47 protein-coding genes, 1 pseudogene and 1 riboswitch (2 of these 49 only partly in view) are annotated in these 57,671 nt (G+C 33.4%); of the genes and pseudogenes, 31 read left to right on the top strand and 17 right to left on the bottom strand.

Features of this window, described 5'->3' with window-relative positions; translation table 11 throughout:
- Positions 1-200 carry the end of a sensor histidine kinase gene (locus LL966_RS06475; protein ID WP_229351396.1) on the top strand. It extends 826 nt beyond the left edge of the window, so only the last 200 of its 1,026 coding nucleotides appear in the window; its start codon lies off the left edge, out of view; it ends in the stop codon at positions 198-200.
- Positions 200-907, top strand: coding sequence for a LytR/AlgR family response regulator transcription factor (locus LL966_RS06470; protein WP_229351395.1), 708 nt, complete (start codon positions 200-202; stop codon positions 905-907). The genes LL966_RS06475 and LL966_RS06470 overlap by 1 nt, the downstream gene beginning before the upstream one ends.
- A gap of 129 nt (positions 908-1,036) precedes the next feature.
- On the opposite strand, the gene LL966_RS06465 is transcribed toward LL966_RS06470, so the two are convergent.
- Positions 1,037-4,987: a hybrid sensor histidine kinase/response regulator transcription factor gene (locus LL966_RS06465; protein WP_229351393.1), complete on the bottom strand. Its 3,951-nt coding sequence runs from the start codon at positions 4,985-4,987 to the stop codon at positions 1,037-1,039.
- Positions 4,988-5,377: 390 nt separating this feature from the next.
- On the opposite strand from LL966_RS06465, the gene LL966_RS06460 reads away from it, so the two are divergent.
- From LL966_RS06460 to LL966_RS06410, 11 genes are all read left to right on the top strand, one after another.
- Positions 5,378-8,383 carry a SusC/RagA family TonB-linked outer membrane protein gene (locus LL966_RS06460; RefSeq protein WP_229351392.1) on the top strand — a complete coding sequence of 1,002 codons (3,006 nt, stop codon included), beginning with the start codon at positions 5,378-5,380 and terminating at the stop codon, positions 8,381-8,383.
- An 18-nt stretch (positions 8,384-8,401) separates the two neighbouring features.
- Entirely contained in the window at positions 8,402-9,925 is a 1,524-nt protein-coding gene (locus LL966_RS06455; RefSeq protein WP_229351390.1) for a RagB/SusD family nutrient uptake outer membrane protein, read from the top strand.
- A gap of 81 nt (positions 9,926-10,006) precedes the next feature.
- Positions 10,007-11,182, top strand: coding sequence for a cellulase family glycosylhydrolase (locus LL966_RS06450; protein ID WP_229351388.1), 1,176 nt, complete (start codon positions 10,007-10,009; stop codon positions 11,180-11,182).
- Positions 11,183-11,523: 341 nt separating this feature from the next.
- A complete protein-coding gene (locus LL966_RS06445; RefSeq protein WP_229351386.1) occupies positions 11,524-12,558 on the top strand; it encodes a glycoside hydrolase family 43 protein in 1,035 nt (344 codons plus the stop codon).
- A 241-nt stretch (positions 12,559-12,799) separates the two neighbouring features.
- The gene (locus tag LL966_RS06440) at positions 12,800-14,611 is read left to right on the top strand and encodes a glycoside hydrolase family 2 protein (protein ID WP_229351384.1); all 1,812 of its coding nucleotides are present in this window, start codon (positions 12,800-12,802) and stop codon (positions 14,609-14,611) included.
- 234 nt (positions 14,612-14,845) lie between these two features.
- Positions 14,846-15,868 carry a glycoside hydrolase family 43 protein gene (locus LL966_RS06435; protein ID WP_229351382.1) on the top strand — a complete coding sequence of 341 codons (1,023 nt, stop codon included), beginning with the start codon at positions 14,846-14,848 and terminating at the stop codon, positions 15,866-15,868.
- Between the two features lie 24 nt (positions 15,869-15,892).
- On the top strand, positions 15,893-17,071 hold the full coding sequence (locus LL966_RS06430) for an aldose epimerase family protein (RefSeq protein ID WP_229351373.1): 1,179 nt from the start codon (positions 15,893-15,895) through the stop codon (positions 17,069-17,071).
- A 197-nt stretch (positions 17,072-17,268) separates the two neighbouring features.
- The gene (locus LL966_RS06425; protein ID WP_229351372.1) at positions 17,269-18,297 is read left to right on the top strand and encodes a glycoside hydrolase family 43 protein; all 1,029 of its coding nucleotides are present in this window, start codon (positions 17,269-17,271) and stop codon (positions 18,295-18,297) included.
- On the top strand, positions 18,294-19,268 hold the full coding sequence (locus LL966_RS06420; protein ID WP_229351370.1) for a glycoside hydrolase family 43 protein: 975 nt from the start codon (positions 18,294-18,296) through the stop codon (positions 19,266-19,268). The genes LL966_RS06425 and LL966_RS06420 overlap by 4 nt, the downstream gene beginning before the upstream one ends.
- A gap of 146 nt (positions 19,269-19,414) precedes the next feature.
- Positions 19,415-19,828 carry a 3-hydroxyacyl-ACP dehydratase FabZ family protein gene (locus tag LL966_RS06415; protein ID WP_229351368.1) on the top strand — a complete coding sequence of 138 codons (414 nt, stop codon included), beginning with the start codon at positions 19,415-19,417 and terminating at the stop codon, positions 19,826-19,828.
- Between the two features lie 18 nt (positions 19,829-19,846).
- A complete protein-coding gene (locus LL966_RS06410; protein ID WP_229351367.1) occupies positions 19,847-20,272 on the top strand; it encodes an MgtC/SapB family protein in 426 nt (141 codons plus the stop codon).
- Here the strand turns inward: LL966_RS06410 and LL966_RS06405 are convergent, their stop codons facing one another.
- Both LL966_RS06405 and LL966_RS06400 read right to left on the bottom strand, forming a co-directional pair.
- On the bottom strand, positions 20,273-21,469 hold the full coding sequence (locus LL966_RS06405) for an FAD-dependent oxidoreductase (protein WP_229351365.1): 1,197 nt from the start codon (positions 21,467-21,469) through the stop codon (positions 20,273-20,275).
- A gap of 31 nt (positions 21,470-21,500) precedes the next feature.
- Complete coding sequence (locus tag LL966_RS06400) at positions 21,501-22,259, bottom strand: helix-turn-helix domain-containing protein (RefSeq protein ID WP_229351363.1); 759 nt, start codon at positions 22,257-22,259, stop codon at positions 21,501-21,503.
- A 339-nt stretch (positions 22,260-22,598) separates the two neighbouring features.
- Between LL966_RS06400 and LL966_RS06395 the strand changes: the two genes are divergently transcribed.
- On the top strand, positions 22,599-23,141 hold the full coding sequence (locus tag LL966_RS06395) for a hypothetical protein (protein ID WP_229351362.1): 543 nt from the start codon (positions 22,599-22,601) through the stop codon (positions 23,139-23,141).
- A gap of 212 nt (positions 23,142-23,353) precedes the next feature.
- Here the strand turns inward: LL966_RS06395 and LL966_RS06390 are convergent.
- From LL966_RS06390 to LL966_RS06380, 3 genes and pseudogenes are all read right to left on the bottom strand, one after another.
- Positions 23,354-23,803, bottom strand: a pseudogene (locus tag LL966_RS06390) (transposase); the annotation flags it as partial.
- Positions 23,804-23,927: 124 nt separating this feature from the next.
- Positions 23,928-24,305, bottom strand: a complete 378-nt coding sequence (locus LL966_RS06385) for a hypothetical protein (protein ID WP_229351360.1) — start codon at positions 24,303-24,305, stop codon at positions 23,928-23,930.
- Between the two features lie 268 nt (positions 24,306-24,573).
- Complete coding sequence (locus LL966_RS06380; RefSeq protein ID WP_229351358.1) at positions 24,574-25,206, bottom strand: NAD(P)H-dependent oxidoreductase; 633 nt, start codon at positions 25,204-25,206, stop codon at positions 24,574-24,576.
- A 107-nt stretch (positions 25,207-25,313) separates the two neighbouring features.
- On the opposite strand from LL966_RS06380, the gene LL966_RS06375 reads away from it, so the two are divergent.
- The gene (locus tag LL966_RS06375) at positions 25,314-25,670 is read left to right on the top strand and encodes a winged helix-turn-helix transcriptional regulator (protein ID WP_229351356.1); all 357 of its coding nucleotides are present in this window, start codon (positions 25,314-25,316) and stop codon (positions 25,668-25,670) included.
- 2 nt (positions 25,671-25,672) lie between these two features.
- Here the strand turns inward: LL966_RS06375 and LL966_RS06370 are convergent, their stop codons facing one another.
- The 6 genes from LL966_RS06370 to LL966_RS06345 form a co-directional block, all read right to left on the bottom strand.
- Positions 25,673-26,146 (bottom strand): MarR family winged helix-turn-helix transcriptional regulator, encoded by a 474-nt coding sequence (locus LL966_RS06370; protein ID WP_229351354.1) that lies wholly within the window; start codon positions 26,144-26,146, stop codon positions 25,673-25,675.
- Positions 26,147-26,152: 6 nt separating this feature from the next.
- On the bottom strand, positions 26,153-26,635 hold the full coding sequence (locus LL966_RS06365; RefSeq protein ID WP_229351352.1) for a GNAT family N-acetyltransferase: 483 nt from the start codon (positions 26,633-26,635) through the stop codon (positions 26,153-26,155).
- 125 nt (positions 26,636-26,760) lie between these two features.
- Positions 26,761-27,354: a hypothetical protein gene (locus LL966_RS06360; protein ID WP_229351350.1), complete on the bottom strand. Its 594-nt coding sequence runs from the start codon at positions 27,352-27,354 to the stop codon at positions 26,761-26,763.
- Between the two features lie 347 nt (positions 27,355-27,701).
- A complete protein-coding gene (locus tag LL966_RS06355) occupies positions 27,702-28,121 on the bottom strand; it encodes an arsenate reductase ArsC (protein WP_229351348.1) in 420 nt (139 codons plus the stop codon).
- Between the two features lie 132 nt (positions 28,122-28,253).
- Positions 28,254-28,724: a DUF6428 family protein gene (locus LL966_RS06350; RefSeq protein WP_229351346.1), complete on the bottom strand. Its 471-nt coding sequence runs from the start codon at positions 28,722-28,724 to the stop codon at positions 28,254-28,256.
- Positions 28,725-28,781: 57 nt separating this feature from the next.
- Positions 28,782-29,108 carry an ArsR/SmtB family transcription factor gene (locus tag LL966_RS06345; RefSeq protein ID WP_229351345.1) on the bottom strand — a complete coding sequence of 109 codons (327 nt, stop codon included), beginning with the start codon at positions 29,106-29,108 and terminating at the stop codon, positions 28,782-28,784.
- A gap of 205 nt (positions 29,109-29,313) precedes the next feature.
- Between LL966_RS06345 and LL966_RS06340 the strand changes: the two genes are divergently transcribed.
- The 9 genes from LL966_RS06340 to LL966_RS06300 all read left to right on the top strand — a co-directional run bounded on the left by LL966_RS06340 (position 29,314) and on the right by LL966_RS06300 (position 41,344).
- A complete protein-coding gene (locus LL966_RS06340) occupies positions 29,314-30,606 on the top strand; it encodes a TlpA family protein disulfide reductase (RefSeq protein ID WP_229351343.1) in 1,293 nt (430 codons plus the stop codon).
- Between the two features lie 206 nt (positions 30,607-30,812).
- On the top strand, positions 30,813-32,018 hold the full coding sequence (locus LL966_RS06335) for a hypothetical protein (protein ID WP_229351341.1): 1,206 nt from the start codon (positions 30,813-30,815) through the stop codon (positions 32,016-32,018).
- A gap of 114 nt (positions 32,019-32,132) precedes the next feature.
- Positions 32,133-32,335, top strand: a riboswitch (cobalamin riboswitch).
- Positions 32,336-32,450: 115 nt separating this feature from the next.
- The gene (locus LL966_RS06330; RefSeq protein WP_394799454.1) at positions 32,451-34,499 is read left to right on the top strand and encodes a TonB-dependent receptor; all 2,049 of its coding nucleotides are present in this window, start codon (positions 32,451-32,453) and stop codon (positions 34,497-34,499) included.
- A complete protein-coding gene (locus LL966_RS06325; RefSeq protein WP_229351337.1) occupies positions 34,496-35,641 on the top strand; it encodes a YncE family protein in 1,146 nt (381 codons plus the stop codon). The genes LL966_RS06330 and LL966_RS06325 overlap by 4 nt, the downstream gene beginning before the upstream one ends.
- A 4-nt stretch (positions 35,642-35,645) precedes the next feature.
- Positions 35,646-36,929, top strand: a complete 1,284-nt coding sequence (locus LL966_RS06320; protein ID WP_229351335.1) for a cell surface protein — start codon at positions 35,646-35,648, stop codon at positions 36,927-36,929.
- Between the two features lie 39 nt (positions 36,930-36,968).
- Complete coding sequence (locus tag LL966_RS06315) at positions 36,969-38,207, top strand: hypothetical protein (RefSeq protein ID WP_229351333.1); 1,239 nt, start codon at positions 36,969-36,971, stop codon at positions 38,205-38,207.
- A 4-nt stretch (positions 38,208-38,211) separates the two neighbouring features.
- Positions 38,212-39,429 carry a hypothetical protein gene (locus LL966_RS06310; protein ID WP_229351331.1) on the top strand — a complete coding sequence of 406 codons (1,218 nt, stop codon included), beginning with the start codon at positions 38,212-38,214 and terminating at the stop codon, positions 39,427-39,429.
- 248 nt (positions 39,430-39,677) lie between these two features.
- Positions 39,678-40,622: a DUF4465 domain-containing protein gene (locus LL966_RS06305; RefSeq protein ID WP_229351329.1), complete on the top strand. Its 945-nt coding sequence runs from the start codon at positions 39,678-39,680 to the stop codon at positions 40,620-40,622.
- Positions 40,623-40,705: 83 nt separating this feature from the next.
- The gene (locus tag LL966_RS06300; RefSeq protein ID WP_229351327.1) at positions 40,706-41,344 is read left to right on the top strand and encodes an NAD(P)H-binding protein; all 639 of its coding nucleotides are present in this window, start codon (positions 40,706-40,708) and stop codon (positions 41,342-41,344) included.
- A 65-nt stretch (positions 41,345-41,409) separates the two neighbouring features.
- Here LL966_RS06300 and LL966_RS06295 read toward each other — a convergent pair whose 3' ends face one another.
- A complete protein-coding gene (locus LL966_RS06295) occupies positions 41,410-43,692 on the bottom strand; it encodes a cation:proton antiporter domain-containing protein (RefSeq protein WP_229351325.1) in 2,283 nt (760 codons plus the stop codon).
- Positions 43,693-43,956: 264 nt separating this feature from the next.
- On the opposite strand from LL966_RS06295, the gene LL966_RS06290 reads away from it, so the two are divergent.
- The 5 genes from LL966_RS06290 (at position 43,957) to LL966_RS06270 (ending at position 49,859) form a co-directional block, all read left to right on the top strand.
- Positions 43,957-45,939, top strand: a complete 1,983-nt coding sequence (locus LL966_RS06290) for a GAF domain-containing hybrid sensor histidine kinase/response regulator (protein ID WP_229351323.1) — start codon at positions 43,957-43,959, stop codon at positions 45,937-45,939.
- A 77-nt stretch (positions 45,940-46,016) separates the two neighbouring features.
- Positions 46,017-46,382 (top strand): response regulator transcription factor, encoded by a 366-nt coding sequence (locus LL966_RS06285; RefSeq protein WP_229351321.1) that lies wholly within the window; start codon positions 46,017-46,019, stop codon positions 46,380-46,382.
- Positions 46,382-47,596 carry a YaiO family outer membrane beta-barrel protein gene (locus tag LL966_RS06280; protein ID WP_229351319.1) on the top strand — a complete coding sequence of 405 codons (1,215 nt, stop codon included), beginning with the start codon at positions 46,382-46,384 and terminating at the stop codon, positions 47,594-47,596. Before LL966_RS06285 ends, LL966_RS06280 begins: the two co-directional genes overlap by 1 nt.
- Before the next feature lie 2 nt (positions 47,597-47,598).
- Complete coding sequence (locus LL966_RS06275; RefSeq protein WP_229351317.1) at positions 47,599-48,417, top strand: hypothetical protein; 819 nt, start codon at positions 47,599-47,601, stop codon at positions 48,415-48,417.
- A gap of 11 nt (positions 48,418-48,428) precedes the next feature.
- Complete coding sequence (locus tag LL966_RS06270; protein ID WP_229351315.1) at positions 48,429-49,859, top strand: glycosyltransferase family 2 protein; 1,431 nt, start codon at positions 48,429-48,431, stop codon at positions 49,857-49,859.
- A gap of 13 nt (positions 49,860-49,872) precedes the next feature.
- Here the strand turns inward: LL966_RS06270 and LL966_RS06265 are convergent, their stop codons facing one another.
- The 4 genes from LL966_RS06265 to LL966_RS06250 form a co-directional block, all read right to left on the bottom strand.
- Entirely contained in the window at positions 49,873-50,016 is a 144-nt protein-coding gene (locus LL966_RS06265) for a hypothetical protein (protein ID WP_229351313.1), read from the bottom strand.
- A gap of 395 nt (positions 50,017-50,411) precedes the next feature.
- Positions 50,412-52,838, bottom strand: a complete 2,427-nt coding sequence (locus LL966_RS06260; protein WP_317207127.1) for an ABC transporter permease — start codon at positions 52,836-52,838, stop codon at positions 50,412-50,414.
- Positions 52,831-55,254, bottom strand: a complete 2,424-nt coding sequence (locus tag LL966_RS06255) for an ABC transporter permease (protein ID WP_229351312.1) — start codon at positions 55,252-55,254, stop codon at positions 52,831-52,833. The genes LL966_RS06260 and LL966_RS06255 overlap by 8 nt, the downstream gene beginning before the upstream one ends.
- A gap of 4 nt (positions 55,255-55,258) precedes the next feature.
- Positions 55,259-55,969 carry an ABC transporter ATP-binding protein gene (locus LL966_RS06250; RefSeq protein ID WP_229351309.1) on the bottom strand — a complete coding sequence of 237 codons (711 nt, stop codon included), beginning with the start codon at positions 55,967-55,969 and terminating at the stop codon, positions 55,259-55,261.
- Positions 55,970-56,254: 285 nt separating this feature from the next.
- Between LL966_RS06250 and LL966_RS06245 the strand changes: the two genes are divergently transcribed.
- Together LL966_RS06245 and LL966_RS06240 are read left to right on the top strand one after the other, a co-directional pair.
- A complete protein-coding gene (locus LL966_RS06245) occupies positions 56,255-57,604 on the top strand; it encodes a sigma-54-dependent transcriptional regulator (protein WP_229351307.1) in 1,350 nt (449 codons plus the stop codon).
- Position 57,605: 1 nt separating this feature from the next.
- A protein-coding gene (locus LL966_RS06240; RefSeq protein ID WP_229351305.1) for a sensor histidine kinase crosses the window boundary here: on the top strand, positions 57,606-57,671 show its 5' portion. Its footprint extends 1,266 nt past the window's final position; only the first 66 of its 1,332 coding nucleotides appear in the window; its start codon is at positions 57,606-57,608; its stop codon lies off the right edge, out of view.

The raw sequence follows: 57,671 nt of genomic DNA, 5'->3' as shown, positions 1-57,671 counted from the left end.
TTAAGATTGAAAACAATACTTTTTGGTTTAGTTTAGAAAATGATTCGGAAGAAGTGGCAGGTGATTCTCGTTTTGGTGGAATAGGAGTAGAAAATGCCCGTAAACGATTAGAATTGCTTTATCCAAATCAATACGAATTAGAAATTATACGACGAGAAAACTCGTTTAAAGTAGATTTAAAAATCGTTTTAAGAAAATAATGGAAAACTTGAAATGCATTATCGTTGATGACGAACCAATTGCAAGAGATATTATCGAATCTTTTATTGCCGAGGTTCCTTTTTTAGAATTAAAAGCGTCTTTTGGAGAAGCTGCAAAGGCTTTGATTTATCTGGAAGAAAATGAAATAGATGTTGTTTTCAGTGATATTGAAATGCCTAAATTCAACGGCTTAGAATTGGCACAATCTCTAACCAATGCTCCAGTAATTATATTTATTACTGCACACCGAAATTTTGCTTTAGAAGGATTTGAAACTGGCGCATCAGATTATCTTTTAAAACCTGTTCGTTTTGATCGTTTTCTGAAAGCTGTGAATCGAGCTAAAGAATATCTTTCGTTAAAGAAAACAACTTCAGTTCATCAAATTAATTCGGATCGCATTTTTATCAAATCAGATGGAAAATTGATTAAGATTTTATTGAATGAAATTATTTATGTAGAAGCGCAAGGAGATTATTTGAAATTTGTAATTAATGGTGCTTCGTATACCACTTTGGGAACTTTAAAAGCTATGGAAGAAGTACTTAAACTCCCTATGTTCTTTCGCGTTCAGCGATCTTTTATCATGAATTTAGAAGCCGTTAGAAGTTTGAACGGAAATAGGATTGAATTGATTGACGGCAAAACTATTTCTGCAGCTCTCAATAAAAAAGATGAATTGTATCAGTTGCTGGGAATTAAATAATTAGAAAATTAGATAATGTGTCAATTAGATAATTTGTCAACTGTTTACATTATCTAATTATCTAATTGGCACATTATCTAATTGACACATTATCTAATTGACACATTATCTAATTGACACATTAACACATTATCTGTTTGCCTGAATATATTCCGACGGTGACATATTGAAGTGTTTTTGAAAATTTCTACCAAAACTGGTTTGCGATTTGTAACCAACCATTTCTGCGATTTCGTACATTTTATAGTTTTCGTTTAATAACAATTCTGCAGCTCTTTTAAGGCGGACAATATTGATTAGTTCGTTCGGACTCAGATTGGTAATATCCTTAATTTTTCTGTATAAAGTCGAACGGCTCATATTCATGATTTCAGCTAAAGATTCAACGCTTAAATCTTGATCTGTAATGTTTTTAAGAATTTCATCGTCTAATTTTTTCAAGAATTTCTCGTCTGTTTTATTGTGCGCAATGCTTTTAATATGAGAAAGCGGAGAACTCGCATAATAATTCATGATTTGTCTTCTGTTTTCAATTAAGTTATTAGCCTGCACTTTTAAATAATCCATCGAAAAAGGTTTTGCGACATAGGCATCGGCACCAACTTCAAGTCCGTCAATTTGTGATTTTAAGGAGTTTTTAGCGGTCAATAAAATTACTGGAATATGACTAGTTTCAAGATTTGTTTTGATCTTTTTACACATCGTAATTCCGTCCATAATTGGCATGGTAACATCTGAAATTACCAGCTGAATGTTTTCATTATGAATAATTTTTAATGCTTCTTCACCATTTTCTGCTTTTAAAATGGCATACGTATTAGCCAATTCTGTTGTTATGAAACTCAAAAGATCTTCATTGTCTTCTACAACCAAAATTTGTGCTTTTTCGTTCTTAATTTCAATTGCTTCTTTTGGACTTTCGTTTTCTGTTTGTTCTTTTTCTGAATCAGCGTAAAACATAAATTCTTCTTCTTGATGCAGCGGAACAATCAATTCGAAAATATTGTATTGAGAATCTGCAACCAATTCTAAACTTCCATTGTGCAATTGCGCCAGCGAATGTGCCAGCGAAAGTCCAATTCCGGTTCCTGAAGCCGTGCTATTTTCATCAACTCTAAAAAAGGGTTCGAAAATTTTATTTTTTAAATGATTAGGAATAATTTTTCCGTCATTTTTTACAATTAGCGTTAGTTTCTTTTCATCTCTAAACAAAGAAATAGAGACTTTTTTGTTGGAATATTTAATAGCATTATTGATTAAATTGCTCAAAATCTTTTTAAATGCTTCCTTGTCAACAAAAGCGTGAATGTCTTTTTCTCCCAACTCTAATTCAAATTCCAATTGGCGTTCTTCAATTAACTGGCTGAATCTCAAATGGAAATTCCGAACCATTGAAGAAATATTCGCTTCGACGAAAGTCAATTTCAAACCGCCAATTTCAGATTTTCTAAAATCGAGTAATTCATTCACCAATTTCAATAAACGTGAGGTGTTTTTCTTCATTATAGAAAGATGTTGTGGCACTTCTTCCAATTCATGATTTAAACCTAAAAGTTTTTCTAGTGGACCTTTAATCAAAGTCAAAGGCGTTCTAATTTCGTGCGCTACATTTGTAAAAAAGTCAATTTTAGCCTGATAGATTTCTTTCTCTTTTTCGTCATTTAAATGCTTTATTTTACGGTTATTTTTAATCTGAGTAAGATTCTGCGAATAACGAATGATGTAATAAAAACCGGCACAGATTAACAAGAAATACAGCAGATACGCGTAAGTACTGGCGTAAAACGGAGGCAGAATTCTAATTTTGAGTTTTACTTCTTTACTCCAAACACCAAAACTATTCAGCGATTTTACTTTAAAAACATAATCTCCAGGCGCGAGTTCGGTAAAGAAAACTTTGTTGTTTCTTCCCAAATAAACCCAGTCATTATTAACGTTTTCTAACTGATACCAATATTCGGTCAATTCCGGTGCGGTGTAGTTTAAAGAGGCAAATTCGAGATTAAAAGACGACTGGTTATTGTTTAATTCTAATTCATCAAGAAACGAAATAGATTGGGCAATAGGCGAGTCGGGGCTGTTTACTTCGATGTCCTTATTATTAATCTGAAGATTAGTAATGTAAATAAAAGGCGTGTATTTGTTTTTGCTAAAATGTTTCGGATTAAAACTGATCATTCCGTTCAAATTTCCAAAATACATATCTCCATTTGTATCTTCAAAAGCAGAATTGTAATTGAACTGATCGCTCAATAAACCATTTGCGGTGGTGAAAATCTTAATCGTTTTATGATCGGGACCAAATTTCACCAAACCTTTTGAGGTTGTAAGCCAAAGATTTTTAGTATCATCTTCTAAAATAGAATAGAAAACATTACTTGGCATTCCGTTTTTGGTGGTAAATTTTTTAAAAGCGTGTGTTTTTCGATCAACCAGATTTAAACCATTTTCTGTAGCTATCCACAAATTATTAGAACTATCTTCAAAAATCGTGTTAATGGTATTGTTGCTAATGCTTTTCGGATTTTTATAATCATAAATAAAAACCTCTTTTTTCTTTGTTTTCGGATTGTAAAATAAAAGCCCATCTCGATAACTTCCAGCCCAAAGATTACCGTCGCTATCTTCTTTAAAATTAGTGTAATGATAGGTTTCTGGAAAGAATTTCAGTATTTCAAAATTATCAGCTTGTTCATTGTATCGATACAATCCTCTTGTGGTAACGACAATCAAATCGTTATTTTTCATTTCATAAAAAGAAAAAATAAAATTACTCTGAAGTCCGCTTTTCTGATCATTTGCGCTGTAATGTTTCACAACTGCGCCAGAATTTCGGTCTAAAACATCTAAGCCATGTTCAAAAGTTCCAATCCAGATTTTGTCTTTTCTAGGCATTAAAGCATGAATATTATAGTAAGAAACCCCATTTTTTGTTCCGTTTGGGAGGTAAGAGGTAAATTTTTTCGTTTTTAAATTAAAACGATTGATACCTGCGTCTTCAGTTCCGATCCATAAATCGCCTTGAGAATCTTTATGAATTTCACGGACAGCGCTTCCGCTAATAGAATTTTGACCTTTCTGCGGAAAATACTTCTTAAACTGTGTGTATTGTTTTTGATGGTAATTAATTCCTCCAAAATAAGTTCCAATCCAAATTCCGTCTTCTTTATCAATCGTAATAGAGTAGGATGCGTTATCTGAAATCGCGTAGGGATCATTGTAATTCTTTGTAAGATTAACAGCGGTTTTAGTTTTTAGATTATAAACATAAACACCAGATTCGCTTGCAATCCAAAGTTCGTCATTTCCTCTTTTCTTAAACTGACGAACAAAAACAGGTTCTTTAACGTCAAATTTCAATTCGCTAGTCAATTTTGTTTTTCGATTATAAACCAGAATTCCGTGATCTTGCGTTCCGATTGCAATATTTTCATTATCGATAACAAAAATGATAGTAATTCTAAAATTAGCTTTATTAGCTGGTGGATTTAAAGGAAAATTCTCGAAAGAAAGGTTTTCTTCAGAATAATGATAGATTTTATTGTATGAAGAAGCCCAAATTTCTCCTTTGGGATCGCGCGCGATAGAAGTAGTAGGGAAATATTTGTTGGTGTTATAAGTAGTTGTTTCTTTCTTTTTTGGTGCATACTTATACAGAATGTTGCCAGAAAGAAACCAAATGTTGCCTTTTTGATCGTGATTGATATCATTGATACGATCATTGATGGCTTCGTTTAACACGGTAAAACGATCTTGCTTTTTATCATAATGATACAAACCTTTATCAGTTCCTACCCAAATAGTACCATTATATTCATGCATAGACTGTATGTAATTGCTTCCTAAACTATGAATCGGGTCGCCATTGCTTCGATACGTTTTAAAACGATAACCGTCAAAACGATTCAGACCATCTTTAGTTCCAAACCACATAAAGCCATCATTATCTTGTATTGAGGTTAAAACAGTATTGTTAGAAAGACCTTCTTCAACCTGAAAATGTTTAAAATAATACTCTTGAGCATTCGAAAAATTTATCGAAAAAATACTAAGAGATAAAAAAAGAAAGAATTTACGCATAGTTGTCTTTTTTATGATAAAATCGTGATTTCTTCAAATCGTGTCAATATTCTACAAAATGTTGCAAGGCTCGAATTTAGTGATCGTTTTTATGCAATTTGAATCATTTGAAAGAGATATTGACACAAATGAAGCATTTTATTTTGAATAAAAAGCGTCTACTTTGAATTTTCAAATAAATGATATTGATAAAATTTTAAGGTTAAAAATATACTATCAATAAAATTAAGTTTGAAAAACCAAACCATTAATAATTTTGAATCAAAATGAACAATTTATTACTAGAAGAGAATATTAATTCTTTTTTTGTTCGCATTCCGGACGATTAAAAAATGAATATTTCGTAAACCAACCACAAAAGAAATAAAACTATCTAAAATGCAAAATTCAATGAAAACAAAGCTCACTCACTTTTTAACGAAGAGATATTACCTCTTAGTTTTCTTTAGTTTATTACTGCAGCCAGCTTTTGCCCAGCAAATAACCATAACGGGGAAAGTTACAGCCGCATCAGGAGAATCGATTCCTTTTGCTAACGTTTTAATAAAAGGAACACAAAATGGTACCGCTACCGATTTTGACGGAAGTTTTAAAATCGCCGCAGCAGGAAATCAGACATTAGTTTTTAGTTCACAAGGCTACAAAACAACAGAAATTGCCATAAACAATCAAACTTCAATCAATGTTACTTTGCAGGAAGATGCAATGAAACTAGATGAGATAGTTGTTGTAGGTTATGGAACACAACAGAAAAAAGACCTTACAGGAGCTGTTTCTTTAGTAAAAGCAGACGAAATTCAAAAACGTCAGGTTACTACAGTTGCCGACGGATTACAAGGTTTAGTTACTGGAGTTAAAGTTCGCGGCGGCGGACGTCCAGGGCAAGAAGCAAATGTAGAAATTCGCGGTCTTAAAAATCTTCAAAATACCAATCCATTGTACGTAATTGATGGTTTAGTAACTTCTGCAAACAGAGATTTTAACCCTAATGATATCGAATCGATTCAGGTTTTAAAAGATGCTTCTGCAGCTGCCATCTACGGATCTAGAGCTGCAAACGGTGTAATCATCATTACTACTAAAAAAGGGAAAAAAGGACCGCTTCAGGTTGAAGTTTCCGCAAAAAGCAGTTTTACAGTTATGCCTCGTTATGATTTAATGGGAACTGAAGAGTTTGCCAAATTAAACAATATGGCATATGATAATGCTGGATTTACAAGACAAAATCTAAACATGGCTGTCGATACAGATTGGCAAGATGCTGTTTTTAGAACGGGTATGATTCAGGATTATAATGCAAGTTTTTCTGGAGGAAGTGAAAATTCAACATTCTTCATGTCTGGAAATTATTTTGGAAATGAAGGAACTGTTATCGGAACTGATTTTGATAGAATTTCATTCCGTGTAAACTCAAGCGGAACAAAAGGAATTTTCAGTATTGGAGAAAACTTAGCGATAAGTAATTCGAAAACAGACGAAATGGCTGGAAATCCAATTATTGATGTTTACAGAATGACGCCAACCATTCCGCTTTACGATCCTAACAATTTAGGAGGATATGGTTACGGAAAACAAGGTGTTGCGGATACTTTTGGTACAAATCCGTTAGCAATTTCTGATTTCGCAAATACTACAAATGAGAATTTTAGAATTAGAGGAAACATTTGGTCAGAATTAAAATTTACTCCATGGTTGAAATATCGTTTCAATTTTGGATATGAAACTAGTTTTGACTCTTATAAATTCCTAAGAAAAGTAGGAAGCTGGACTTTAAATCAGCCAGTAGATCCATCTTTTACAGATCAAAATAAAGGAAGATCTCAAACAACATTATTTGAAAATACATTGACTTTCAAAAAAGATTTTGGAAAACATGACATTACTGTTTTAGTAGGCCAGACTTTCCAAAAAGACAGATACGACCAAATTTATGGACAAAAGAGAAATCTTCCAATAAACTCTGGTACAGGTCAATATTATGACGTTTTAAATCAAGGGAATTCGCCAGTTGTAGGAGGTTTTATTAATGAAGCTGCACTAGCATCTTATTTAGGAAGAATCGAATACAATTATGATAATCGTTATTTATTAAACGCTGTTTTAAGACGTGACGGATCTTCAAGATTTAGTGATGCAAACAAATGGGGGAATTTTCCTTCTGTTTCTGCAGGATGGAGAATAAGCAACGAGCCTTTCTTTAAATCTGAATTTATTAAAGATTTGAAATTGAGAGCAAGTTACGGAGAATTAGGTTCTGGAAATATTGGAAACTACGAATACAAAAGTTTTGTAAACAATTTTGGACAGATTGTTTTAGGTAAAGACCAGACATTATATCCATCTGCAACTCAAGTTAAATTATCAAACGAACAGCTTCGTTGGGAAAAATTAAAACAAACCAATTTTGGAGTAGATTTCGGAGTTTTAAATAATGATTTACGTCTTACAGCAGATTATTTTATTGCTCGTACAGAAGATGTATTATTTGGTTTTCCAATCTTATTAACTACTGGAAATGATGGCGGAAATCCAATTTCGAACGCTGCAACTGTAGAGAACAAAGGTTTTGAAATAGAATTAGCTTACAGCAAAAAAATCAATGAATTCTCATTTAACGCTTCTGTCAACTTTACAAAGATTAATAACAAACTGGTTTCTTTAGGGAACGGCCAAAATGAAAACATTTCTGGAAATACAATTACAAGAGCTGGTTTGCCAGTAGGTATGTGGTATGTTTTGCAAACTGATGGATTGTTTCAAAACCAACAAGAAATTAACAACTACAAAAGTGCTGACGGAAAAGTGATTATGCCAGGTGCAGTGCCGGGAGATATTCGTTTTAAAGATACTAATGGTGACGGACAAATTTCAAGTACAGATAAAGCGATTGTTGGAAGTCCATGGCCAGAATTTGAAATGGGTCTAAACGCAGGAGCAGATTATAAAGGTTTTGATTTTTCTATGAACTGGATTGCTTCTCATGGTGCAACTGTTTACAATGGTTATAGAAGCGTTGTAGATCGTTTTGATGACAATAGTAACTATAGAGCTGGTATTCAGCCTTGGACGCCTGAAAATCCAAATACTGATTTTCCTAGAATTACAAAAGGTTCTACTTTAAATTCTAGAGGTGATAGTGACCGTTTCTTAGAAAATGGAGATTTTATCAGATTGAAATACATTGGTTTTGGCTACAGTTTGCCACAAAGTATCTTGAAAAATTCAGGAATTTCTAAAGCAAGATTAACATTATCGGCACAAAACATTATTACAATTACTAAATATAAAGGCTTAGATCCTGAATTTACAAACGGTAATATTTTTGAGAGAGGTGTTGATAATGGTGCTTTCCCGAATCTTAAAACATATTCTTTTGGTGTTGAATTTGGCTTTTAATTTTAAAAAAACAGCGTAATGAAAAAAATAATAATAATAACCGCAGCTTTTCTTGGTCTTGTTTTTACAGCTTGTGAAAATGAATTAGACTTGAATAGCCCAAATGATATAACGACAGATCAATATTGGAAAACAGAAACTGATGCACAGGCTGGAGTAAACTCGATTTATGCCATGTTTTACAAAGATGGTCTTTGGGCAAGATGGATATATTTCCGTTTAGATTTGACTTCTGATGAAGGTTATAGTGTAAGTCCGTGGACAGAATTGGCAGATTGGACAAGATTCAACTACATCAATTACAATTTCTGGGAAGGAAATGCCGTAACCTGGAGAGACACCTACAAAGCGATTTTTAGATGTAATCAGGTTTTAGCAAATGTTCCGAATATCACTTTCCAAAATGAAGATGATAAAAAGAAAATTATTGCTCAAGCCAAGTTTTTCAGAGCCTTGCACTACTATTATGCTGCTGTAATTTGGGAAGACATTCCGTTGGTTTTAGATCCATCAACACCATCAGATTTACCACAGCAAAAAAAGGTAGCTGAAATCTGGGCTCAAGTTGAAAAAGATTTGAATGAAGCTTTCGCAGATTTGCCAGCTAGCTGGTCACAAGATCAACTTGGAAGACCAGATAAAGGTGCAGCACAAGCTTTTCTTGCGAAAACATATATGCAACAACGCAAATGGGCTGAAGCAAAAACGGCTTTAGAATATTTGATTACTGGAGCTGGAGCTAAGTATAGCCTTGTGTCTAATTACAGAGATAATTTTACAGATGTAAATGAAAATAACACTGAATCTGTTTTTGAAATTCAATTTGGCGACCAAAGAAAAGGAGGAACTGGAGAAGATCAAAATGCAGCTGTTTCTAGTAATCGTAGTCAATTTTTTGCACCAAGAGGAATTGGATGGTCTGACGGACAAGCACGTATTTGGTTAGTAAATGCTTTCAAACAAGAAAAAAACAAAGACGGTAATCTTGATGTTCGTTTAAGATGGACGCTATACTATCCTCAACTATTAGCCGATTTTGGCGATAAAACTTATAATAGAAATTGGGAATGGAATAATGATGAAGCATGGTTCAGAAAAGGAAGCCGTGATTATTATAGAGATAACGAAGATTATTACAATCAAGTAAACTACAGATTGGTACGTTACGGTGATATTCTATTGCGTTATGCTGAAGTTTTAAACGAATTAGGAAATACTTCTCAAGCTTATCAATATGTAGATATGGTAAGAGCTCGTGTTAATATGAACACGTTGGCGGTTGCACATCCAGAAATTGGAAACAATCATGATCTATTCTTAGAGCGTTTAAAAACGGAAAGAGTTTTAGAATTAGCGGGAGAAAGTGTTCGCTGGGAAGATTTAAAACGTTGGGGAGATTTAGATTCTCAGGCTTCTGTTGATAAGATCGCGCTTCGTGATCCAGACTTTAAAAACTTTAAAGTGGGTAAAAATCATAGAATGCCAATTCCTCAAGTAGATGTAGATAATAATCCAAATCTAGAGCAAAACTCTGGATACTAAAACTGAATTTTTGAGGGAATCAGATCTACTAGTCTGATTCCCTTATCATAAAGAACGATTGTTCATAATAACAAAATTGAAATGAAGAAAGTAAAATTGTGTCTGACATTTATGTTGGCAGGACTAGTATTGCTTAGCTGCAACAACAAAAAAAGTAATCCTGAAGAAAAGAAAGCTGAAACAGCATCAGTTGAAAAAAGAGAAATCTGGACCAAAGAGCAAGCTAATAATTGGTATGCAGAACAGCCATGGTTAGTTGGAGCAAATTATTCTCCTAGCACAGCTATAAATCAGTTAGAGATGTGGCAGGAAGATACTTTTGATCCCAAAAGAATTGATCAGGAATTAGGCTGGGCAGAAGGTCTTGGAATGAATGTAATGCGTGTATATCTGCACGACTTATTGCATCAGCAAGATCCAGAAGGACTTTACAAACGCATGGATACTTTCTTAGGAATTGCAGATAAACATCATATTAAAACGCTTTTTGTTTTGTTTGATTCTTGCTGGGATCCGTTTCCGGCTTTAGGAAAACAACGTGCGCCAAAACCGCACACACACAATTCTGGATGGGTTCAAAGTCCAGGTCAAAAAGTGCTTGAGGATAAAAAACAATATCCTCGTTTAGAGAAATATGTAAAAGAAACGGTAGCAAAATTTAAAGATGATAACCGTATTTTAGGTTGGGATGTTTGGAATGAACCAGATAACATGACTGGACCATCGTATGAAAAAGTAGAAATTAAAAATAAAGTCGATTTGATTTTACCGCTTTTAAAAGACGTTTTTGTATGGGCAAGAGAAAGCAATCCTTCACAACCTTTAACTTCTGGAGTTTGGGTTGGAGATTGGAGCGACGAAGCTAAAATGAAGCCAATGCATAAAATGCAAATCGAACAATCTGATATTGTTACTTTCCACAATTATGATAAACCTCAGGATTTTGAGAGAGTGGTAAAACAATTACAGCGTTACGGAAAACCATTAATCTGTACAGAATATATGGCAAGACCAAACGGAAGCACTTTTGAAGGCTTTTTACCTCTTGCAAGAAAATACAATGTTGGTATGATCAACTGGGGATTTGTTGATGGAAAAACACAAACAAAATATGCTTGGGATAGTTGGACTAAAACCTATACTGCAGAACCAAAATTATGGTTTCACGATGTATTGCATACCGACGGAACTCCATACATAAAAGCCGAAACAGATTTAATCAAAAAGATGACTTCGGAGGCGAATAAGGTTAATTAGATAATTAGTCAATTTGATAATTAGATAATTTTTTGCCACAGATTAAAGGATTAAAAAGATTAATCATTTAAATCTGTGAAATCTGTGGCAAAAAAAATAAACACATTGAAGCATAGATTTATTGTTTTGTATATAAGATCTAGAAAAAGCTAGCTTTCACACATAGCTATGTTTGTTTTAAATAGTGAAACGCCTTTTATAGATTAAGAAAAACTATGATTCTATGTGTTTAAAAATCATTTAAATCTGTGAATCCCGATAGCTATCGGTAGTATCAAAAAAAAAATAATTAGTGGAAATTAGTGCAATTCGTGGCAAAAAAAAACTAAAAACTAATAGCAATGAAAATACACAAAATAAAACAACTCCTTTTCTTGACCACAATTCTGATTGGATTTTCCGCGAAAGCGCAACAGCCAGATCCGCCAGGACAAGTTCAGGGAAATGAAAAACCGAAAAACGAAGCCTATCTTTTTGCGCACATGACGCATAACGATTATGGAAGATTATACTATTCTGTAAGTTTAGATGGACTTCATTGGGAAAATCTGAACAATGGAAAACGCGTTTTTGAAGAATATAAAGGACATCCAGATATCTGTAAAGGGCCAGACGGTAAATATTACATCGCAGGAAATACGGGCGATGATGCAAAAGCAATCAATATTTGGGTTTCGGATGATTTGATTACTTGGAAAAAACATTCAGATTATACGCCAGATTTAAAAAGCACACCCGATTATTCAAATGCTTTACAGCGAATTGGTGCTCCAAAATTATATTATGATAATGATTCTCAAAAGTTCATTATGACTTGGCATACGCCACATTTAGAAGGAATAAAAGGAGATGGAGAACGTTATTGGAGAAGTCAGAGAACGCTTTATGTTTTGTCTAAAGATTTAAAAAATTTCGAAGGACCGCCAAATCGTTTATTCGATTGGGATATGGGAACAATTGATGTTTTCATTCGTAAAATAGGCGATTCATATTACGCTGTTATTAAAGATGAAACCTATCCAACGTTGTATTGGACAACTGGGAAAACTATTCGAATTGCGAAATCAAAATCATTATTAGGACCTTATTCTTTGCCCCAGCAATCTATCAGTCCAAACTTTAGAGAAGCGCCAATGCTGATTCCTTCTCCAGATGATAAAATATGGTATATGTATTACGAACAATATCCAGGTGTTTCCTACGGATTATCAATTGCAGATAACCTTAACGGACCTTGGTTTCAAGCTTCAGGCTACACTTTTTTCTCCGATTGGGACAAATACAGTTTTCCAGAAAAAGTGCGTCACGGCTGCATGATTACAATCTCTAAAAAAGAATACGACAGTTTAGTGAAGAAATTCGGAAAGAAGAATTAAGACAGGAGTATTAAGTATTAAGTATTAAGACTGATATTAAGAGCAAGTGAGGACTACTCAATAAAAAATCTTAATACTTAATACAAAAATCTTAATACTTCTTAAAAATATGGTTAGTTAAGTTAGTTTAGTTTAAGTAGTTACCAGGCTTATGTGGATATGAGCCTGGTAATTCAATTTTGATTTTGAAGAAACATCATGGCATTGATTTTAAAGAATAAATGCCTAATAAATATAAAGTATGAAAAGAAAAAGTATCCTTTTTTTAGCCTTTTTTTCAGTATTGGCAGCCAATGCACAATGGAAACCGCAAGGAGATAAGATTAAAACAAAATGGGCAGAACAAGTCGATTCTAAGAAACCGCTTCCAGAATATCCTCGTCCAATTATGGAACGCGGACAATGGAAAAATCTAAATGGTTTATGGAATTATAAAATTCAGGAATTTGGAAAAGCAGCGCCTTCAAAATATGACGGTCAGATTTTAGTCCCGTTTGCGGCAGAATCAAGTTTGTCTGGTGTAATGAAAGAAGTTGGATCAAAAAATGAACTTTGGTACGAAACCAATTTTTCTATTGAATCAGGTTGGAACGGAAAAAATATTCTGCTTCATTTTGGCGCAGTTGATTGGAAAACAGAAGTTTTTATTAATGATGTAAAAGTAGGTTCGCACACTGGAGGATATACACCTTTTTCATTTGATATTACGCCTTTCATTAGAAAAAGAAGTAATCAAAAACTAGTGGTAAAAGTTTGGGATCCATCAAATGATGGTCCTCAACCGAGAGGAAAACAAGTTAAAAATCCTGAAGGAATCTGGTACACGCCTGTAACAGGGATTTGGCAAACGGTTTGGATTGAACCAGTTAATGCTAAAAATATTGAAACCTTAAGAACTACTCCAAATATTGATCAAAATACCATTAGCATTAAAGCTGATGTAAAAGGAGCAGAAGCTGGTGATTTAGTGGAAATTTCGGTTTTAGACAACGGAAAAGAAATTGCTAAAGAGAAAGCTGTTGTTGGCGAAAGCAATGATATTGTCTTAAACGCTCCAAAATTATGGTCGCCTGAAAGTCCGTTTTTATATCAGACTAAAATTCGCTTAATCAGCAAAAATAAAATTGTTGACGAAGTGAAAAGCTATTTTGCAATGCGTAAAATTTCATCAAAAAGAGATGAAAATGGCGTGATGAGAATGCAATTAAATAACAAAGATTACTTTCAGTTTGGACCTCTTGATCAAGGATGGTGGCCAGAAGGTTTGTACACGGCCCCGACAGACGAAGCTTTAAAATATGATATTATTAAAACAAAAGAATTAGGTTTTAATATGATTCGTAAACATGTAAAAGTTGAGCCAGAACGTTGGTATACACATTGTGATGAACTGGGAATTTTGGTTTGGCAAGATATGCCAAGTGGCGACGATCAGCCGATTTGGCAAGATAAAAAGTATTTTGAAGGAACAGAATTGCAGCGTACGCCAAAATCTCAAGAAATTTATAAAAAAGAATGGAGAGAAATTATGGATCATTTGTATTCTTATCCAAGTATCGTAGTTTGGGTTCCTTTTAATGAAGCTTGGGGACAATTTAAAACGGTTGAAATTACACAATGGACTAAAAATCATGATCCGAGTCGTTTGATTAATTCTTCAAGTGGAGGAAATCACTTTCAAACCGGCGATATTTTAGATTTGCACAAATATCCAGCGCCAGAATTGTATTTGTATGATGCCAGAAGAGTTACCGTTTTAGGTGAATATGGCGGAATCGGTCTTCCTTTGGAAGGTCATTTATGGAGAGCAAATGACAACTGGGGTTACGTGAAATTTAAAAACGAAGCAGAAGTTACCGCTGAATATGTAAAATATGCTCAAATCCTTAAAAACTTAGTAAAAACGGGATTCTCAGCAGCGGTCTATACGCAAACAACAGATGTGGAAGGCGAAGTAAACGGTTTTATGACGTATGACAGAAAAGTAGATAAAATGGATTTCAAAGCGGTGAATAAAATCAATACAGAAGTCATTCAGGCTTTGAATAAATAATTTTAAACACATAGAAACATAGTTTTTTGTGTTGACAAAAGAGATTAAAAGAAACTAGTTTCCACACATAGCTTTGTGTTTTTCTTTGCGTTGCAACTTTGTCAAAGTTTCAAACTTTGACAAAGTTCAAGACAGCAGCTATGTTTGTTTAAATAAGTAAAACGCCTTTTACAGAAAAAGCAAAACTATGTCACTATGTGTTTAAAAACCACGCCCAACAATAAAAAAATAAAAATGAAAAAATACATCATCCTTTTGCTGCTCACAACAATAGGTTTTGCACAGCAAAAAACCTTCACAAATCCAATTCTGCCATCGGGTGCAGATCCGTACAGCACGTATTACAAAGGATATTATTATTACACAAATACACTCGGAAATAAACTGGTTTTATGGAAAACAAAAGACTTATCGGATATTAAAAATGCCGAAAGCAAAGTCATTTGGAATCCACCTAAAAACACCAATTATTCAGCAGAGATTTGGGCGCCTGAATTTCATATCATAAACGGAAAATGGTATTGTTATTTCGCCGCCGATAATGGCGACAACAACAATCACAGAATGTATGTTTTAGAAAATAAATCATCAGATCCTTTTAAAGGTAATTTTGAATTTAAAGGAAAAATTGCTGCCAAAACAGACAAATGGGCAATTGATGGAAATGTATTTGAGTACAAAAAACAGCTTTATATGATTTGGGCTGGATGGGAAGGCAATACCAACGGACAGCAGAATATTTACATAGCTAAAATGAAAAATCCATTAGCAATTGATGGAGATCGTGTTTTGCTTTCGTCACCAACAAACGACTGGGAAACGCACGGAGCATTGCATGATGACGTAAATCCGCCGCAAGTAAATGTAAACGAAGGGCCTCAATTCTTAGAGAGAAATGGTAAAATTTTCATTGTGTTTTCGGCAAGCGGATGCTGGACCGATTTCTATTCTTTAGGGTTATTGACTTTTAACGGAGAAGATAATTTACTAGATTCAAATGCTTGGAAAAAATCATCTGAACCAATTTTCAAACAATCTGATAAAAACAAAGTTTATGCTCCGGGACATAATTCATTTTTTAAATCTCCAGACGGAAAAGAAGATTGGATTTTATATCATGCCAATTCTAATCCTGGAGAAGGCTGCGGGAACAAAAGGTCGCCGAGAATGCAGAAAATTAATTGGGATGCAAATGGATTTCCAGTTTTAGGAGAGCCAGTAAGCGAAGGCACGCCACTAGCAATTCCATCAAAATAATATAAACATTTTAAAATTTATTAAATGAAAAATATTCAGATCGCTGCCGTTGTGATGCTAGCACTTTTTCAGTTTAGCTGCAAAGACGGTAAAAAGGAAGAAACTGATTCAAAAGTAAATACGGAAATCAAAGCAGATTCTATCCAAACAGTTTTAGAAACTAAAAATTTTGACACTATCATCGATGGTAAAAAGGTCGATTTATATTGGATTGAAAACAACGGAATAAAAGCGGCTTTCACCAATTATGGAGGCCGATTGGTTGGACTGTGGGTTGCCGATAAAAACGGAAAGCAAACCGATGTTGTGGTTGGAATGAACAGCGCAAAAGGTTTTAAAACAGCAACAGAACCTTATTTTGGAGCTACCATTGGAAGAGTTGGAAACAGAATTGGTAAAGGGAAATTTACTTTAGAAGGAAAGCAGTATCAAGTTCCATTGAATAATGGCAAAAATGCTTTACACGGTGGAGTAAAAGGTTTTCAAGATGTTGTTTGGAATGCCGAAAAAAGAGATGGAAAAACATTGGTTTTAAATTATGTTTCGCCAGATGGTGAACAAGGTTTTCCTGGAAAATTAGCTGTAAAAGTGACTTATACGCTTACAGATGATAATGCTGTAAAAATGGAATATGAAGCCACAACAGATAAAACGACGTTGGTAAACTTAACCAATCACGCCTTTTTTAATTTGAATGGAGAAGGAAGCGGCAGTATTTTAAACCATGAATTACAAATTTATGCCAATGAATTTACTCCAGTTGATGAAGGTTTAATTCCAACTGGAGAATTAAAAGGAGTTAAAAATACGCCGTTCGATTTTACTTCAAAACATACCATTGGAGAAAGAATTGAAACAAAAGACGAACAATTGAAATTTGGTAAAGGTTATGATCATAATTATGTCTTAAGTGGTGCAAAAAAAGACGGCTTTTTACATGCGGCAACGATAAAAGGAGAACTATCAGGTATTACTTTAGATGTTTACACCGAAGAGCCTGGATTACAATTTTATAGCGGAAATTTTATGCAAAGTAAAAACACCTTTAAATCAGGTGCAAAAGACGATTTTAGAACGGCATTCGCTTTAGAAACACAGCATTTTCCAGATGCTCCAAATCAGCCAAAATTTGCTCCGATAACTTTGAAGAAGGGAGAGAAGTATCATACGGTTTCTTTGTACAAATTTTCAGTTCAGAAGTAATTCATTTTTAAAGTATTTCAGTCTAGAATTTTAAACAAAAAAGGAAAATTATAATTCAATTTTAGAAGAAGAAAAGCACTGATTTAATACCTTTTTTTGGTGTTTTTCTTCTATAAGTTTTATCTATACTAACTTTCTAAGTTTTTGATTTTTAGTTTTAAATGATTCATTAGTTAAATTAAAAGATTAATATTAAAATGAAAAACTATTTCAGTCTTTTTTCGCTCATTTTTCTTCTTAATTTTTGTGATTCAAAAGCTCAAAATGTAAAAGAAACAACTTTTCAGAATCCAGTTTACAAAAGTGATTTTGCAGACCCAACTGTCATTAAAGCGGCCGATGGATATTTTTATGCTTACGGAACAAATACAGAAGTTTCTGGAAAGACAATTCACATTCAAATAATAAAATCTAAGAACCTTATTGATTGGATTTTTGTTGGAGATGCGCTGCCGACAAAACCAAAATGGGCAGATAAAGATTTTTGGGCGCCGCATGTTTTATATGATTCAAAATTGAAAATGTATTTTTTATATTATTCAGGAGAATCAGATTCAAAAGAAGGAAAATGTTTGGGTGTAGCGGTTTCTAAATCGCCATCTGGACCTTTTGTAGATAAAGGCGAACCTTTGCTTTGCGGAAGCGGTTTTATCAATATTGATCCAATGGCATTTGATGATCCGAAAACTGGAAAGAAATTCTTGTATTGGGGTTCTGGTTTCGAAGCTTTAAAAGTGCAGGAACTTTCAGATGATCGTTTGAGTTTTAAAACAGGAACTTCAGCTAAAAACTTAATTTATCCGATTAGGAATAATGATTCTTCTAATTATCAAAATTTAGTTGAAGGAAGTTGGGTAACTTATCACGATGGATTTTATTATCTGTATTATTCTGGAGATAATTGCTGCGGAGACAAAGCCCATTACGCAGTGATGATTGCGAGATCGAAATCTGCAGAAGGCCCTTTCGAGACTTTAGCGGAAGCAGAAAAAAAAGAAAATAGTGTCATTTTAAGTAAAAACAAAAAGTGGATTGCACCGGGACATAATTCGGTTGTAACCGATGATAAAGGTCAGGAGTGGATTGTTTATCACGCCATTGATTCTAATAACCCAAAAAGTGGAAGAATTGTTCTGATAGATAAAATAACATACAAAAACGGTTGGCCAGTCCTAAATTCTGGTTCGCCTTCCATTATAAAAATTTTAAAACCCATTGTAAAATGAAAAAAATAGTAAGTATGGCGGCTTTGTTGTGCGTTTTTGCAGCGTGCTCGCAAGAAAAAAATACAGATAAACCAAAAGAAACAAAATCGAAAGCTATTCTACTAGCAGATCCAACCATTTTTTATAACAATGGATTGTATTATTTGTACGGAACAACAAGCGAAGATACTCCAATTGGTGAAGGTTTTCAAGTATATACTTCTTCTGATTTAAAAGCATGGAAAGATCCTTCTGGTGCTCAAAATGGCTTAGCTCTAAAAAAGGGAGATGCTTTTGGAGATAAAGGTTTTTGGGCGCCTCAGGTTCTTTCTTATAACAATAAATTTTATATGATTTATACGGCAAATGAAAACATTGCAGTGGCTGTTAGTGATAGTCCAATTGGACCATTTAAAAGCGAATCTAAAGAGCCAATCATTAAAACAGGAAATCAGATTGATCCGTTTATTTTTATTGATGAAGATGGAAAAAAATACCTGTATCATGTTCGTTTAACCAATGGAAACCGAATTTTTGTGGCAGAAATCAATGATGATCTAAAAAGTATTAAACCAGAAACTTTAACGGAATGCATCTCTGGAACTTTAACTTGGGAAAACACACAAAATGTGAGTTGGCCCGTTACAGAAGGTCCTACAGTATTAAAACATAACGGTTTGTATTATATGATTTATTCTGCAAACGATTTTAGAAATCCAGATTATGCTGTAGGCTATGCAACGGCTAAAAGTCCGCTTGGTCCTTGGGAAAAGGCAACCGAAAGTCCGATAATTAGCCGAAAAGAGGTTGGTTTAAATGGAGTAGGACATGGTGATGTTTTTTATGATAAAAATGGAAAAATGAAATATGTTTTGCATGCGCATTACAGCAACAACGGGGTTTCTCCAAGAAAAGCGGCCACTATTGATATTGATTTTGAAGGAAATAAAATCAAAGCAAATGCGAAAAGTTTTACCTTGTTGCAGGAGTAAAATTGATTTTAGAGTTAATAACGGGAAAAGAGATGTTTGGACATCTCTTTTTTTTTGTCGTTTAAGAAAGGGCTATTTAACAGACACATAATTTAAAACTTTGTGTATGTAAAATCAGATTCGTAAATTGTTGCAAATTAAATGCAATGAATCAAAAAATAGAAGATTTAATTCCACACAGAGCCCCATTCTTATTTGTTGATGAAATTATATCTTATACTACAGAAACAATTATAGGATTGAAAACTTTTACGCAAGAAGATGCTTGGCTTCAGGGAAGTTTTCCAGATTTTAATTTTGTGCCTGGAACCATTTTAGTAGAAGCAATGGCGCAATGCGGAGGCGCAGGCGTAAAATTATTAGGACTTGCCGATGGCGTTTTTGGTTTGGTAAGTTTAGATAATATTGAATTTTTTACGGGTGTTGAATTTGGAAAACTAATTAAATTTGTAGTGAAAAACATCCGCGTAAGCGAAAAATTGATCAAACAATCTGGTGAAGCTTTTTCTGATGATAAATTGATTGTAAAAGGCGAATGGTTGTGTGTTAAACTTCAATAATGCTAAAAACATAATAACTTGAGTACAACAGAATTCTTAACGCGTCTCGTAGTAGCAGCAATTGCCGGACTAATTATTGGTTTTGAAAGACAATGGCATCATAAAGAAACGGGACTAAAAACCAATACGCTTGTTGCAATTGGTGCAGCGGCTTTTGTTTTATTGTCCATAAAAGTTGGAGAAACCGAAGCCAATATTGATGTTACGCGTATCACCGCTCAAGTCGTTATGGGAGTTGGATTTTTAGGTGCGGGCGTTATTTTTAGAGAAGGTGACAATGTACACGGCTTAAATTCTGCGGCTACCATTTGGTGCAGCGCAGCGATTGGAAGTATCGCTGCTTCAGGTTATTTTATTGAAGCCCTGATTTGCACATTTTTAGTTATTGGAATAAACACAGCTATTGAACCTATTGATAATTGGCTTAAGAATAGAAAAGGATAATTATTGTGTTCGATTAAAGATAGCGAGCAATCTTTCTAAAGCGTCTGTTGAATGCAATTGCTCTCCATTTGTTAAAGTGTCTTTTGTAGCTTCTGCAGCTTGTTCTAACATTCTATTTTCAAATTCAGCAATAGCAGTATTGATGTCTTCAAATTGATTTCCAGTTAAATATTTCGAAAGTTCCAAAGCATCCCACATGGCAAGATTAGCGCCTTTTCCCGCAAATGGAGGCATTCTGTGTGCGGCGTCGCCAATCATCGTGAGATTGTCTTGTGTTTTCCAAGTTTGATTGAAAGGAAAATAATATTGCGGACGCGGAATAAAATACAATTCTTTGCTTAATAAAAGTTCATCCCATTTTGGGCTCCATTCTTGGTAGACTTCTTTAAACCATTCAAAAACTTCTTCATTGTTTTTGAAATCTAAATTGCTTTCGGTAATCCAGTTTTCAGGAATTTTACTGCTTAAAAGAAACATCAGCGAACCATCACCTTTTGTACCGTACATAATAGTTTGTTCGTTTCCAAAGGCTAATACTTTTCCACCTTTTGAAAATTCGAAAAGATGTGGCGCATTTTCTTTTGCATTGTAAATGGTTCCTTCCAACATTGTAATTCCAGAATAAATCGGTTTTGGAGCATTTAAATAAGAACGAACTTTAGAATTGGCACCATCAGCCGCAATTACTAAATCGGCATAAATGCTGGTTTCATTTTTAAAATGCAATCTCCAGCCGTTATTTTCTTTTTCCATAGAAATAAATTGGCTGTTCCAAACAATGGATTCAGGTAAAAGAGATTGAATTAGAATATTCCGAAGTTCTGATCGATCGATTTCTGGACGCGGTTTCGAAATATCTTGAAGTGAATTTTTATTCGAATTTGAATTTGATTCCGAATAGTTTTTCTGAATCGAATGTTCATCAAATTTCAATTCAAAATCTTTGCTAACAATTCGTGCTTTACTCGCGTTTGTGCGAACATTGGTGTAAAATTCAGTTAATAAATCAGCTTGATTCATGGCTTTTAAACCCGAATCTTCGTGTAAATCTAAAGGAGAACCTTGAACTCTAACTTCTTCATTACAATCTCTTTCGTAAACTTTTACCTTTACGTTTTGCATCTGTAATAGGCGGGCCAAAATTAAACCGCCCATTCCGCCTCCAATTATGGCAACTTGTTTATTTTCTAAAAGCATAGTTTTGTTGTTTAAAATCTATGCGACAAAATTATTGTGAAGAAAGTGCCGATAATAGTATAAATCGGTCGTTTTTGTTTTGAAACAATTCTTTCGGAAGTGATCCTGAAATTTTCTTGATTTCTTTAATGAAATGGGTTTGGTCAGAAAAATTTTCTTCTGGAAATAATTTTCCTTTTGCAATATGTTCTAATGAGGCGCGAAAACGAAGAATAGAACAATATTCTTTTAAAGAAATTCCAAAATACTGCTGAAAATAACGGTTTATCTGTCGGCTGCTCCAATTTGATTGTTCTGAAAATGCTTTTACAGTCAACGCTCCGTTTGTTTTGTAGATCAGTTTAAAAAGTTTTTGTTTTCGGTTATCGATTTCTTTTGTCAATAGAGATTGAATTTTTAGCGAAGCTTTTTCGCAGAACAATTCAAAATTTTCTAAATCATTTTTATTGAAATTCCAAAAATCATTTTCAAGTATTTTTCCTGAATTTAAAAGCGTTGCAATACTTTCATGAAAAACATATTCAACAGCGGGAAGTTTAAAACTGATTACAAAAGTCCGACTGTTGGCAGGAATTATTCCTTTTTCGTATTGTTGGGTTCCTAAACCTAAAAGTCTAATTTCAAAAGGTTTTTCATTGGTTTGAATTAAAGACAAATCAATTCTTCCGTCGGGCAAACCAATTGTTTCCAAAGCACGATCGGATTTGTTTTTCATGCACCAAAAACGATCCACGAAGTCAGAAAGACTTTTATTTGGCTCAACGGATTTGTATTCTAAATTTTCGTACATGTTATTAAAAAGTAATTTTGAAACACTTTTCAACGAATTTAACCCTAAATTTTAAAATTTGAAGAACATTGAGATGGAATTTTGATTGCTTTCTAATAGCTTAAAATGAGGACTTCTTATATAGAAATTTAGGAAGTAAAAACTTAACATTGGGTAATGTGTTGTTTGTTAGTTGTTTATGTTGGTTTTTTAATTCGAATGAAAAACTTAACATTGGCGAATAGGTTTTTCAGTCTATCTTTGTTTATTATTTTTTGATGTTAATTTAATGATTTAATAACATTGAAAATTTGTAATTAATAAAATTAATTTAATCAATTTCTTAAAATTAACACAATAATGGCAGAAGAAGTGCTTACTAATGAAATCGATCAGGAGGTAAATGCAAATCCAGTTATCTCTACTGATGAAAATGAGCAAAATACAGCTCAAAACCAAGAAACGGAATCAGTTGCAACTGAAACTCCAGCCTCTAAACCAAAAACTAAAAGAGCTCCTAAAAAAGTAGTTGAAAAACAAACTATTGCCGGAGAAGAAGTTAAAGAGGAGGAGAAAACTGAAGAAGTAGTAATTTCATCAGAAGAAAATACTGAAGAACAAAACGAAGACAAATCTAAAAACGATAAGAAAAAGAAAAAGATGAAAGAAAAAGAGAAAAAACAGCTAGCTGAGAAAAAAGAGAAATTGAAAAAGAAAAAAGCTGTAGCTAAAAGAAAAGAGAAAGCGAAAGACGCTAAGAAAGAAAAAGCTAAAAAAGCAAAACTAAAAGCAAAAGCTAAGAAAAAAGACAAAGCTAAAAAAGCTAAGGATAAAGCTAAAGCAAAAAAAATCGCTAAAAAGAAAGCGAAAAGAACTAAAGCTAAGAAGAATAAGAAAAAATAATTGATAATTGATAATTTTAATTGTTAACTATCATGATTCTCAGGCTGAGAGAAGTCGAAGCCCGCGTCAAGTTTTTATCAATAAATTTAAAGCCATATATTAAAAGAAGAAAGATGATTTTAAAAATCATTTTAATCTTTTAATCTGTGGCTTTTTTTATGCATAAAATTTTAAGGCATTCCACCACCAGCCATCAACAATTAACAATCCGCCTCTTTTTTTTTCTGCAAAGCTAATTTGTCAATTTTCTGAAGAAATTCAGGATCAAATTCAGAATAGGCTCTTAATCGATATTTGTCGTCTCTAATTTTCATGACCAAACGAATCTTTTGAACCATTAGCCAAATCGGTTCGTAACGTTTATGCCCTAAAAGATATTGAATTTTAAGAATTGACATTTTCCGGTGCGTTAAAGTCATCAATTCAATGCAGATCATCCAGTAGCGAATGGGCAAATTCGAGTTCTCCATTACGGTTCCAGACCGAAGGCTAATTCGGCTTCCGCATTTTCTACATTGAAACTTTAAATCATTTTGTCTAAAAGAATGCTGGTCGTGACCGCATTTTTTGCAAATGATACCATTTTCTAAGCGCTTGTTTTTAAGTTCTTCAATACAAGTTGCCTCATCAGGATATTTCTCGAAATAAGCGCGTAGTTCCATCTAAACGGTCTTTTTTTTACTCTCTAAATATATAAATTTTATATAAGTTTGAAACTCTTGTAAAAAAATAAAGAGAAACATTCAAAACAGAATATTCCTCTTTATGGGGCAAAAAATACAGGTATTACAATTTTGTTGCGATTTCTTTCTTGTATTTATTCAAAATCGATTTTGTCATACCTAAATTAGCTTTAGTTGAATCTACTGCTAAATAGATAAAATACTGCTGATTTTCAGATACATCGATAATGTGCATTTGAGAACTTAGTGTAATCATAATATTGTCTACAACTTGTCCTTGTAGATTTAGAGCCTTAATAGCATTCATTTTTGCTTTAACCACTTCAAGATTATAAGCCGATGCTAATTCAGGATCAAAATCTGCAACAACTGATTGTGAATAATATGACATTCCACTAGCGATTTCAGCTACAGAAACAGCGATAAAACCTGGAACATTTTTTTTTAGGTCTTCACCAAATTGAGTTAAAAAATCTGACATAATGTAGGATTTTAATGTGTTGTAATTAAGATTGAATTGTTTTGGATTGCACAAAATTAGTTATAACATATTATATAATTATCCGTTATCTGTACCTATTTTTGTTGAAAATGTTAAAAATTTAAACTTGAATTTGACTGTGTTTTATGCGCTTTTATCGAATTGAAATTTATTGCGGAACTAAACTAAAATATCCAAAACAAAAAAGCTTCTGAAACCGTATTATTTGCGATTTCAAAAGCTTTTTAATAAAGAAAAAAAATATTTTTTATTTGATTTCTGTAATAAAATCTTCTTGTGGAGTTCTTACTTTTTTTAAGTTCACTAACCAGTCGTTTTCTTCATCTCTGTAACCAAGAGGTAAAACTAAAACACTTTTAAGTCCCAGTTCGTTTAAACCTAATAATTTATCTACCTCTGCAGGAATAAAACCTTCCATAGGTGTTGTGTCTACTTGTTGTTCTGCAGCGGCAGCAATTGCCAAACCAAACGAAATGTAAGCTTGTCTTGCAGCATGGTTGGCGTGCCATTCTTGTCCAAGTGGTTCGTACATTCCCCAAAGTCTTTGTTTGTACTCGTCCATTGCGCTAGCAGGAATTCCTCTTTCTGTGGTAGTTCTATCAAATACAGAAGAAATTTTTTCAATGCTGTATCCGTCCCATGCAGCCCAAATTAAAACGTGAGATGCATCTGTAACTTGACTTTGATCAAAACTTACCGCTCTAATTTTTTCTTTTAAATCTTGGTTGGTAACAACAAAAACCTTGTAAGGTTGTAATCCAGAAGAAGAGGGAGCAAGTTTTGCCGCTTCAAGAATGTAGTCTACTTTTTCTTGCGGAACAGCTTGTCCGTTCATTTTTTTTGTAGCATAACGCCACTTTAGTGCATCTATTAAGGCCATTTTTATTTTATTGATTAAAATTTATCCAAATGTAATTACTTTAAGTGTATTTTTGTCATCTGATTACCAAAAGTAACTGTAACATCGAGGTAACTCACTAGTAGAACATGATAGAAGAGCCGAAACACGATCCTAAAAAATGCACGCAACATATTTTGGCAGTGCATGATGCTATGTATATTTTAAACGGAAGATGGAAAATTTCTATAATTGCTTCTTTGTGTTTTAATACACTAAGATTTACCGATCTGCTTCGTGAAGTAGAAGGAATTTCTGGGAAAATGTTAAGCCGTGAATTGAAAAATCTAGAAGAAAACCAGCTCGTAACCAGAACGGTACTTAATACACAGCCAATAACTGTTGAATATCAATTGACAGAATATGGGCATACCTTAAAAGAAGTGATAGATTCTTTGGCAAAATGGGGTTATAACCACCGAAAAAAGATTACAGGAAAAGAATAGCTTCAGTTTTTGATTTCTGAAATTCTTTGTAAAAAACCTTGTGAAGCCAATTTTTGTTCGGCTTCTTCAATGGCTTTCAAAAGATTATTTTGATTGTCTGTAATTTCGTTTAATGCCTTTTTCATTACTTTCCAGACAGGCTGCATTTTAGTAACTAATTCTTTTCCTTTTGGAGTTAAGATGATTAGTCTTTTTCGCTCGTCTTGTTTGTCTTTTTTAGAACTGATAAGTTTTTGTTTTTCCAGTTCCTTTAGTAAGCTTATGGTCGAAGGATGGCTGTATCCAATTTCATTGGCAATTTCTACAACACTCAGCATTTCTTTGATATGTAAAGTGTAAATTACAGGAAACCATTTCGGTTCAAAATCAATATCAAAAGATTTATAAATCAGAGCTCCATCCTTGCGAAATTGCTCGCTAAGACGCTGTAATCGTGTAGATATGGCCAAAATGCCGATTTCATCAATTATATTCATCTCTTTTTAGTTTAACTGTAAATGGCAAAACACATTATCAGGTTTCATTAAAGGAAAATCAGCTGGAAGCGCTTCTTTTGCAATGGTAACAAAATTGTTCTTTTCGTAAAAACGCAAAGCGGCCTGCAAAATAGAAACCGTTCCTAAATATAAGTTTTTAATTCCGTTTTCCTCGCTATAAGCAATTAATTGCTCCAATAATTGTTGTGCAATTTGAAATTCTTTTCCTCTATATTCTTTCTTAACAAACATTTTTCTAATGGCACCCGCTTCAGCATTAAATTTCACCAATGCAATAGTTCCTACTAATTTTCCGTCGATGAATGCACCGAGAAAAGTACCGCCTGGTTTGAAGTAAAAGTTCTCAATATCCAATAAATCAGGTTGATCTTCTAAAGTAACAGGAACGTTAAATTCTTTTTGCTGAATGTTTAGAATCAAATCTACGATTTCATTTTCGTATTCGTTTTGTATAGGTTGAATGTTCATTTTGGTTCAAAATTAAATATGGGTACAAAACTACGTAGTTAACTACATATATACAATAAAAAAACTGCTGAAGTCAGCAGTTTTAAGTGTTTTTTATGATTTCAAACGATTTCTCTGCTTAAAAATTAATCTTTAACCAGTACAATTACAGCTTTATAACCCGTACCAACATTCCATTCGCTAGCAGAAATAACAGCGCCTTTGTCGTCGATAACTTTAAATTCGGCTGTATTTGGAGACGCAAAACCTTCGTTTAAGGCTTCAATATCAATTTTATTAATTCCTTTTACTAAATTGATTTTAACGCTTTTAAATTCACCATCTAAAGAAACTTCTGGCTCAATTACTTTATCGTTTAAATATACTTTTACTTTATCGCCGTCTACAAAGGCTGCATCGCGATACATAACCGTAGAAGTAACCGCATTGGTATTGAAGTTTCCTAAAAACTGGTTTCTTCTATAAAAAATTCCTTCTACGTTTGATTCTTGTTTGTAAAGATTGGTGTCTTTAAAAAGTTCATCAGGATTAACCTGTAATGGTGCAGGTTTTTCAATGGGTGCAGGCGGATTTTCTTTTGGAGCTTCTTCTTTCGGCGGAATTACTTCTTTTTTATTAGCGTCTTTAGCTGGAATACTTTTGAATTTACTGTTCAATTCTTGTGAAAATCCCTGCAATGAAAAAGTAGCAATGGCGATTATCAAAAATATTTTTTTCATGTTTATAAATATTAATCTTTAGGGGTAGTGATTTTTAAAAGATTAGATGCATCACAATCTTTTATATATAAACATTTTATAAAACGAATTATTGCCTTCTTACTTATTTTTTGTCTAAAAATTAACGTACGAGTAAAAGCTCCACAGGGGTAAAATATTTATAGAATTTCGATAAAACAAAGAAAAAAAGCTCCCGAGGAGTGACATATTTTTGTTCAATTTTATAATAATATGTCGCTCCTCGAAAGCTTTAACTTTAGGTATTTATTTTTTACTATAAATATTGCGCTTCTCCTAATCTTAAAAAAGATATTTCTTTTGAGGGAACTCCTTATTTACAGTTATTTTCAATTTAAATTATGGTTAGCGAACGTCCTGCAATATTCTTTTATAAGATTTCTAACGCTTCTAAATTGTTCCATTATTTCAGAATCTGTTCCTGTCGCTTTTGCTGGATCTGGAAAATTGTAATGGAATTTTTGTGCTTTTGTAGGGAAGAAGGGGCATCTCTCCTTTGCATTATCGCAAACCGTAATGACAAAATCAAAATCGATGTTGGCATATTCTTCAATATGATTTGAGGTGTGATTTGAGATGTCAATTCCATCTTCTTGCATAGTTGCAATCGCTTTCGTATTTACGCCGTGAGTTTCAACGCCCGCGCTATATACAACAGCTTTATTTCCTGCAAAATATCTCAAATAACCCTCTGCAATTTGGCTCCTGCAGCTATTTCCCGTACAAAGTATTAGTATTTTCTTTTCCATAATTTAAACAAGTAACCAAATCAGATTTATGATACAAAATTTAGGTTCAAATCCAAAAATAAGCTGTAGCACAATTACAGATGTGGTAATAATAATTGGTTTTTTATATTTTATGATTTTAGCTTTCATTGCTTAACAGCATCCTGAATTTGGAGAACAAGAAGAAGTATTATCTGTTGATTCTCTAAGGATTATCTTTTGTTTTTCTGCGGGAATTCCGCAAGCATCTTGTGCCAGACAAGCTGTAGTTTTGTTTTTAAGCACAAAGTTTTTGCCATTAAAAGCTAAATCATATTTTCCAATCGTTTCGCTTTGATATTCTACTTCGATTTCTAGATCTTGAATAGTAAGTTTTTCTTCAGAAAGTGAAATAATATGCAATAGTTTATTAGGTTTCAAACGATGTTCGAAATCATCTGCATTCCAAAGCTGAAAATTTACAACTTCTTCATTTCTAATAACTCCGCCACAGTCTATAAAGTTCTTTTTGATAATTCCAACTTCTGTTACGTGGAAATGTTCGGGAACAAAAGTCCCGTTTTCCAATTGAAATTCAACATTTTCTAATGTTGGTAAAATTTGTTTTACTTCTGATAATTTCATTTTTATAATTTAATTTGTTTATTGCAATATTGCGATACAATGAGTCAAAAAAATGTTTTAGCAACATTTTGATTTTAAAAGATTTTGATTGATGTTTAAGAAATAGGTGTTTAAGATTTCGATAGCTTTTTCGTCAATACAATAGCAAATAGAATTTCCTGAAATGTTTCCTTTGATGATTCCAGCATTTTTAAGTTCTTTTAAATGTTGAGAAACTGTAGGCTGGGCAAGTGGAAGTTCATTTACAATATCACCACAAATACATTCATTTACTTTTAGCAAGTATTCTAGAATCGCAATTCTGGCAGGATGCCCGAGAGCTTTTGCTATTGTTGCAATTTGATTTTGCGCATCTGTAAAATGTTCTGTTTTAGTAGCTCCCATTTTTAGTATAATTTAATATTGCAATATTACGATATAAAGTTGATACAACAAAAATTATCAAAGAATTTATGTTTTGTTTTATTTGAAAAATAATTAAGAATATTCTTGTAAATGAGAAGAAAGTAGTTATTTTTGATTACTCTTTAAAGTGTTTATAGTAAATGTTTTAAAGCTAAAATTTACTAACCAAACCAACCAAAACTGTATGTGTAATCTCAAAAGTTTTCTTTTATTATTTCTGATTTCATCCACTTTATTTTCACAACAAATCACCATAAAATACATCGGAAATAGTGAAGGTATAATCAATCTAACTTCCGAATCAAAAGAAAATGCTTATGATAGAGCGGTTCTCAGTACAAAGAATAGAGAATTAATAATCGATAATGATTGTTCAATCTTTTGCAATGATATTAATAGAGGTACTTTAATTTACGCGGCACCAAACGAAACTTTAGAGTTTGATGTTGATACGAAAGGGCTGATACATTATTATTGCGCTTCAAATCCAATTCGTAAATCTGAATCAGAATTTTTAAATGCCTCTTTTGAAAAATATGGATCAATTAAAAATCTTCCAAATTATAATCAATTGAAGATTGTTATGGCATCTCAGAAAATGAATACGTACTTTGATAAAGATTATATAAAACAAAAGGAGTTATTAGAAACGTATTTTAAAGAGAATAAACTCTCAAAAGAATTCTATAATTATCTATCTACTACTTATTGGAGTTTAACATTATATAACGAATTAGAAGAAAAAACTATAAATCCAAACACATTTAAGGCGATAGAAGAAAGTTTTGATCAAGCTGATACATTGCTCGACGCAGATAAATACCGCGAACTTCTTCAAAATTATGTTCAGAAACGAATGAAAGTTTTAGGTTTGAAAAAAAGTCTTTCTGGTGAAATGGAGTTTATTTCTAAAAATTTCAATAATCAGAATATCGTAGATTATTTATTGTATTCGACCATTTATTATCCAATAAGTATTCGAGATCAGAAAGTTCCTTTTGATCCAAAAGCATTAGAAATATTTAGGAAATATTGTAAAAATCAGACTTTTGCAGCTAATGTAGAAAATGAATTAAAACCTGCTCAAACTCCTTTAGTTTTAAAAGAAATAATTAAAAAACACGAAGGAAAATTGGTTTTGATTGACTTTTGGGCTTCTTGGTGTATGCCTTGCAGAGAAGAATTTCCAGACGAAAAAAAATTAATGGATAAATATACCGATGTTGCTTTTGTATTTATTTCTATTGATAAAAGCGCAAACTCTTGGAAAAAAGCAATGGACGTTTACAAAGATATTTTGAACAAAGAAAACAGTGTTTTAATAGCAAAATCTGAAAAAGATGAATTATTAAAACAAATAAATGTGACTACAATTCCGCGTTATGTGCTAATTGGAAAAGATGGAAAAATTATTCATAAAGATGCGCCAAGACCTTCTACGCCTGAAATTCAAACTTTGATCGAGAAATATTTATGATGGTTCGGCATAAAAATCACAAAGTAATTTTTTGTGTGATGCTATCTCAATAGACTTCTTATTACATTTGCATATTAATTCTATAGAATAAATATTAAATAGTGCCCAAAAGTATATTTGCTGTATTTTTCACTTTCTTTTTTTTTGCCACAAGTGGTAATCAGCTCAATGCACAACAAAGTGATAGTATATCAAGGCATTTTTTAATGAATGTAGAAATCCGTCCAAGGGCAGAATTTACTTCAAATTATATACTTCCGCCCAACGATTCCATTGATCCGTATTTTTACATTACACAGCGAAATAGAATTTCATTTCAATATTCGCAAGAAAAGTGGTTTATGAAGTCCGACGTGCAGGAAATTCATCTTTGGGACCAAGAAAATTCAACTTCTAAAGTTGGAAGTGTCAATTTCTATCAGTTATTTTTAGAAACAAAATTCAGAAATGTAAATTTTCGTTTAGGAAGACAAAGTATTTTACTGGATAATGGAAGATTATTTTCTGATGCTCCGTGGGCGCAACAAAGTAGAGCGCACGAAGGCATTAGAATAATGAAATATTCTGAGCATTTTTCAAATGATCTTTTTTTCTTATTTACAAGAAATTATAACACTAGTTTTGAAGCGACATATTCACCCGTAGCATCCAATAAATATAAGTATATGTTGGTGTATAATTTTAGTTATCATATTAATAAAAACTTCTCTTTTAATACTATAAATACAGTTGATTTTTTACAAAGAGCAAATTCAGAAACCTTGTATGCACGTGCTACAACGGGAGGAAGAATTGAATTTAAAAACAAGCAATGGTATTATACTCTAAATAGTTATTTTCAATTAGGACAAAACCAGAAAGGCCAGCAGCTATTGGCATATTATTTTCAGCCAGAAGTTAAAGTGTCTTTGGAAAATTCAACATGGCGTTTTGGAGCAGAATTTATTAGCGGAACCAGTTCTCAATTAAACGCAGAAAACTCTAGAGATTTTGATGTTTTGTACGGTGTTACTTGGAAATTCAACGGTAATATGAATGTCTTTACTCGTTTTCCAGCCGATGTTGGAGGTAGAGGTTTGGTAAATCCGTATTTGTTTGCTTCATTTCCTTTAAATACAAAATTAACGCTCCGTTCTGATTTTCATCTTTTTTACACACAATATCCTTTGATAGATGATATGAATCAGGAAATGTCTAGATTTTTGGGATTTGAGAATGACATTTCGGTAAAATATGTTCCTGTAAAAGGACTAGAAATTAATGGTGCATTTTCGTTTTATAAATCTACAGATTCAATGAAAAATCTTCCAAAAGTGCAAAATGAAAATAAATTATCATTTTGGAGTTATTTGATGGTTTCTTATTCTTTTAATGCTATTAATTTTAGAAGTCTTAAGAATAACAAGCTTTAAAATTCTGTATTATTGCTATTTTAATTCGTTGTAAAACAGTGTTTTAATTTGTTGTAAATGCCTTACAAGTACAATCTAACTAAATTAAAAAGCGGTTTTTATCAAGATAGTCCTATCTTTGCGGCTGATTTTGGTCTGTTTTTTCTTCAGAAAAAATAGTTAAAAGGGAATCAGGTGCAAATCCTGAACAGACCCGCTACTGTAAGTTCTACAAAAATTCTTTAAACATTACTAATGCCATTGTCCCGCTTTGCGGGGTGAGAAGGCCGTTTAAAGATGGAACAAGTCAGGAGACCTGCCACGATCACATAGTTTAAAACTTTCGTGGTATGAAGTTGATGACAAAGATTGGTAACCTGCTATTAGATAGTGGGAACGATTCTACGTTTATGTAATTACTGCATCACTGAAAGTTGATTTAATTCAATCGTAATGTGTAATTTGAAAAAAACTTTATTTGCTGCTTTTTTAATAATTTTTCCGTTTCTGCTTCATTCTCAAGTAGTAACTGATAGTTCTCGTGTTTTAAAAGAAGTTATTTTAAAAGGAAAACCGTATCAGGAAGTTATTCCCGTGCAAAGTCTCTCGGGCGTTCTGCTCGAAAAACTCGCAAGTCATAATGTGGCAGATGCGCTTCGTTATTTTGCTGGAACTCAAATTAAAGATTACGGCGGTGTTGGAGGCTTAAAAACCGTTGACGTTCGAAATATGGGAACACATCATGTTGGTGTTTTCTATGACGGAATTCAACTTGGAAATGCTCAAAACGGAGTTACGGATTTAGGAAAATATTCGCTTGACGATATGGAATCTTTGACGATGTATAATGGTCAAAAAAGTGAAATTTTTCAGTCGGCTAAAGATTTTGCTTCGGCTTCGGCCATTTATCTGAAAACAAAACGTCCTGTTTTTGTGGGGTCAAAAAAGACAAATCTTCTCGTTCGTTACAAAACAATGTCGATCAATTATCATGATCCTTCTTTTAGATGGGAACAAAAACTGAGCGATAAAGTGAGCATGAGCGTCAGTTCAGAATACATCAAATCGAATGGACAGTATAAATTTAGATACAAAAGAAAAAATCAAGACGGAAGCGTGGCGTATGATACGACCGCAACGCGATGGAACAGCGATATTGAAGCTTTACGATTTGAATCTGGTGTTTACGGAAAAATAAATAAAGGTACGTGGGACGCCAAAGTGTACTATTATGATTCTGAAAGAGGCGCACCAGGTGCAATCGTAGAGAATAAATTTAGAGACGGATTTAGGCAGTTTGATAAGAATTTTTTCGGACAAGCTTTTTTAACGAAAGACGTTTCTGAAAAGTATAAATTTCAAGTAAAAGGAAAATTTGCATACGATTACACGCATTACATCGCCAGAGATACCACGAACGTTTTAGGAGAAACCGTAACCGAGGGCGCGCAATCTGACGATAGTTATTTTCAGCAAGAAGCCTATTTTTCGGCCGTAAATATGTACAGCATTTTGCCCACTTGGGATGTTTCCCTTTCAACCGATTTTCAATACAATAAATTAAATGCAACCAGAAAAGGAATCGAAACGCAATTTTCTTTTCCGCAGCGTTATACTGCGCTTGTTTCTTTGGCAACTTCTTACCGATACGAAGGTTTTAAAGTTTTAGGAAATGTCCTCGCAACCCGTGTTATCGAAGAAGTGAAATACAACGCAAAAGCACCGAACAAAACCGAAATGACGCCTGCTTTATTTCTGGGTTACACGCCTTTCAAAAAATACGATTTCAATTTAAGGGCTTTCGCTAAACGCATTTTCAGAATGCCCACTTTCAATGATTTGTATTATACAATGGTCGGTTCAAGTACTTTACGGCCAGAATATATGAACCAGTACGATGTTGGTTTTACTTATAATTTCCCCGTAAGGGAAAGCTTTTTCGACAAATTTTCAATTCAAGCAGATGGTTATTATACCAACACAAAAGACAAAATTGTAGCCGCGCCAACAGGAAATTTATTTCGCTGGATGATGACGAATATTGGGCAGGTAAAAGGAAAAGGAATTGAAACGGTTGTCAATATGGCAACGCATTTTGATAAAGTGAATCTTACCGCAAATTTGACCTATACGTATTCTCAAAGTCAGGATTTTACCAAAATTTCAGGTTTAGAAATGTCTTCTTACGGCGATCAGATTCCGTACACGCCTTGGCACAGTGGGTCTGGAATTTTAAATGCAAGTTATCAATCTTGGAACTTCAATTACAGTTTTATCTATGTTGGAAAACGCTACAATGGAAACGTTAATAATATTAAAGTCAATGAAGTGCAACCTTGGTATACACAAGATTTGGCGGTTCAAAAATCATTCACTTTTAATACTTACAAGTTGAATGCAACGGTTGAAGTCAATAATGCATTCAACCAACAATATGAAGTGATTTACAATTATCCGATGCCCGGAAGAACATTTAAATTTATAATCAGTTTTGAGTTATGAAAAGGAACTTTATAAAAATACTATTTAGCTTATTTATTCTCATTTCTCTAATTTCTTGCAGAGAAGATGAAACTGTTTTTCTTTCTTCAGATGTGAGTGTCGCTGCGCCAAGAAGTGATGGAAATATTGAAGGTTTTTATCTTCTGAACGAAGGGAATATGGGAATGAACCGAGCGAGTATAGACGTGTTCAATTACCGAACAGGAAATTATACTACCGATGTTTATTCTGAAAGAAACCCTTCAGTTGTAAAAGAATTGGGCGATGTTGGAAACGATATTCAAATCTACGGGAATAAAGTCTACGCGGTAATTAATGTTTCCAACAAAGTAGAAGTTCTAGAAAAATGGACCGCAAAACGAATCAAAAAAATTGATATTCCGAATTGCCGTTATGTCACTTTTTATAAAGACAAAGCCTATGTGAGTTCCTATTCTGGACCAGTTGCGATTAACCCAAATGCAGAAATTGGTTTTGTTGCTGAGATCGATACCACTTCATTAGATATAAAAAGAAAGGTAAATGTTGGTTATCAGCCAGAACAAATGGTCGTTCATAACGGAAAATTATATGTTGCCAATTCTGGTGGTTATCGTGTTCCAAATTATGATAGAACCGTGTCGGTAATTGATTTAGAGACATTCACAGAAATTAAAAAAATAGACGTTGGCATCAATTTGTATAGTATGGAAATTGACAGCCGCGGCGATATTTATGTGAGTTCAAGAGGCGATTACTACAATACGCCATCGAATCTTTTTGTAATTGATACCAAAACTGACGAGAAGAAAATGCAGCTCGATATTCCTGCTTTAGGAATGTGTCTGGTAGATGATTTACTGTATTACTACAGCGTTTCGTGGAGTTATCTCACGAACAGCAATAAGATTACTTACGGAATTTTCGATACCAAAACCAAGAAAATAATCAGTGATAAAATCATTACCGACGGAACAGATAAAAAAATCATGATTCCGTACGGACTTCAGGTAAATCCAGAAACCAAGGAGATCTACATTACCGATGCACAGAATTATGTCGTAACGGGATATATCTACTGTTTTACACCCGATGGAAAATTAAAATGGAAAACTACAGCAGGAAATATTCCAGCACATATTGCTTTTATAACCAAAAAATAAAAATATGGATCAAAGAATTCTAAAATACTGTCGATTATTAGCGTTGGCTTTTTTTACAATAACCCTTGCAAACTGTTCCGGCGGGAATGACGGAAGTGAATCGGGTGGAGAAGAGCCTCAAACAAGCGAGTACAAAACACAGCGTTTTGCTATTGTTACTTTAAGTGCCAAAACAAATGCGAGCGCAAATGCAGTTTATCATTGGACCATTGAAAGTGTTTCTTCAGAAAATTATTCTTTGGTAAATACGACTTCAAAAGAAGCTTTGTTTGCAGCAGCGGCAGAAGGAACTTACATATTTAATGTCGCTATTACAGATAAAGGAACTACGAAGAATCAAAAAGTGACTGTAATAGTAAGTTTAGAAACTTCAGAGTTAAAAAGTTACATCTCAAAAGTATTCGAATTTAAACCAGCGCCAGGACAATTTGTAAATGATCTTCCTGTGGCAAATGACGGCGATTCGGCAGATAGAATATTGACAAGAGCTAATTCTTATTTAGCAAAGAAAAACGGCGATTTGATTTCGCTAGGCGCTTTTGGAGGTTATGTAGTTTTTGGCTTTGATCATAGTATTGTAAATCTAAAAGGCAGACGCGATTTTAGAGTTTTAGGAAATGCTTTTTGGGCAGAAGCTAATCCCAATCCCAATTCGGGATTAAGAGGTGGGAGCAGTGAAGCGGGCGTAATCATGGTTTCGTATGATAAAAACAAAAACGGAATTCCAGATGATGAATGGTACGAAATTGAAGGCGGAGGCCATAAAATGGAAAAGACAATTCGCAATTATGAAATTACGTATCATAGACCAGATCCGAATAAAACACCCGTTCCAGGCGGCGGAACTGGAACCGTGATTTTTACTGATATGGAATATATCTATTGGAAAGACAATCAGGGGAAACAAGGTTATTTGGCGCAGAATAATGCGTACAATCATTCGCTTGAATACTGGCCAAAATGGCAAAAAGATCAATCCACCATCACTTTTAAAGGAACGAGATTACCAGATAATGCAGTAGACGAAAGTGGAAACGGAAGTTATTTTGTTCAGTATGCTTTTTTATACGGTTATGCCGATAATGCTCCGAACAATGATGATGATTCGGCAATAGATATTGATTGGGCAATTGACAGTAAAGGGAATAAAGTACAGCTTCCAGCAATAGATTTTGTAAAAGTTTACAACGGCTTAAATCAGCAGGCGGGTTGGCTTGGCGAAACTTCAACCGAAATTATGGGAGCAACCGATCTTCATCTTTTAGGAGAAAATATTCCAACCAGATAAAATTTAACTAGTATCAAATCAATTTATTATAATCAGTTTATGAAAAAAAATGTTACCCAATTTTTATTGCTTGCATTTGCATTCGCCTTTATCGGATGCAGCAGTGATGACAAAGACGAAAACGCAAATTTGATTGCAATTACACTTCAGGAAAAGTATGAAACCCCAACTTTTACAGTTTTAGATATCACAGCTTCAGACGCTGGCGCTACTGCAAAATACGAGTGGATTATGAGTAAAAATCCAGTAAATAAAGTAACAGATTCGATTGTTGGAAATACGAAAGATTTAAGATTTACACCAATTTATGCGGGTTCTTACGAATTTACATTAAACGTTACAGCAGACAACAAGAAAGGAACTAAAAGCACTATTGTGAATGTTACGAATGAAGCAACCAACTTCAATCCGTATATCACGCGCATTTTTGATTTTGATCCTGCACCAGGAATGTTAGCCAACGATATTTACAAAGATGGCAACACTAAAGAAGCTGTAGTGAAAACAGCTTTAGGAAGAATTAGTGAAACCAATGTTGGTTACTTATTAGATTTAGGTGGTTTTGGCGGTTCAATTGTGGTTGGTTTCGATCATACGGTCGTGAATGTTTCAGGAACAAGCGATTTTAGAGTTTATGGAGGTGATGTTACAAACCCGACGGGAGCAAAAGCAAATCCGCCGGCACCGGGATTAATTTTTGTGGCTTACGATAGAAACAAAAACGGAAAACCAGACGCAGACGAATGGTATGAAATTGCTGGAAGTCAACACGCTAAATCTACTACAGTTAAGGACTTTAAAATTACTTATAAGAAAAAAGCAGCAGGAGAACCGTTAGTAACTTCAAGTGCTCTTTGGACAGATTATGAGCATGTTTATTGCGAAAACAGTAAAGGAGAGAAATATTATTTGCCAAGACCAAGAGGTAAAAAAGAATTTTATCCATTGTGGGCAACTCAAATTTCGGTGAGTTATGAAGGTTTAAAACTAGATGTAGATTTTAAAACAGCTCGTGCGGGACAAACAACATTATGGTATTCAACTCCACCAGAATGGGGTTATGTAAATGCTATAAATCCGAATATCGATATTGATTGGGCGGTAGATAAAAATGGAAATAAAGCCAATCTTCCAGGAATCGATTTTATAAAAGTCGTGAATTGTGTGAGCGAACCAATGGGCCTTTGCCAGCAACAATCTTCAATGGCAACTGTATTTGCAGGAGCCGCAGATCTTCATATTCTACAAAAATATAACCTTAAAAAAGTAAACAATTAAGACCATGAAAAAGTATTTAAAATATAGTTTAGTAGTAATCGGTCTTGTTTCTTTTTATGCGTGCAGTAATGACGATTCTAAACCAGAAGAGATTGTTGAACCAGCAAAAGAAGCTACGATTGCTATAAAATTGGCTTCAGAATTTGCAGTACAGAAATATGGCGTTGTTTCGATTGATCCAGAAGTAACCATCGAAAATGCTAACGGAAAAACAGAAACGTACCAATGGTCTATTAAAGTTGCAGGTAAAGATGGTGTAGCAAAAGATTCAATCATCGGCGATAGCAAAACATTATTGTTTATCACGCCAAAAGCAGCAGATTATACAGTAGATTTTAAAGTAATCGTAGATAAAATTGTAAAGCAAGCTTCTACAAAAGTTACGGTTTCAGAAACTGGAAAAACTTATACGGCAAAAGCATTAACGTTACTCGATTTTTTACCCGCTCCTGGTTATAATATAGACAATTACAGCACCAAAGAAGAAGCTTTTGAAGCCGCTCAGCAAAATATTCAAGAAGGCGGATCGGTTGCTTTAGGAACATTTGGAGGATATATGGTAACCGCTTTTGATCATACCGTAATTAACGTTCACGGGAAAAGAGATTTTACAGTACAAATGGCAACAGGAAGTACAACCGTAAAATATTCTCCTGTAAGTATCGCAGTCGCCTACGATGCAAATAAAAACGGCAAGGCAGATGAAAATGAATGGTATGAAATTGCAGGAAGTGAATACCATAAATCGACTACAGTAAAAAATTACGAACTAACATATCGCAAGCCTAATGCAAGCGCGAGTCCGGTAACGGGTACATTACCTTGGCAATACGATACGGCATATCTTTCGTGGACAGACAATAAAAACGGATCTGGAAAAATCACAAAAACACTTACTCGCAGAAGAGTCAATTATTACCCAGAATGGCAGACGGATACTTATACTTTAAAAGGAACAAAAATAGCGATTCCAGTAAAAGATGTAAGCGACGGTGCTGGTACTGCATTCAATGTAGGAACATTTGATTGGGGTTACGGCGGTATTGCAGATCCGACGATTGATATTAGTTGGGCGGTAGACAAAGACGGAAAAAAAGTGCATTTACCAGGAATTGATTTTGTAAAAGTATATGTGCCAACATTTGCTGCAGTGGGAGCCAACGATTTGTTGACAGCTGTTTTTGAAGAAATGTCAGATATAAATTTTAAAGCAGCAAAATAATTTTAAAGCTATTCAATTTTAAGAATAAATAATTATCAAACCGTTGTGTGTAATTATTTTCAACACATAGCAACATAGATCTTTCAAGATTACAAAAGGTGTTTCACTAATTGAAATGCACAGTGTAGAAACTGGTTTCTTTTTGATCTCTTTTATCGATACAAAATCTATGTTTCTATGTGTTAAAACCTATTTTCTAATTATATCCAACGAATTAAATATGAATATTAATCCCTAAATTTTATAATATGAAAAAAGCAGTTTATTTTTTAACACTAGGTTTGTTGTTAGGATTTTCATCTTGTAGCAGTGATGATGAGGTTTTTAGTAATGAATCTTCGGTTTCTTCAGGTAATAATACAAGTAAAACAGCAAAAGTTGCGGTAACAGATCCTTCTATCGGGACTACCACAACGCTTAATTTGACTAGTTCTTTGTTAAGCAGTGGCACAACCACAACAGGAGGGAAATATTGGGAGAATATCTATGTTTCAAATACCAATTTAACTGTGGATATTTTTAAATTTTCGCATACAGCAACGTCAGATGGTTACAACTATTGGGACGGATTTATTGTTTCAAACGTAAATGATATCACTAACTACGGAGCTGCAGGTGCGGGCGGATCAAACAACTGGGTCGCACATCAATGGGGAACAATGGCGGGAAGTGGTTTCGGAACTTCGACAACAGTTACACCAGGAACTCCGGGAACAGCAGGAGATCCTTATATCGTAGCGTATTGGTCTAGTTATTTAGATCCTAAAACGCCAGAAGGAACTACATTTAACGAGGCTAATTTTTCTAATTGGATTAAAATTGGAAACACAGGACTTTATGAAGTTAAAGGTTTAAAAATCAATATTCATCCTTGGCCTTATTATGGTTGTTTGTATGGAGATGGATTCGCAAGAGCTTTTACCTCTGGAGATCATTTCGAATTGTTAATTTACGGAGTTAATGCATCTGGAGTAATTTCAAGTCCTATTACACATTCATTAGCCAATTATTCAGGATCTTCTTTGGTTATGCCAACGGGCTGGATCAATGTAAATACTTCTAATCTTGCTAGTTTAGGAGATGTTCAATATTTGATTTTCCAATTGGCTTCAACAGATTCTGATCCAACTTACGGAATCAATACAGCGGCTTATTTCTGTCTGGATAAACTTTCTGTACAAAGAGTAGAGTAAATCTTAAATAAAACCCCTTTGCAGATTATGCAAAGGGGTTTTTCAATTAAAGATTATTATATTTACTTTCAAAATTGATAATTATGAAAGCATTGGTAATTGGAGCAACAGGCGCAACGGGAAAAGAATTGGTCAATTTGCTTTTACAAAGTAATGATTATGCCGAAGTTTCGATTTTTGTGAGACGTGCTACTGGAAATTCACATTCAAAATTGAAAGAGCATGTTGTTGATTTTTCAGAAATAGATTCGTTTAAAAATCTAATTACGGGAGATGTTCTATTTTCTTGTTTAGGAACTACTTTAAAAGATGCCGGTTCAAAAGACAATCAATGGAAAATTGATTTTGATATTCCGGCTCAATTTGCCGCTGCTGCGAAAGAAAATCATGTCAATTCTTTGATTTTGGTTTCTTCCTACGGCGCTTCATCAAAAAGCAGTGTTTTTTATTCTATGATGAAAGGAAAGTTGGAAGAGTATATCGAAAGTCTTCATTTTCCACAATATATCATTTTCAGACCTGGACCGCTTATACGTGAAGGTTCTGACCGTTGGGGAGAAAAGATTTCCATCAAACTAATTAAAGCGCTGAATGTAATTGGTCTTTTTAAAAATTTGAAACCCATTTCAACCGCATTTTTAGCAGCCAAATTATTAAAAGCACCAAAAGAATTTTCAACAGGAAAATTTACTTTGGAGTTGTACAATATTTTGAAAATTTAAACTTATAAAACAAAAGAAACGCCTCTTTTGAAGGCGTTCGTTTAAATAAAATTCCAAAACAAACTTTATTTTTTATCTTCAGAAATAATTAATGTCGAAGGAATATTAGTTAGCCACGGACTTTTACTATCCATTAAATGTTTCCATCCGTCAAGCGAAATCAGCATAAGATCTTGCTGTTCTAAAAATACTTTTTCAACGTTCTGATCTTTTCTTAGCGAAAGCTGGCTTGGCGCCGCTTGTTCCATTAATCTTATTTTTTCCTTAGTGTCTAAATCAGACATTATTTTTCCTTCTGCATCAAAAACTATAATTCTTGAATCGATGTTTTGAATAAATTTCTGAACATAATTCTGAATCAGATCCCAATCTTTTAAACTAAAAAGCGGAATGAAAATGGAATTAATATCACTCAAATCTTTATCAATTAGAATTCCAACCGGAATTTGCGATTTTGAAATAATCTGTCTAGTTCCGTCATCAAAAGGAGCAGATTCTAAGATGTTTTCTTTTCCAGTAACAGTATTTAAAATCTTTTCAGGATTGATAATTCGAGTTGTAAAACCAAGAACGCGCCCCAGTAAACTTCCCTGATAAATAGATTGCCCAATTCCGACTAACAATAAATCGTGTTTACTTTTATTGGCGACAGAAACTATTTCATTATCAATATCAGCAGAAGCTTTAAACATCGTTGTAATATTTCTGTTTAATGCCACTGATTCTTCCACAACATCTTTAAATTTTTCTGTTTCGTAAATATCTGTATTATAGTGGTGTAATTCTTCAGTTGGAAGAAAATGCATTGCTGTAATTTCAGAACTTTCAGCTCTTTTGTTTGTTAATCCGTCTGCTACTTTAAGTAAAGCTCTTCCAGATTCTGGGCGATCAAAAGACAATAAGATTCGGTATTTATTTTTCAGTGCCGTATCTTCTTCGCTTTCTTGTTTGCTTGATCTAAACAGCCAATTGATTAAATCTAAAGTTGGTCCAGTCATAAATGTGGTAGCAAGGGCCATAATTACAAACATAGAGAACAATTCTGGGCTTAAAACTCCTAAATCATAACCAATATTCAAGGCAACTAATTCTGTCAAGCCTCTTGTATTCATTAAAGCTCCAATAGACAAGCTGTCTTTCCAGTTTTGTCCCACAAATTTCGCTGCAAGCGCACTGCTAACAAACTTACCAATTACTGCTACAGCAAAAATTAATCCTGCGATTTTCCATAAATAAGGTTCGTTTAATAAACCAATTTGTGTTCTTAAACCTGTAAAAACAAAGAACAGTGGTAATAATAATACCAAAGCAACATCTTCTACTTTTTCTATAAAAAGATTTCTAAATCTAATATTTTCAGGCATAATCGCTCCTGCAATAAAAGCGCCAAATAAAGCGTGAATTCCGATTACTTCTGTTAAGTAAGAAGAAACAACAAGCGTTAAAAAAAAGATGGCTACAATTGGTTTACTCAATTTTTCGTTAGTTGCGTACAAATCTCCAATTCTTTTCAAAAACGGACGAACCACTTTAATCATTAAAAAAACATAACCTAATGCTAGAACAACTGTGTACAAAGCACTTCCAAAAGAACCTGCTTTTACAATTGCAATTACTACTGCCAAAATACACCAAGCGGTAATATCATCGGCTGCAGCACACGTAATGACAATAGTTCCTAATCGTGTTTTATGAATACCACGTTCCTGCACAATTCTGGCAAGCACGGGAAACGCAGTAATACTCATTGCAATTCCCGCAAACAGACCAAAAGAGGTAAATTGTACATCTGCAGGGGCAAATTCATCATATATAAAATAGGCTAATCCCATTCCTAAAACAAACGGAATGATAATACTGGCATGGCTAATAACAACAGCGTCATGGGCTTTGTTTCTTAAAATCTTCATGTCGATTTCCATTCCCACGATGTACATAAAAAGAATCAGACCAATCTGGCTTAAGAACTGAAGATTTCCTAATGATTCAGCAGGAAATAACGCTGCTGAAAACTCAGGAAGATACATTCCGATTAATGAAGGTCCCATTACAATTCCGGCAATCATTTCTCCGATAACAGCAGGCTGTTTTAATTTGATGCAAATCCATCCGAAAATACGGGCAACAAAAATAATAGTAACAATTTGTGCCAATAATAAGGCTAAAGGATGGTGCAGGTTTTTTAGAAGAGAATCAAGAAATTCAGCCCATTGGCTTTTATCTGAGGAAGGGATTTTAAGATTTCGGCCTGTTTCCAATTTTATTCCCAATAGAATAATCCAATACATTAAAAGGGAAAATCCTCCAATGACTCCAACGTAAAAAATACTGTTTCTTAAGTTTTTCATTTATTTTAATTTTTATCTCTTTCAAATGCTTGTTTTCCTTAAAAAGAAGCTCTTTCAAAGAGATTTGTTTACAAAATCTGCGCAATTTTATAACAAAAACAATTGGTGCCCAATAGTCGCAATTCAAATTTGTAATGACCTAGAAAAAATTTGTAATGAAATGAAAAATTGGTAATACGATTCTGAAAATCAAATAGGTTTATGTCCTTGATAAGACTTTTTTGTTCAATTTACCTTATCTTTGCACACATTACCTACTTAAAAATGAGAGATTACCCCATCCCAGATAATGAGCTGCAGCGTTTAGCAGCTTTAAAACGTTACAATATTCTTGATTCACTTCCAGACAATGCTTTTGATGATGCCACAAAATTGGTTTCGTATATCTGCGGTGTTCCAATTGCTCATATTTCTTTTATTGATGAAAACAGACAATGGTTCAAATCTGAAATTGGAGTAGGAGTATCTGAAGTTCCTCGTGAGATTTCATTTTGTAACTACACCATTATGGATACAAAAATGGTTGAAATTAGCGACACGCATCTAAACGAAACATTTAAAAATGATCCGAATGTAACAGGCGGATTCAATGTTAGATTCTATGCCGGTGTACCTCTTACAACTCCAGACGGATATAATATCGGTACTTTATGTGCTGTGGATCATGTAGTAAAAGAACTAGATGATAATCAGCGAAATGCACTTTCTATTGTAGCAAAACACGTTATGGCGCAATTGGAATTAGGTACAAAAAACTACGAATTATACACGCAGAGAAAGATAGCTGAACGCGCTGTTTTGGCAAAAGATAATTTTCTGGCTAATATGAGTCATGAAATCAGAACGCCATTAAATGCTATTATCGGTTTTACAGACCTTTTGGATCAGACAGATTTAGATAATGTACAGCAAGAATATATTGATAATGTGCAAATTGCTGGCGAGAATCTACTTATTATAATTAATGATATACTAGATCTTTCAAAAATTGAATCGGGAAATTTGACTATTGAATCACAACCATTTAATCTGAAAAGAACGCTTAAACATGTCTACAATTTGTTGAAAGTAAAAGTTCAGAAAGATGTTGAATTTAATCTTTATCTAGATGCCGATATGCCAGATAATGTTATCGGCGATCAAGGAAGATTAAATCAGATATTGGTTAATTTAGTTGGTAATTCGCTTAAGTTTACGCAAGAAGGTGAAGTAACGGTTTCGGTAAAAAGAATAGAGGAAAATGAGAATAATTACAAGCTTAGATTTTCTGTGAAAGATACTGGAATCGGAATACCAAAAAATAAGCTTAAAACTATTTTTGAACGTTTTACACAAGGTGAAGAAAGTACAACCAGAACTTTTGGCGGTACAGGTCTTGGACTGAATATTGTTAAACAGCTGGTAGAATTGCACAAGGGAGAAATTCACGTAAAAAGCGAACTCAATCGTGGTTCTGAGTTTTTCTTTTTCCTTACTTATAAAAAAGCAGATATTCCGAAAACGCCAGTAAAATCAATTTCTAAAAATGATCTAGGCAGCCTGAAAATTTTGCTTTGCGAAGACAATGTTCTAAATCAGAGATTGGTAAGAAGCGTGATTCAAAATTTCGGATTTGAATTGGATGTCGCTTCAAATGGTGAAGAAGGCATTGAATTATTAGCTCAAAATAAATATGATCTAGTTTTAATGGATCTTCAAATGCCCGTTAAAGATGGTTATCAAACGACAGATTATATTAGAAGTGAAATGAATTCGTCTATCCCGATTATTGCCATGACGGCACATTCTTTGGTTGGAGAACAAGAACGTTGTTTTAAAGTTGGTATGAATGGCTATGTGCCAAAACCATTTAAGCAATCCGTTTTATTAAAAGCAATAAAAACAGCCATGACAGAGGAAGTGGATACTAAAAGAAAAAGAATAGTAGATTTTTCTTTTTTGGATGAAATGTCTAGTGGTGATGAAGATTTTAAAAAGGAAATGATTAATCTTTTCTTAGAAAAAATCCCTAACCAAGTGGCAGAGTTGAACGAAGCATTTAAAAATGATAATCATGATGCCGTAAAGAAATTGGCACATAATATGAAGTCTAGCTTAGATATTTTTATGTTGGAAGATCTTAGTCAATGTGCGTCTATAATTGAGGAAGAAGCTTCAAAGAACCAGTTTTCTACAGAAATTTTAGATAAAATAAATATTTTACATTGCGGAATTGCTGAGGTCGTTAAAGTTTTAAAAGAACTATGATAGAAAAAAAATAAACAATAGCTTTACAATTCTGACGTTATAATTAAATTTTTGCCCCAAGTTTAAAATTTTAAAAAATGAGAATAATTTTAGCTGAAGATAATGACATCCTACGCAAATCATTATCTTTTTTCTTAGAATCTAAAGGATTTAGTGTTGACCAGTTTTCTGATGGTAAAGACGCACTCGATGCTATAGAAAATACTGATTACAATCTGATTCTTACCGATATCAATATGCCCGGCATAAGCGGAATGGAAATTACGCAATATGTTAGAGAAACGCTTCAATCTGATATTCCGATCATAATATTGACATCTTCTGGTGTTGAACAGACAGAATTAGATTCGTTTGATCTTGGAGCCAATGAGTTTATTGCAAAACCAGTAAGTCCAGCGGTGCTTTTAGTGAGAATTAATAAACTACTAAATAAACGCGTCTAATGAAATCTATATATTATTCTATCTGCCTTTTATTTATTTCCTTCATTACATTTGCTCAGGAAACAAATGTCGATGAAACTTTAGCTAATGCAAAACGAGAAGTTGAAAAAGGAAACTACGACAAAGCTTTAACACTAATGGATCCTTTGCGTGCTAAATATCCGCAAGACGAAGATATTCAAACGTATACGGGACGAATTTACAGCTGGAAAAAAGACTATAAAACGGCAATAAAAGTTTTATCGCCATTAACAGACCGAGTTAATCCGAATATAGAAGCACTGCAAGCCATCATCAATGTTTATTTCTGGTCGGAGAATTTTGAGAAATGTAATTTGTATTGCGATACATATTTAGCCATTAATCCAAAATCAGTTGAGATTATTCAAATAAAAGCGACTTGCTTAGAAAAACTAAATCGCGATCAAGAAGCTTTAGAATTGATAGAAAAAGCTTCTTTTGCAGATAATAGTACTCAGGCGTTTAAAGGAATTCGAACATTAATCGGGCGTAAAGCAAAAAATGCAGTATCGGTTTCTTATTTGAATATTTCTACTTCAGATCCTGGTCAATCTCCATTTCATTATGGATATGCGGAGTATTCACATAAATTCAGCAAATCTGCCATTGTTGGAAGAGCGAATATCGGAAACGTAAGCAATGAAACCCAAATGCTGTTTGAAACTGATTTTTATCAGACCTTTTCTAACAAAAGTTATTTGTACGCAAATGCAGGATTGTCAACAGGAGAAACGATTTTTCCAGTAGCAAAAGCAGGTTTAGAATATTATTTTAAACCGTATAAAAAATTTGAATATTCTCTTGGAGCTAGATTTATGCATTTTGATTCTGATGATATTACCTTGTTAACAGGACAGCTCGCTTATAATCCAGGAATTTATTCTTTTGCCTACAGACCGTATTATGATACTTCAAACGAATTGTTTTCTCATGTTTTAAGTATTCAAAGAACGAATGAAGAAAAAGAGCGAATTATTAGATTAGAACTTCAATACGGAAATGTTCCTTATTTGTATTTGTACAACAATTTTACACAGCCTTTAAAAGCGTATAGAATCGGAGTTCAGTATCAGCATCGTTTTGGTGATTCGTTTTTTGTACGTCCAATTTTTCTTTATGAAGATGAAGAATATATTCCAGGACAATATAGAAATAGGTTTAATGTACAGCTAATTGTAACGAAACGTTTTTAGATATGAACCTTTGGGAACTATACAAAAGCGGCGAGTGGGAAATACCTTTCCTGACATTTTCAATTTATTTGTTTGTATTAGCCTCGTTTGTCTTTTATCTCATAATTGTCGGAAGTAGAAATCGAAACATTAAAAGAGAAAAAAGAAGACTTGAATACGATGTTTTAATTGAAAAAGTCTTGTCTTCTGTAATTTTTCAAGATGTACTTTATTCTGAAATAAAGAAGGATAAAAATTTCTTGGTGCTTTTTGATACGAATTTCTTCAGAGAAGTTTTGACAGAAACCTTGATCAATCTTCATAAAAATTATGAAGGTGTTTATGCCCAAAAATTAGAACAATTTTACAAAGATTCAGGATTAATAAAAGATTCTTTTAAAAAGCTGAAAAATTTTAAATGGGAAATAAAATGCAAAGGAATTACAGAACTTGCTGAATTTAATATTAAGGAAGCTTTTAATCAGATTATAGCGTGTGCAAAAGCCCGAAATAAAACTTTAAAAATTACAGCTATCAATGCTGGAATTAAATTAGAAGGAACAAAAGGAATTGTCCATTTGACGGAGCACGATGATATTATTGATGAATGGACTCAGGTAAATATTATTAGCGCATTCAAAAAACACGATATTGGAGATACAAAAGGTGTAGAACTTTTACTGGAATCACAAAATACGACAGTAGTTTCTTTAGGATTGAAACTTATAAAAGAGTTGAAACTGACACAAAAAGTTCCTTTTGTAGCAGAATTGAGCACTAATGCTCCAAACGCGACTATCAAATATGAAGCACAAAGTGTCTTACAGGCATTAACCGTATAAGCAGCAATAGAATGACTTTTTTTAATACAGACATAACTTGGCTTTTAGATGTGTACATACTTCTTATATTGGGGTATGCTATTCTGATTATGTCTTCCTATTTGATATTGGCCTATCTTTCTCAAAAAGAATTAAGAGCCTATCTGAAGAAAAACAGCTTTGTAGATTATGAAGTGCTTCTAACCAGCGAATTTGCACCAAAACTTTCCTTGATTGCACCGGCGTATAATGAGGGTTTGACTATTGAAGAAAATGTAAAATCTCTACTTTCATTAAATTATAATAACTATCAGGTTATTGTTGTAAACGATGGGAGCAAAGACAATTCAATGGAAATCTTAATCAAAACATACGATCTTGTTTTGGGAGATTTTGCTATTCATCCTAAAATAGAAACCAAAAAAATAAAAGGAATTTATACGTCTAGAAATGCAGCTTTTAAAAAATTAATAGTTGTAGACAAAGAAAATGGAGGTAAAGCAGATGCTTTGAATGTAGGACTAAATATTGCACAGAATCCCTATGTGGTTTGTATTGATGTGGATTGTATTCTAGATAAAGATTCACTCTTAAAACTAGCAAAACCATTTTTAGAATCTCAAGGAAAAAGAATTATTGCCACTGGAGGTGTGGTGCGAATTGCCAATCAATGTATTATTAAAAATGGACGTTTGGTTGAGGTAAATATTCCTGACGTAATGTTGCCTAGAATTCAGGTTTTAGAATATTTGAGAGCATTTCTTTTGGGAAGAATGGCATGGGGAAGGTTAGACGGACTTTTATTAATAAGTGGTGCATTTGGTGCTTTTGATAAAGAAATTGCTATTTTATCGGGTGGTTACAGCACAAAAACTGTTGGCGAAGACATGGAACTGATTGTGAGAATGCGTCGTTATATGCTCGAAAATAAATTGCCTTACGCAGTAAGCTATATTCCAGATCCGTTGTGTTGGACAGAAGCTCCAGAAGATTTTACGATATTCAAAAAGCAAAGAAGCAGATGGATGAGAGGAACAATTGAAACACTAAGTTTTCACAAAAAAATGTTTCTTAATCCAAAATACAAGCTTTTAGGAATGTTAAGTGTTCCGTATTGGACATTGTTTGAGTTTTTGGCTCCAGGAATAGAATTTGTTGGCCTTGTAATAACCGTAATCTTTATATTATTCGGATTATTAAACTGGCATTTCTTTTTACTATTGCTTTTATTTGTTTACTCTTTTGCTGTTTTCTTTTCTGTTATTGCTTTGTTTAGCGAAGAAAGAACCTATCACAAATATCCTAAACAAACCGATTTTTTTAAGCTTTTAATGGCCGCATTTATAGAGCCCATTTATTTTCATCCGCTTACGGTTTATTCAGCTTTAATTGGTTACAAAGAAAAAATTATGGGAACTAAAGGCTGGGGCGAAATGACTAGAAAAGGATTTGCTAAGAAGTAAATGAAAATATAATCTAGATTCTTTTTGGGCTAAGAGCCAATAACAACATACCTAGACCCATTCCGACAATTAAACCTCTAGATAAATCGGAAATCTTTACAAAATGAGGAACGATTAGGGAAACGGCGATAATGAAAATTCCAACGGATAGTAACATTAGTGATTTGGAGGTTATTTTTTCCATTTTTAATAATTTTAGATGGATAGTTTTGAGCTTTATTTTATAAATATATTAAAAAAAAATAAAAAAATCTAAATCATTTTTTATTTAGCTTTTTTTTAAGTGTTTGAAAATCTTTTTTTTAATCCAAATCTGTTCGCAACATAGCGCCTTTGCTCGCATTTTTTGGTAACTTAATATATTACGAAATCCATTTAAATGTTAAAGATTTTTTTTTAATGGTTTGAATGCCTTTTTACGTTTACATGTAGTGACGAATGTCAAAATCATTAGACTGAGATAGTTTTACTTCATTCTAAAAGGAAAAAAAGCCGTATAGGTAAATAACACTATACAGCTTTTAAAACTATTTTTTTTGTAATGAAATAATTTTACTCGTATTTTAAATAACGTAAAATATCCATTTTAGTAGCTTGATAGGCTTTTGCCAAAACAATTAGCAACGTTAAAAATAAAAGTAAAATAAAAGAATATATAAAAGGTAAAATTGGAATTTCGATTCTAAAAGCGAAGTTGTTAAGCCATTTTTGCAATAAAAAATAAGCTGGAAAAATCGCCATTAGAAACCCGATTGCACAATACACAACATATTGTTTGGATAATTCTCTTAATAAAATATTTGTTTCTGCTCCCAAAGTTTTTCGAATTGCAATTTCTTTCATTCTTCTTTGAATTGAATACGAAGCCAATGCAAACAATCCAAACAAGGCAATAAGAATCACGATTACATTCAACAGTGAAAAAAGATTTTTTTGTTTTACATAAGCTTCATAGGTTCTTGCATATTGATTGTCTACAAAGTCGTATCGAAAGGGATATTCGGGATCCACTTTCGACCATAATTTTTCGATATCGGCAATAGTGTTTTCCATATCATCCCGTTTTAGTTTTGCATAAACTTTGTTAATGTTTTGCGACATACCAAACATTTTAATATTGTAAAAAGCAATTGGCGGAACCTTTAGTTCAGGGCTTAATAAATTGAAATCTTGACTAATACCAATTATTTTTAATTTCTTCTCCCGAATTACAAGTTCCTTCCCGAGTGGATCTTTAAGATTAATTAATTTTAAGGCGCTTTCATTTATGATCACAGAATTTATAGTATCTGAAGCCAGTTTTTTATCAAAATTTCTTCCCTTAATTATTTTTATGTTCAACATTTCGAACATGCCAAAATCTAAAGGGATAACGCGTTGTTTAAAAAGTTCATCATTGTATAAAACCCCCGCTAGAGAATTGTCTGAACCATCAAACGCAATGAGGCCCGTGGAGATTTGTTCGACTCCTTTAATTTTGCTGAGTTGCTGTTTTATGACGTTGTATTTGTTGTAAATATTTTGAGCTGCATTTTCTCCCTGATAATCAACTGATGGAAAATTTAAGGAAACCGAAATTATCTGATCGCCTTTGAAACCCAGATCTTTATTCTGTAAAAATTTAATTTGCTGGTATACGATATTTGAGCCAATAATAAAAAAGGAAGCAATAGCAAACTGAAAAATAAGCATTCCGTTGCGTAACCAGATACCGTTTTTGCTTCTTTCGAAATTTCCTTTCAGAACTTTAAATGTTTCAAAATTAGATATATATATGGCTGGAAATAATCCTGCCGTCAAAATTGTAATGATAAAAATCAATATCAATTGTATATAAAACTGACTGGCAAGAAGTAGAATATTCTTGTTTAAAAAGTTGTTGTAATATGGTAAAGTCAACTCTACAATTACTAACGCCAGTAAAATAGAAAAAGTCGTGATTAAAACTGTTTCAAAAAGAAACTGACTAATAATATCGCCTTTTGATGCACCCGAAATTTTACGAACTCCAACTTCTTTCGCACGCTTTACAGCATTAGCAGTTGCAAGATTGATGTAATTAACAATTGACAAAACGAGAATCAATAAAGACAAACCCATCATGATTATTAAAAACTGAAAATTTCCTCGTGTTTCAGGATAACCATCTATAATCGAATGCAATCTAGCTTTTGCTAAAGGCTCAAGAATAACTGTAAAATGCCCCACTTTTTTAGTCATAACTTCGACTGTAAAACCTGCTTCCTTGGCAATTATCGCAATAAAATCATGGTTGTAAATTCTTTCGAGTTTCTGCCTTGTAAGATCAACTTTTGACGGGTCTTTTACTTTTAATAATAACTTTAAAACAAACGGACCCGTCAATCCGGAAGTTGTATATTGTTTCATTTTATTGATGATGACATTTGGCGCAATCGAAGAATTTCCGGGAATATGGTAAACTGCCCTTACAGAAAACAATTGGTCAAAGCATTTTATTTGTTTTCCAATGGGGTTTTCATTTCCAAAAATCCTTTTAGCCATACTATCTGAAATAGCAATGCTGGAATCATCCTTTATAGCTGAAATTGCATCACCCTTAATAATTTCGAAAGGAAAAAAAGAAAAGAAATTTTGTTCGACATTGATAATTTTATCTACAAACTCCTTTTTTCCTTTGTAAATAATTTTATCCTTTTGATACCAGCTATCAGCATATAATATAGATTTAACATTTGGATCTTGGTCTAAAGCCGTTTTTAGGAATAAGGCACAATCTGACATGGCGGGCATATCGCTTAGTTGAACCAAAACCTGATAAACATTATCTTTTTCAGGATTCCAGGCATTATAATTTTGTTCGTCGTTCCAATAAAGAAGCGCAAAAATCAAACCTGCTATTCCTATTGATAATCCGAGAATATTGAGAGCAGTAAAAAGTCTGTTGCTCTTTATTTGATAGATAAATATATTGATCCAGTTTCTTAGCATCTTATTCATATTTTAAATATTTCAAAACATCCACTTTTGTTGCTTGATAGGCTCTGGAAAGAACAACTGCTAAAGTCAAAGCCAGTAAAATAGTAAAACCGATTAAGAAAGGATAAACAGAAATTCCAATTCTGTAAGCAAAATTTTCAAGCCATTTGTTAAGCAAATAATAAGCTGGAAGTAAAGCAATAAGAAATCCAATAATACTAAAAACGATATATTGTTTGCAAAGCTCTTTTAGTAAAACATTTGTTTCTGCGCCGAGTGTTTTTCGAATCGCAATCTCTTTCATTCTTCTTTCAATAGAAAAAGAAGCTAAAGCAAACAATCCGATGAGTGCAATTACGATAACGAAAATATTAAGTAAACTGAAAAGATTTCTTTGTTTTACATAGTTTTGATAAGATCTTGCGTATTCTTTATCAACAAAATCAAAAGTAAAAGGATAATTTGAATCTACTTTTCTTGACCAAACCTTTTCTATATCGGCAATAGTTTGCTGCATTGTCGTCGGGTCTGCTTTTACATAAATATTGTTTAAAAGATTGCTAAACCAAGGCACGCTTTTAAAATGAAAAATAGTAATTGGAGGAATTGGCTCACCTGGATTTCCGATATTAAAATCTTTAACTACTCCCACAATAATAGCTTCTTTACTATCCCAGTTTATCTTTTTTCCAATCGGATCTTTTTCGTTTAATAATTTTAAAGCAGTTTCATTAATTAACATCGAATTTATAGTGTCTTGAGAATATTCGGGACTTAAAAAACGCCCTTTTGCAAGTTTTACATCCATCATTTCAAGTACACCAAAGTCTACAGGAACATTATTTCCGTCTATATTGATATCTTTATGATGATACGATATTACAGATTTTGCACCATATCCAAGAACAAATCCACCGCCTGCAACTTGCTGTACGCCTTTAATACGATGTAATTCATTTTTTATTTGCTCGTACTTGTTCATGCGGAAGTTGTTGGAAATTTTTTCTCCATAAACATTCCGATAAGAGATATTTAAAACCTGATTTCCTTTAAAACCTAAATCTCTAGAATTCATGTGGTTAATCTGCTGGTGTACGATATAAGAACCGATGATAAAGAAAGAAGCAACGGCAAATTGAAATATCAGCATTCCATTTCTAAGCCAAACACCGCTTTTACTTCGGGCAAAATTTCCTCTTAGAACCTTTAAAACTTCAAAATTAGATACATATACAGCTGGGAATATTCCTGCTGCAACTACAAGAATTACAAAAATAGCGCTGAGCTGAAGATAAAACTGATTGCTTTGTATGACCAATTTTTTTTCTAAAAAAACATTATAATAAGGAAGAGAAAGTTCTACTATTACAAGTGAAATCAAAATGGAAATAATTGAAATAATTGCCGTTTCAAATATAAACTGCTGTATAATATTGGATTTAGAAGCTCCAATTATTTTTCTAACTCCAACTTCTTTAGCACGTTTTACCGCATTGGCCGTGGCAGAATTAATGTAATTTACAATGGATAGCGCGAGAATTAGTACCGACAATCCCACAATAATCATGAGAAGCTGATAATTTCCATTAGATTCGATAAGTCCGCCAGTTTTGGTGTGCAGACGTATTGTCCCTAAAGCTTCTAAATGAGGTATTACTTGACCAAATTTCTTAATGTACTCTTCGGGTTTCATGCCTTGATCTTCTGCACGAGGCAAGGTCATATTTTCGTAATAAACTTTAGCGAGACTTTTGGTCACAAAATCTGCCTGAGCTGGATTTTTTAGTTTTAATAAAAGAATGTATTGAAAATTTCCCCATTGCTGAATGCTGTTTTTTATGCGTAAGTCCATAAAATTTACCACGCAAGAAGGGTTAAAAATGGATTTCTTATCGAGTTGATAAACACCTCTCACCACTACAACCTGATTTTGCAAGATTATTTTTTTGCCAAATGCAGGTTCATCGCCAAAAAGCTGTTTTGCCAGATCTTCTGACAAACAAATACTGTTGCCATCAATAAGACCTTTTTTTGCACTGCCTTCAATAAATGGATAAGGAAAATAATCAAAGAAGTTTTGTTGGGCTACTAGCACATTTTGAGACTGAATTTTTTTGTCGTTGTAACGAATAATTTCATTATCGTAATTACCATTGACATAACAAAAAGATTCAACTTCGGGAGAGACTTCTTTTATAGAAGCACCAATAGGAGCAGAACTCGAAGCCCAATATGTAGTTGCATCCATCTGGTTGGCTACCAAAAAAACACTTTCTTTATTAGGATTCCATTGATCGTAACTTTTTTCGTCATTCCAGTACAAAATGGCAAAAATTAATCCTGCAATTCCAATACTCAAGCCGAGAACATTCAAAGCCGTAAAAAGCTTGTTATTCTTAATTTGATATACAAATATATTAATCCAATTTTTCAGCATAACCCTAGTTTTTTGAGTTTACTAAAACATCCACATTTCTATGATTTACCTTTTCAGAAAGAATCATTCCGTCTTTCATTAGAATGGTTTTCTGCGAAAAAGAAGCGTCATAATCGGAGTGTGTTACCATCAAAATTGTAGAACCGCTGGCATGAAGATCGGTTAAAAGTTCCATCACTTCATTTCCGTTTTTGCTGTCTAGATTTCCAGTTGGCTCATCGGCCAAAATAATTTTCGGATTATTGATTAATGCTCTCGCTACGGCAACACGCTGCTGCTGTCCGCCTGAAAGTTGCTGCGGATAATGTTTTAGGCGGTGCGCAATTCCTAATATTTTGGCAATTTCATTTACTCTATTTTTTCTTTCAGAAGCCGGAACGTTGTTGTAAATCAACGGCAGTTCGATATTATCAAAAACCGATAATTCATCAATTAAATTGAAGTTCTGGAAGATAAATCCAATGTTTTCTTTTCTTGCCTGAGATTTTAGTTTTTCTTTTAAGCCGACCATTTCCTGCCCAAGAAGCTCGTAACTTCCATCTGAAGCACTGTCTAAAAGTCCGATAATGTTTAATAAAGTCGATTTTCCGCTTCCGGATGGCCCCATGATAGACACAAAATCGCCTTGATTGATCGTTAGTGATATTTCACTTAATGCTCTTGTTTCCAGTTCCTCAGTTCTAAATACTTTTGAAAGTTTTTTGATGGTAATCATAAATTGATTGTTTTAGTTTTTGATTGATTTTTCTTTTAAAATTTTATGCCTTCGGAAATGACAGAAACAAGTCTGAAAATTAAGATAAATTATTTTCAAATTATCGCTATTTATTTTGTTATTTGTACCTCCGAAAGGCTTTAATAATTAATGATTTACCAGTTATAAAGTGATTTTCATGCCAAGAAATTAAACCTTGTAACTCATTTGTTTTTAGGTGATTATATTTTAATAAAAACTCAAACTGTCCATAAATGGACACCTTTCGTCCAAAACTGAACAACAATGAAAAAGACCAACGCTTCAATTTTAATCATCGACGATCAAGAAGACATCCTTTTTGCTTCAAAAGTCTATTTGAAAAAGTATTTTGAGAACATTTATACGCTTAATAATCCCAAAAATATTGTCGAATTATTGTCGAAAAATGCCATCGATGTCGTCTTGTTGGATATGAATTACAGAATAGGTTTTGAAGACGGGAGAGAAGGCTTGTATTTACTGAAAGAAATAAAAACGTTATCGCCCAAAACAGTTGTGATTTTAATGACCGCTTTTGGAAAAGTAGAAACCGCGGTAGAAGGGTTAAAGTCAGGCGCTTTTGATTATATTTTAAAACCTTGGGAAAATAAAAAGCTGTTAGAATCGGTTAAACTAGCTGTAGATAAATCTAGAAAAGAACAGAAAAATGTAAAAGAAGTGGCAATTAAAAATGACTTCTTTACAGGCAATTCAGAAATTATAAAAAAAGCCTATTCTTTAGCCGATAAAGTTGCCAAAACGGATGCTAATGTTTTGATTTTGGGAGAAAACGGAACAGGAAAATTTGTTCTTGCACATCATATCCATTTACAATCTGAAAGAAAAAATCAGCCGTTTATCGCAGTTGATCTGGGTTCTTTAAATTCTAATATTTTCGAAAGTGAATTATTCGGTTATGCAAAAGGAGCTTTTACCGACGCAAAATCGGATACGGCAGGACGTTTTGAAATGGCGCAGAATGGCACTATTTTTTTGGATGAAATAGGAAATGTTCCGCTTCATCTGCAATCCAAATTATTGCAGGTTATTCAGACTAAAACGGTGACGAGATTGGGAGAAACAAAACCAAGACCTTTAAACGTTCGAATTATTACCGCAACTAATTTGAATTTAAAACTAGAAGTTGCAGAGAAAAACTTCCGTGAAGATTTGTATTATCGCATTAATACAATGGAAATTGTTTTGCCACCGCTTAGAGAAAGAAACGAAGACAAAATTCCGCTTGCCGAATATCTTTTGGATAAAATGATTGAAAAATACACACGTGATGAGATCAAATTTGACAAAAAAGTACTCGAACAAATTGAAAAACACGCTTGGAACGGAAATATTAGAGAAATGGAAAATAAAATCGAGCGTGCCGTCATTCTTTGTGAAAACAATATCATTACGGTTGCTGATTTAGATTTGGAAATCATTACGCCTTACGAAGAAAATGCCGATGATATACAGCTGTCTTCTGTAGAAAAAATAACGGTCGAAAAAGCTCTTCTCAAAAACAACAATAACATCAGTAAAACCGCTGCAGAACTTGGCTTGTCAAGAGGAGCTCTGTATCGACGCTTAGAAAAATACAATATCAATATCAGTTAATATGTTTAAAACGGTACAAACTTATAAACTCATTTTTTTACGATTAATTCTGATCGTGATCGGAATA

This window comes from Flavobacterium chungbukense (assembly GCF_020805785.1).
Lineage (GTDB): Bacteria > Bacteroidota > Bacteroidia > Flavobacteriales > Flavobacteriaceae > Flavobacterium > Flavobacterium chungbukense.
Note: the sequence above shows the minus strand (reverse complement) of the source record. Positions and strands in the feature narration are given on the sequence as shown.

Excerpts from the sequence above, each read along its gene's own strand:
- LL966_RS06470 (WP_229351395.1), top strand. The coding sequence starts at position 200 with ATGGAAAACTTGAAATGCATTATCGTTGATGACGAACCAATTGCAAGA.
- LL966_RS06465 (WP_229351393.1), bottom strand. The coding sequence starts at position 4,987 with ATGCGTAAATTCTTTCTTTTTTTATCTCTTAGTATTTTTTCGATAAAT.
- LL966_RS06460 (WP_229351392.1), top strand. The coding sequence starts at position 5,378 with ATGAAAACAAAGCTCACTCACTTTTTAACGAAGAGATATTACCTCTTA.
- LL966_RS06455 (WP_229351390.1), top strand. The coding sequence starts at position 8,402 with ATGAAAAAAATAATAATAATAACCGCAGCTTTTCTTGGTCTTGTTTTT.
- LL966_RS06450 (WP_229351388.1), top strand. The coding sequence starts at position 10,007 with ATGAAGAAAGTAAAATTGTGTCTGACATTTATGTTGGCAGGACTAGTA.
- LL966_RS06445 (WP_229351386.1), top strand. The coding sequence starts at position 11,524 with ATGAAAATACACAAAATAAAACAACTCCTTTTCTTGACCACAATTCTG.
- LL966_RS06440 (WP_229351384.1), top strand. The coding sequence starts at position 12,800 with ATGAAAAGAAAAAGTATCCTTTTTTTAGCCTTTTTTTCAGTATTGGCA.
- LL966_RS06435 (WP_229351382.1), top strand. The coding sequence starts at position 14,846 with ATGAAAAAATACATCATCCTTTTGCTGCTCACAACAATAGGTTTTGCA.
- LL966_RS06430 (WP_229351373.1), top strand. The coding sequence starts at position 15,893 with ATGAAAAATATTCAGATCGCTGCCGTTGTGATGCTAGCACTTTTTCAG.
- LL966_RS06425 (WP_229351372.1), top strand. The coding sequence starts at position 17,269 with ATGAAAAACTATTTCAGTCTTTTTTCGCTCATTTTTCTTCTTAATTTT.
- LL966_RS06420 (WP_229351370.1), top strand. The coding sequence starts at position 18,294 with ATGAAAAAAATAGTAAGTATGGCGGCTTTGTTGTGCGTTTTTGCAGCG.
- LL966_RS06415 (WP_229351368.1), top strand. The coding sequence starts at position 19,415 with ATGAATCAAAAAATAGAAGATTTAATTCCACACAGAGCCCCATTCTTA.
- LL966_RS06405 (WP_229351365.1), bottom strand. The coding sequence starts at position 21,469 with ATGCTTTTAGAAAATAAACAAGTTGCCATAATTGGAGGCGGAATGGGC.
- LL966_RS06400 (WP_229351363.1), bottom strand. The coding sequence starts at position 22,259 with ATGTACGAAAATTTAGAATACAAATCCGTTGAGCCAAATAAAAGTCTT.
- LL966_RS06395 (WP_229351362.1), top strand. The coding sequence starts at position 22,599 with ATGGCAGAAGAAGTGCTTACTAATGAAATCGATCAGGAGGTAAATGCA.
- LL966_RS06385 (WP_229351360.1), bottom strand. The coding sequence starts at position 24,305 with ATGTCAGATTTTTTAACTCAATTTGGTGAAGACCTAAAAAAAAATGTT.
- LL966_RS06380 (WP_229351358.1), bottom strand. The coding sequence starts at position 25,206 with ATGGCCTTAATAGATGCACTAAAGTGGCGTTATGCTACAAAAAAAATG.
- LL966_RS06375 (WP_229351356.1), top strand. The coding sequence starts at position 25,314 with ATGATAGAAGAGCCGAAACACGATCCTAAAAAATGCACGCAACATATT.
- LL966_RS06370 (WP_229351354.1), bottom strand. The coding sequence starts at position 26,146 with ATGAATATAATTGATGAAATCGGCATTTTGGCCATATCTACACGATTA.
- LL966_RS06365 (WP_229351352.1), bottom strand. The coding sequence starts at position 26,635 with ATGAACATTCAACCTATACAAAACGAATACGAAAATGAAATCGTAGAT.
- LL966_RS06360 (WP_229351350.1), bottom strand. The coding sequence starts at position 27,354 with ATGAAAAAAATATTTTTGATAATCGCCATTGCTACTTTTTCATTGCAG.
- LL966_RS06355 (WP_229351348.1), bottom strand. The coding sequence starts at position 28,121 with ATGGAAAAGAAAATACTAATACTTTGTACGGGAAATAGCTGCAGGAGC.
- LL966_RS06350 (WP_229351346.1), bottom strand. The coding sequence starts at position 28,724 with ATGAAATTATCAGAAGTAAAACAAATTTTACCAACATTAGAAAATGTT.
- LL966_RS06345 (WP_229351345.1), bottom strand. The coding sequence starts at position 29,108 with ATGGGAGCTACTAAAACAGAACATTTTACAGATGCGCAAAATCAAATT.
- LL966_RS06340 (WP_229351343.1), top strand. The coding sequence starts at position 29,314 with ATGTGTAATCTCAAAAGTTTTCTTTTATTATTTCTGATTTCATCCACT.
- LL966_RS06335 (WP_229351341.1), top strand. The coding sequence starts at position 30,813 with ATGAATGTAGAAATCCGTCCAAGGGCAGAATTTACTTCAAATTATATA.
- LL966_RS06330 (WP_394799454.1), top strand. The coding sequence starts at position 32,451 with ATGTGTAATTTGAAAAAAACTTTATTTGCTGCTTTTTTAATAATTTTT.
- LL966_RS06325 (WP_229351337.1), top strand. The coding sequence starts at position 34,496 with ATGAAAAGGAACTTTATAAAAATACTATTTAGCTTATTTATTCTCATT.
- LL966_RS06320 (WP_229351335.1), top strand. The coding sequence starts at position 35,646 with ATGGATCAAAGAATTCTAAAATACTGTCGATTATTAGCGTTGGCTTTT.
- LL966_RS06315 (WP_229351333.1), top strand. The coding sequence starts at position 36,969 with ATGAAAAAAAATGTTACCCAATTTTTATTGCTTGCATTTGCATTCGCC.
- LL966_RS06310 (WP_229351331.1), top strand. The coding sequence starts at position 38,212 with ATGAAAAAGTATTTAAAATATAGTTTAGTAGTAATCGGTCTTGTTTCT.
- LL966_RS06305 (WP_229351329.1), top strand. The coding sequence starts at position 39,678 with ATGAAAAAAGCAGTTTATTTTTTAACACTAGGTTTGTTGTTAGGATTT.
- LL966_RS06300 (WP_229351327.1), top strand. The coding sequence starts at position 40,706 with ATGAAAGCATTGGTAATTGGAGCAACAGGCGCAACGGGAAAAGAATTG.
- LL966_RS06295 (WP_229351325.1), bottom strand. The coding sequence starts at position 43,692 with ATGAAAAACTTAAGAAACAGTATTTTTTACGTTGGAGTCATTGGAGGA.
- LL966_RS06290 (WP_229351323.1), top strand. The coding sequence starts at position 43,957 with ATGAGAGATTACCCCATCCCAGATAATGAGCTGCAGCGTTTAGCAGCT.
- LL966_RS06285 (WP_229351321.1), top strand. The coding sequence starts at position 46,017 with ATGAGAATAATTTTAGCTGAAGATAATGACATCCTACGCAAATCATTA.
- LL966_RS06280 (WP_229351319.1), top strand. The coding sequence starts at position 46,382 with ATGAAATCTATATATTATTCTATCTGCCTTTTATTTATTTCCTTCATT.
- LL966_RS06275 (WP_229351317.1), top strand. The coding sequence starts at position 47,599 with ATGAACCTTTGGGAACTATACAAAAGCGGCGAGTGGGAAATACCTTTC.
- LL966_RS06270 (WP_229351315.1), top strand. The coding sequence starts at position 48,429 with ATGACTTTTTTTAATACAGACATAACTTGGCTTTTAGATGTGTACATA.
- LL966_RS06265 (WP_229351313.1), bottom strand. The coding sequence starts at position 50,016 with ATGTTACTATCCGTTGGAATTTTCATTATCGCCGTTTCCCTAATCGTT.
- LL966_RS06260 (WP_317207127.1), bottom strand. The coding sequence starts at position 52,838 with ATGAATAAGATGCTAAGAAACTGGATCAATATATTTATCTATCAAATA.
- LL966_RS06255 (WP_229351312.1), bottom strand. The coding sequence starts at position 55,254 with ATGCTGAAAAATTGGATTAATATATTTGTATATCAAATTAAGAATAAC.
- LL966_RS06250 (WP_229351309.1), bottom strand. The coding sequence starts at position 55,969 with ATGATTACCATCAAAAAACTTTCAAAAGTATTTAGAACTGAGGAACTG.
- LL966_RS06245 (WP_229351307.1), top strand. The coding sequence starts at position 56,255 with ATGAAAAAGACCAACGCTTCAATTTTAATCATCGACGATCAAGAAGAC.